The organism is Desulforhabdus sp. TSK (assembly GCF_022836495.1).
Classification (GTDB): Bacteria; Desulfobacterota; Syntrophobacteria; order Syntrophobacterales; family Syntrophobacteraceae; genus Desulforhabdus.
On the sequence record NZ_BQXM01000039.1, the window covers coordinates 1 to 43,981 of the forward strand.

A 43,981-nucleotide genomic window follows, 5' to 3' on the forward strand; every position below is an offset into this window, starting at 1 on the left:
CTTCTCAGCCTATCTCTCCTTTAGTTTACTACAGGAGGCCATTGATCACATATTGAAGAACTTTGGAACGAAATACACAATCAACTTCTCCACCTAGAATGTTGTGAAACTTTTGCTTGGGTACTTATGATATATCTGTGCCCATGCTTTAATGATGTGCACGATGCCACCTTCGTGGTTCGGGTGGGCTGCGGGTAGTCGTGGTGAGCAAGCTTTTGTCACGTCAATGGTTATGAATCGAAATTCTCCTGTGTGCAGGGTTATCGACATGTCCGCTGTGGTGGCGGGAATTCAGAAGAGATGTCCGTCGTCCCTTCTCCCGAAAAACCTTTCGGAGGGACGGCAGGGATGCCAGGACGGGTATCCATACACCGGCGGAGGCGTTGTCCTGGTTTAAACTTTTTGCAGGAGGGACAGTCATGTTTGGGCAACCCATCGATCGGACTCCGTCAGCGTACGATTCTCCTCTCATCATCAAGAGGTTGCTGGATACTCCTTTGACTTATTTTCCTCATCAGGAAATTGTCTATCGGGATCTGAATCGCTACGACTACCTCATCTTGAGGAACCGCATCGGACAGTTGGCCAATGCCTTGACTTCCCTGGGGGTGAAGCCCGGGGATACCGTCGGGGTGATCGAATGGGACAGCCACCGGTACCTGGAGTGCTTTTTCGCCATCCCCATGATGGGGGCCGTTCTTCACATGGTGAACATTCGGCTGTCGCCGGAGCAGATCGTTTATACCATCAATCACGCAGAAGATGACATTCTGCTGGTGAGCTCCGATTTTCTTGCCGCCATCGAGGGCAGCCGGGAAGAGCTCAGAACGGTCAAGAAGATCGTTGTCATGACGGATGCGTCGGCGGTGCCCGAGACGGGCTTCGAAATCGCCGGCGAATATGAAGACCTTTTGAAGAAGAGCTCAGCGGAATACGATTTTCCCGATTTCGAAGAAAACACCAAGGCCACGACCTTTTACACGACGGGAACCACGGGCATGCCCAAGGGGGTTTACTTCAGCCACCGGCAGATTGTGCTCCACACCCTGGGAGTACTGACGGCGCTCGGGAGCATCAAGACACACACCTCCTTCGATTCCGGCGATGTCTACATGCCCCTCACTCCCATGTTCCATGTTCATGCCTGGGGGCTGCCTTACGCGGCGACCTTCATTGGCGCCAAGCAGGTGTATCCCGGTCGCTACGACCCCGACACGATCCTGAAGCTGGTGGAGAAGGAAAAGGTGACCTTTTCCCATTGTGTGCCCACGATCCTCCACATGCTCCTCAACAGTCCCCTGTCAGAAAAGGTGGATCTGTCGCGTTGGAAGGTCATCATCGGAGGATCCGCCCTGTCCAAAGCCATGTGCCGTAAGGCCTTGTCCCTGGGAATCGATGTGTATTCGGGCTATGGCATGTCTGAAACCTGCCCCATCCTGACACTGGCACAGCTGAAGCCTCACATGCTCGAGTGGGACGAAGACAAGCAGGTGTCCATGCGCTGCCGGACGGGAATTCCCGTGCCCCTCGTGGAGCTGCGTGTGGCGGACATGGAAGGGAATCCTCTCCCCCATGACGGTGTCAGCACCGGGGAAGTGCTTGTGCGATCTCCCTGGCTCACCCAAGGCTATTCCAAGGAGGATCAGAGCTCCGAAGATCTCTGGCATGGGGGCTGGTTGCACACCGCAGACATTGGATTTGTCGATACCGAAGGATATCTCCAGGTTACAGATCGCTTGAGAGACGTCATCAAAACAGGTGGGGAATGGCTTTCATCCCTGGTATTGGAAGACATCCTTCTGCAGCACGAAGCGGTGAGCGAGGGGAGCGTGATCGGAGTCCCCGACGAACGGTGGGGGGAAAGGCCGGTCGCCATGGTCGTCATCAAGGACGAGTATAAAGAAACCACAACTCCGGAGACCATCAAAGCGTACTTCATGGAATTCGTCGAGAAGGGCGTTATTTCCAAGTGGGGAGTCCCCGACAAAGTTTTCTTCCTCAATAATCTGCCCAAAACAAGCGTTGGAAAGCTCAACAAGCGCCAGATGCGCCAGCGCTATATGCCCCGCTGAGTCCTTACCATGAAAATCCCCCTCAATCCCCTTTGATTTTGATAAAGGGGGGCCAGGGGGGATTTTTATTGGTGGGGGTGAACATCACCATATTCATGACCATTAAGGTCGAAAAGGGTGGGGCGGACCTGTGAGCATCGACGTGTCCGGGATTTTTAGCCGCCCGGTTTTGAACATCGCTCACCGGGGAGCGAGATCGCTGGCGCCTGAGAACACCCTGGCTGCCGCGCGCAAGGCACTGGAGTGCGGAGCTCACATGTGGGAGCTCGATGTGGGCGTCACGAGGGACGGTGAGCTCGTGGTGGTCCATGACGCAACCCTGGATCGCACGACGAACGTCCAGGAAATCTATCCCTTCCGCAGCCCGTGGCGCACCGAAGATTTTACCCTGGAAGAATTGCGCCGCCTGGATTTCGGCTCCTGGTTCACGCGGGAGGACCCTTTCGGAGAGCTCTCGGCGGGGAGAGTTTCCCCCGCTGAGGGGGAGGGCTATCTCGGAGAGCCGGTGCTGACCCTCCAGGACGCCTTTGGCTTTACTGCTGAGCATGCTTGGCTGGTCAACGTGGAGATCAAGGACCTGAAGGGTTCCCCCCGGGAAAAGGGCTTGGTGGAAAAGGTGGTTTCCCTGATAGAAGCGTTGCACCTGACGGGCCAGGCCATAGTCTCCTCGTTCAACCTGGACTACCTCGAGCGGGTGCGTACCGTCAGCCCCGGAATGCCGGTGGGAGTCTTGACGGATGATCACCATCCCCGACCGGTCGAGCTCCTCCGAAGCCTGAGCGCTCAAGCCTACCATCCCAGGTTGAGCACCATCGCCCTCGACGAGATCTCAGCACTGCGGGAAGAAGGGTTCCACGTCATGGTTTGGGTGGTAAATGATGAAATAGACATGCGCGCTCTCATTGCTGCGGGAGCGAGCGGCATCTTTACGGATTACCCCCAGCGCATGGCGAGGGTCCTCGAGGAGGCCAATCTTTCGGCGGGAATGAAGCCTGCTCCAATCGGACGGTAGCGCTGCTTTATCAGTCTATGGGAAGCTGAACCCCGGGAAATTGCATCATGCGCATCGCCATGACGGTAGCTTTGCCCCAGGAATATGGTCCCTTTCTCAAATGCTGCGGGCCCTGGCGGCGTCTTTCCACGCGCCCTTTCAAGCAATACCTCCATGCAGCATGCGACCGGGAAATCCTGCTTGTGGAAACGGGTATGGGGCAGAAGCCCGTGCAAGCTGCCCTGGACACGGTGGTTCGGGAATTTGCGCCGGACCTGTTGATATCCTTCGGTTTTGCCGGCAGCCTGCATGAAAGTCTGGAGGTGGGGACTCTCTGCCTTGTGGAAGCCTTTTTCCATCTGGATGCCGCCTCCCCGCCGGGTCTGGGGGAACCGCCGCTTCATGCGGCAGCGTCCGCCGCTCCGGGAGATTTTTCCGTCACACGCCTTGTCCACAAGGCCGCAATCCTCACCGTCGCATCCCCCAAGCCCAAAGCCTCCCTGGTGAAGCTTTGCCGGGACATTCCTTCCCTGCTCGACATGGAAAGCTACCATGTCGCACGGTTCGCCATGGAGGCGAAGCTCCCGTTTCTTTGCCTTCGTTCGGTCAGTGACGGGTCTCGCCATGAAATCGATTTCGATTTGGAAGCCATTACCGATGGGTCGGGGCGGGTTCGCATGATGAGGGTCCTGGCTGCGGTGGTGCGGCACCCCCAATGGATTCGGTCCTTCCTGCAGTCGTGGAAGCGCTCCAGGACAGCCGGGAAAACCCTGGCAGACGGGCTCTGCTCCCTATTGACTCTCCCTCCGGAAGAACTCCGGAGAATGGGCGCAACCGTGGTCCCGGGCTTCGTATGCAACGAAGCAAGGCGTCTTTTCGGCAAGTCGGTGTGGGAGAGGCAAGGGGCATCCTGAGTGGGATCCGTTCCCGCATGGAACGGCTCAAGAGCATGATGTCTCATTCAGCCGGAGTGCATGGAGTCCGGGGGGAATGGGAAATGGGGGAAGTCTTTCCGGTGTCGTTCCAGGTCCTGGGGCTGCGTGTGGTCCTGTTTGTAGAGAGTAAAGAAGAAGGCCAGCAGAGCCGGGAAAAAGGAGAGGATGCATCCCACAAGAGCCAGGAGGTGTTCCCCGATCCAGATCGTGACGGAGAGATTGAAAACGAGCACGGAAATGTAGAGGAGGGGACCCAGGAGGCTGATGAATGGGACCTGGTGAAGGGGAGAAGGTTGCTTCGGTTCCAGTGCCTGGATGGAATCGAGGCACTGCAGTGCTGCCGTCATGGCGAATCCCACCGCCAGCCACCCGGCGAAATTGCTCAGGGGAATTCCGAAGTAGACCCCCGCCTGGCGGTATCCGTAGATCTGCCCCAGGAACCACCGGTACCCCTGCAGCGCCACGGGGTCGATGATGATGTCCAGAAACACGAACAAAAATGCCCCCAGGACGAGGGTCCGCCGGGAGCGCCTCAAGGCGTGACTTTCTAAAATGTACGCGTTCGCAGCGGTGAACCGCACCGGACTCAGAAGAAAGATCGCGGTGGAAAAACTGCAATAGGCCAGAAAGACATAGGAAAGGGAATCCATGAAGGGAACTCCCAGCACCCAGAGCTCCCGGTCGAGGGTATCTTCGATGTAAAAATAGTCCCCGTAGGGAAAACCCCAGTGGATGGAGGAGAATTCTGAAATCCAGGCGATGGAGTAGCCGAGGGGAATGAAAAGCAGGGTGCGCCGCCACCCCGATTGAGCGGAGGAGGCGAGAAGGTAGACGGCGAGAAATGCAAAAACATATGGGCGCAGGAGTACCGTTCCCCCAAGGAGGTGCAGAAGGTCAGACATGGAGGTTCCATTTGATCATGCGCAGGAGATCTTTTCCCGTCATCTGCCGGACGACGGTCGGTTCGTAGCCGCAGTGCACCATGCATTGGGAACAGCGGGGGTCCTTGCCCGATGCATAATAGTCCCAGTCGGTCCGTTTCATGAGCTCGGAAAACGTCGAGTAGTGCGTATCGGTGATGAGATAGCAGGGGGATTTCCACCCTTCCGTATTGCGTGTGGGGTTTCCCCAGGGGGTGCACTGAAGGCTTCGCGTCCCCGTAAGAAAATCCAGGTAAATGGGATTGCTGATGAGGGGAAAACGGCGGTCCCATGAACGGATCGTTCGGAATTTCTCCATGATTTCCTGCCGCGTGAGGAAAACATCCTGCGTCACCTCTCCATAACTGAAACCGGGCGCCACCAGGATTCCGTCCACTCCTGCCTGGGTCAACTGTTCAAAAAGCCTTTCCACATCCGCGACGTCCGTTTCACGGTACACCGTCGTGTTGGTGCTGACGCGGAATCCCGCGGCCTTGGCTGCGCGGACTCCGGCCAGCGCCCGCCGGAAGCCTCCCTGCTTACAGATGATCTGGTCATGAACGGTTTCGGTCCCGTCGAAGTGCACGTTCCAGGTGAAGCGAGAGCTCGGGCGAAACCGGTGGAGGTTTTCTTCCATCAAAAGTCCATTGGTGCAGAAGTAGATATGCTTGCCTCGGGCCAGGAGTCCTTCCACCAGTTCCTGGATGTGGGAATAGAGCAGGGGCTCGCCGCCTGTGACCGTTACGACAGGTGTTGCGGCCTCGTCCACGGCATGGAGGCATTCCTGGAGAGACATTTCCCTGTGGAGGGTGTCGTGGTATTCGCGGATGCGGCCACACCCCGAGCAGGTGAGATTGCAGCGGTGCGTCGGTTCAAGCATCAACACGAGGGGGTAGGATGCTTCTCCCCGGATGTTTTTTTTGAGGAGATATCCTGTCATGGAAGCATAAAGACTCATGGGAAAACGCATGGTAAGCTCGACTTTCTTGTGGTCATCTTCGGTTTGGGTGAAAGGAATCTGAAGTAGCGTGCGTTTTACGCACCATTGTTGACACAGCCATTATTTCAGTTCGCAGGGTGCCTATCCGTGCTCTCTGTACCAGGAGACCGCCTCCCTCAAAGCGTCCTCCACAGGGGTTTGGGGGAGCCCCAGCTCCCGGACAGCTTTTCCAGAATCGAAGAACATCGATTTACGGGCCATCTTGACGCCATCGAGGGGAATCAACGGCTCCCGGTGTGTGAACCTGGAAAGCGCCTTGAAAAAATGTGCCAGCGCCAGGATGGGGGTGTAGGGAAGACAGATTCGCGGGGCCGGGATTTGTGATATGTCTTCCAGGAGCCCGAAAATTTCAGCGAGTGTCAGGTTCCGGTTCCCCAGAATGTATTTTTCGCCCACGCGTCCTTTTTCCAGGGCGAGGAGATGTCCCGCGGCAACGTCCTTCACATGGATGAGATTGAGCCCCGTGTCGAGATAAGCCGGCATCCGGCCATTGAGATAATCCACGATGATTTTGCCGGTGGGCGTCGGCTTCCAATCTCCCGGCCCGACAGGAGTGCTGGGGTTGACAATGACCACCGGCAGGCCGCGCGCTGCGAATTTTTCCGCTTCCCGTTCTGCAAGGAACTTGGATCGCTTGTAATCTCCCACCCTATCCTGGAGCCGCACGGGAGTCTCCTCGTGGGCGGGGGAGCCATCGGCATTCAAACCCAGGGCACCGACGCTGCTCGTGTAGACGACGCGGGGCACGCGGGCTGCCAGGCACGCCTCCAGCACATGGATGGTCCCAGCCACGTTGCTCGCGTAGATTTCCTCGGGATGTCTCGCCCACAAACGGTAATCGGCAGCCACATGGAACACGGCGTCGCAGCCGCCCGTCGCCCGGCAGACCTCCTGGAAATTTCGAAGATCTCCCTCATGCCACTCAATGTCGGAAGGGGGTGAGGGCGTTCTGCGAGAACCCCTCCGTCGCAGCCCCCGGACGTTCCATCCCTTTTGGAGAAGAAGGGCTGCGACGTGCCCCCCGATGAAACCGGTCGCTCCTGTCACCAAAGCTGTTGCCATGAAAGTCTTTTCCCTCTCGGTTTCGGATTGCTTCTGAAATGGTCGGCCTGTTGCGCTTCCCCTATATCAGAATAAGTCGCTCTTCGCAATGCACTGGGGTTATCCCTTGCCTAACCTTTTTCATTGACAGGAAAAAAGCTGTAGAGTAGACAATAATGGACCGTTCGATCGCAACATATTCATTTAGTGCATTATTCGGAAATTGAAGGGCTCGGATAGCGAGTGAAATGGACACTTCATTCAGGGAGGAAATAATGGGAAAAAAAAGCGTATGGGCTCTTATGGCAGTCATGTCCCTTCTTTTCACGTCTTTGGCCATTCCTGCTCTGGCAGCGGATACCATTAAAATCGGCATGTACCTGCCGTTGACGGGTGCTGTGGCGGCGTACGGTTCCATGGCCTACGAAGGCATAAAGATTGCCAATGAAATGGAGCCCGAGGTGCTGGGAAAGAAGATAGAGCTGGTACTGGTGGATACGAAGAGTGACAAGATTGAAGCCGCCAATGCCATGACGCGTCTCCTGGAGAAGGAAAAGGTCGTGGCGGTTATTGGGGAAGCCATCAGCGGAAACAGCATGGCTGGAAACCCCATCTCCGAAGCTGCCAAGATTCCCACGGTGAGCCCCAGCGCCACCAATCCTCTGGTGAACCAGGGCAAGAACTACGCTTTTCGGGCGTGCTTCATCGATCCCGTCCAGGGCGAAGTGGCTGCACGTTTTGCCCGAAACGAATTGAAGGCTCAGACGGCTGCCGTGATCATCGATATCGGTCAGGACTACTGTGTGGGGCTGGGGAATTTTTTCATCAAGGAATTTGTGAAGCTGGGGGGGAAAATCGTTTCTACCACTTACATCCAGACGGGTGACCAGGATTTTTCCGCTCAACTCTCCGCCGTACAAGCCGCCAAACCCGATATCATTTACGCCCCGAACTATTACACGGAAGACGCTTTGATGGCCAAGCAGGCCCGTGACCTGGGAATCAAGCAGCCCATTCTGACGGGTGACGGGGCCCAGGCCGACCCCTTGCTGGAAATCGGCGGAGCGGCGGTGGAAGACATGTATTTCACGGGTCATTTCCACAAGCAGGCGGCTAATACGGACCGGGCCAAAGAATACATCAAACGGTTCGAAGAAAAGAACAAGAAGGATGCAGACGCCTTTGGCGCCCTGGGAGCCGATTCCTACTTCCTGCTGGTGGACGCCATCAAACGTGCCGGCACCACCGATGGAACGAAGGTGCGGGATGCCCTGGCCGCCACGAAGGACTTCAAGGGTGTTTCAGGAACCATCAGCATGGGAGAAAACGGGAATCCCATCAAGAGCATGGTCATCAACAAGGTGGAAAAAGGAAAGTTCATTTATGTAACGACCATCAATCCTTGATGGTGGATGGCGAAGGTCGGAGAGTTTTTGTCGCCAGGGAAGATTTCCAGGTAGCTTGAGGGGCAGGGGGCAGTGATGCTTCCTGCCCTTTTTGGTGTCAATGCATACCTCCCCTTATTTTTTCAGAAATAGATGCTAAAATTGCATGCTTTGCATTCCTTCACAGTGCAGATCCGTGGAGGGAGTGAAAGAGAGTCGATCCATCCATTTTCCGCGGAAACGAGAAAAGGGAGCTCCGGCGTGACTTCAACCATTTTGCTCCAGCAACTGATCAACGGGATTTCCCTGGGAAGCCTCTATGGCCTGGTGGCCATCGGCTATACGATGGTCTACGGCATTTTGCGGCTCATCAATTTTGCCCACGGCGATCTCCTCATGTTTGCGGCGTATATTGCCATTTATGCCGCCGCGCTCCTGGCTCTGCCCTGGTATCTGAGCTTTCCCCTCGCGGTCATCGCCACCGGACTGCTGGGCATCCTCCTGGACCGTGCGGCCTACAAACCTCTTCGAAATGCACCCCGCATTTCTCTTCTCATTTCTGCCATCGGGGCGTCTTTCCTCCTGGAAAATCTCGCGCTGGTGTTTATTGGGGGGGTTCCCAAGGCTTTCCCCAGACCGGAGATTTTCGACAGGGTCATTCCGATCCTGGGCCTGCGCATCCAGGTCCTGACATTGTACACTCCCGTCGTCACCCTCGTTCTGCTCTTCGGACTCCTTTATATCGTTTTCCACACCAAAGTGGGGAAAGCCATGCGGGCGGCTTCCAAGGACTTTGAAACGACGCGCCTCATGGGGATCAATCTGGACCGGATCATTTCCATTACCTTCCTCCTGGGGTCCATGCTCGCGGCAGCCGGAGGAATCATGTGGGCCATGAAGTATCCCCAGGTCAACCCCTTCATGGGCGTCTTCCCCGGGCTGAAGGCCTTCATTGCGGCGGTTCTGGGAGGCATCGGGAATATCGTGGGAGCGGTGCTGGGGGGATTCCTCCTGGGACTGGGGGAGATCCTCATTGTGGCGCTGGTGCCCGAGATGGCTCAATACCGCGACGCCTTCGCCTTTGTCATATTGATCCTCGTGCTGCTCTTTCGGCCAACGGGGATCATGGGAGAGCCCATCATCGATAAGAGTTGAGGAATGGAGAGCATGGACAGGCAAAAACGAAATCTTTTACTCAATGGAGTCGGCCTCATCCTCCTGGGCGGCGTTCTTTTCCTTTTCAGTCGATACGGCTCGGACTACCACATACGCATTCTCAACAACATGGCCATCTTCATCACGCTGGCCGTGAGCTACAATCTCATCAACGGCATTTGTGGCATCCTGCACCTGGGTCCCAATGCCTTCGTGGCCATCGGGGCGTATACCGCGGCACTCCTCACCATGAGCCCCATGGAAAAGCAGCTGAACTTCATCATCCAGCCCCTCATCTGGCCCTTCAGTGCCGTGCAGGCGCCTTTCCTCCTGTCCCTCCTGGCAGGGGGCGTCATGGCAACGGTATTCGCCTTTCTCATCAGCTTCCCGGTATTTCGGGTGCGGGGGGATTACCTGGCGATCGTGACCCTGGGATTTGGAGAAGTCATCCGCGTCCTCTGCAACGCTTTGCAGGGCGTGACGAACGGGCCCCTGGGGCTGAAGGGGCTGTCTCCATTCACCAATCTCTGGTGGTCCTGGGGGGTGGCTGTCGTGACGGTGCTGCTGATCACCCGGCTCATCAACAGCAGTTACGGGCTGGCCATGAAGGCCATCCGGGATGATGAAACGGCGGCCCGTGCCATGGGAGTGGACCCCTTCAGGCACCTGCTGCTGGCCTTCCTCATCAGCGCATTCTTTTCGGGAGTCGCGGGAGGTCTACTCGCCCATCTCATCACGACGATTTCTCCGAGCCTCTTCACGTTCTTTCTCACTTTCAATCTGCTCATCATGATTGTGGTGGGGGGGCTGGGCAGCACGACGGGAGCCGTCCTTGGAGCCATGCTCTTTGCCTGGGGAGGAGAAGCGCTGCGCATCGTGGAAAGCCCCATGAACCTGGGGTTGTTCACCATCCCCGGGATTCCCGGCATGCGCATGGTGATTTTCAGCGTCATCCTCATGGTCGTGATCATTTTCGTACGCCGCGGAATCATGGGACAGAAGGAGCTGAGCTGGGGCTGGATTTTTGACAGGAATCCACGGTGAGATGAAGGGGAGTCTTTGGTGATGGGCACATTTTTTCAGGCAGACCGCCTGGTAATGCAGTTCGGGGGGCTAACGGCCGTGAATGAGTTTTCCATGACGCTTCAGCCGGGGGAGCTGGTGGGACTCATTGGACCGAACGGAGCGGGAAAAACCACGGTTTTCAATATGATCACGGGAGCCTATACCCCTACGTCGGGAGACGTCCTGTGGCAGGAAGAAAAGATCACCCGGCTCCCCGTACAGTTGATCACCGCGCGGGGCATCGCGCGGACTTTCCAGAACATCCGGCTTTTCAACGACCTGACGGTTCTGGAGAATGTCATGGTGTCCATGCATCACAAGATCCGGTCGCGATTTTGGGAGGCCATGTTGGGCTTTTCGCGCTATCGGGAGGAAAGACGCAGGATGTACGAGGAATCCATGGACTACCTCCAGGAAATGGGACTGGCCCACCTGGCGGAGGAAAAAGCTTCCTCCCTGGCCTACGGCCAGCAGCGCCGTCTGGAAATAGCCAGGGCTCTGGCCACACGCCCCAGACTGCTGCTTCTGGATGAGCCCGCGGCAGGAATGAACCCTCTGGAAACCATGGAATTGGCGGAAATGGTGCGGGGCTTGCGCCAGAAGTACGGGCTTACGATTTTTCTCATCGAGCACGACATGAAATTTGTCATGGGTCTGTGCGAACGGATCAAGGTGCTCGACTACGGCATCACCATCGCCGAGGGGACTCCCGCCGAGATCCAGAAGAATCCCGATGTCATCAAAGCTTACCTTGGAGAGCAGAAGAATGCTTAAAGTGAACGATCTCCATGTCTACTACGGGGGAATTCATGCTTTGAAAGGCGTGCACCTGTCTGTGGAGCAGGGGCAGATCGTGACCCTCATCGGAGCCAACGGAGCGGGAAAGAGCACTACGCTCCGAACCATCGTCGGCCTGGAACGGCCCCGCACCGGGACGGTGCTGTTCAACAGCGAAGACCTGACGAAGCTCGATACCCATCGCATCATCCAGCGGGGCATCGGCATCAGTCCCGAAGGACGCAAGGTCTTTCCCAACCTGACAGTGATGGAAAATCTCGAGCTGGGAGCCTATCATCAAAGCCAGAAGGATGCCGCGGTCCAGATGGAGTGGGTTTATACGCTCTTCCCGCGCCTGCGGGAGCGGAGCAGGCAATTGACCGGGACCCTGAGCGGCGGCGAGCAGCAGATGGTGGCCCTCGGCAGGGCGCTCATGAGTCGTCCGAAGCTGGTGCTTCTGGACGAGCCTTCCCTGGGCTTGGCCCCTCTCGTGGTGGAAGAGGTCTTCAGGACGATTCAAACCACCAATGAACAGGGTGCGACCATTTTGCTGGTGGAGCAGAATGCCATGGCGGCCCTTCACGTGGCTCATTATGCTTATGTCCTGGAAACGGGCAGGGTAATCCTGGAAGGCCCGGGTAAAACGCTTCTCGCCGACGAGCGGGTGCGGCAGGCCTATCTCGGGGAATAGTCGAATTGACAATGGTTCAGCAGCTCAATCTTTTTGAAAGCCGTTCCCAGGAGAAACTGCGGGATTTTGCCCCGTTGGCCGAAAGACTGCGCCCCACCTGCATCGACGACTTTGTGGGGCAGCGCCACCTCCTGGCGGAGGGCAGGATCCTGCACCGCCTCCTTCAAACCCGAAAGCTCCAGTCTTTGATATTCTGGGGGCCTCCAGGGTGTGGCAAAACGACTCTGGCAGCGATCATCGCTCAACACACCGGAACGCACCTCGTATCCCTTTCCGCCGTCATGGCAGGCACGCGGGAAATTCGGGGCGCCGTGGACGAAGCGTTGAGTGTTTGGGGCCGGGAAAAGAAGCGCACCTGGCTCTTCATGGATGAAATCCATCGGCTGAACAAAGCGCAGCAGGACACGCTCCTCCCGCACGTGGAAAACGGGACCCTGCTGCTCCTGGGAGCCACGACGGAAAATCCCTCCTTCGAGATCATCCGTCCTCTCCTTTCGCGGGCTCAGGTCCTTGTCCTGGAGCCCCTTGGGGAGGAAGACCTCCGGGCGCTCATTGCACGCGCCTTGGCGGACCGCGACAAAGGGTTGGGAAGCTATCCCGCAAAACTCTCGCAGGAAGCCGAAGACTACCTCCTGGCCGCATCGGGCGGCGACGCACGCATTGTCCTCAACGCGCTGGAAACGGCGGTTCTCACGGCACCCCCCACCGGGGAAGGGTCCGTCAGGGTGATCGACCTGCAGATGATGCAGGAATCGCTGCAGCGTAAGTCCGTCCATTATGACAAAGGAGGGGAGGAGCATTTCAATCTCATTTCCGCGCTCCACAAGAGTGTACGGGGGAGCGACCCCGATGCCTCTCTCTACTGGCTGGCGCGGATGTTGAGCGCCGGTGAGGACCCCCTGTACATTGCTCGGCGCCTGGTGCGCATGGCTTCAGAAGACATCGGCCTGGCGGAGCCGGATGCCCTGATGGAGGCCATGGCAGGCATGCAGGCGTATCAGTTGCTGGGAAGCCCGGAGGGGGAGCTGGCGCTGGCCCAGGTGACCGTCTATCTGGCGCTGGCTCCCAAGAGCAACTCCCTTTACACCGCCTTCAGGAAATCCAAGGAATACGCTGAAAAAACAGGAACCTACCCGGTGCCCCTCCATCTTCGCAACGCCCCCACCACCCTGTTGAAGGAGCTGGGGTATGGCCGGAAATATCGCTACCCCCACGATGACCCCACCGGATGGGTGGAGGAGGTTTATCTTCCGGAACCCCTGAAAGAGACGGTCTTTTACCAGCCGACAGCGAGGGGCTGGGAAGGGAAATGGCGCCAGCTGCTGGCTCGGCGACGGCAAATGGTTCAAAAGGGAGTATGAAGACACCTTTTTCTCACAGCAGGCAAACGTTGGATGGGGGAGCGCCCTTTCAACTGGTCAAGTATGTCTCCTTGTCGAGCCTCATGGTGATTCTCGTCTGTACCTTTTTTCTGTCGGGTTTTATTTCAGAAAGAGTCAAAGATATCCTCTATGAAAAGAGTGTGCAGTATGCTTCGCTGGTGGGAGAAAATCTCAATCACCAGGTTTTCTTCCAGTTCACGCTTCCCACTCTCATCAGTGACGGGGAAATACGGCTCAGCCGGGACAGCCAGTACGAGCGTCTCGACAAGGTCGTGCGGAATACCATCCATGGCTTTTCCCTCGAACGCGTGAATATCTACGACACGCAGCAGGTGCTCACTTACAGCACGGAATTCGAGAAGGTCGGCACCAAGGGCAATCTTGCCGATGTCTTCGATCGCGCTCTGCGGGAGGAGTCGGTTTCCATCCTGGTGAGCGAAAAAAAGTCCTTCCTGGGGATCATCAAATGGAAGGGGGGCGTACGCAAGCTCAAAACCTATTTTCCCATGTGGGAAGAAAAGCCCATGAGCTGGAAGAGGGGCAAGATCCTGGGGGTATTTGAAATCATCCAGGACATCACGTATGATTACACCATCATCCACCGTTTTCAGCTCATCGTCCTCCTGAGCTTCCTCGCTTTTGTGGGGGTCGTCTTTGTGACGATTCTTCTTTTCGCCGGGAGAGCGGAAAAAATCATTGCCGCCCGATCCAATGAGCAGAGAAAGCTGGAAGATCGGCTCCACCAGGCGGAGCGGCTCGCAGCCCTGGGGGAAATGGTGGCCGGTGTGTCCCACGAAATTCGAAATCCCTTGGGGATCATCAGGAGCTCGGCGGAGCTGCTGCATAAACGCATCGAAAATGAGCGGGAGAAGCGGTTCACATCCATCATCGTGGAAGAGGCCACGCGGCTCAACGGCATCGTGACGGAATTTTTGGATTTTGCACGCCCGAAGACGATTCGTCCGGTTCCCTGCCACATCGAGGATATTCTGGACCGCAATCTTCAGACCCTGGAGCCTGAATGCATCAAGCTGGGAGTCTCGGTGGAAAAAGACTACCAGAGCGGGTTTTACACCCTCGAGGCTGATACGGACCTGCTCTACCGGGCCTTTTTTAACCTCATGGCCAACGCTCTGCAGGCCATGCCAGAAGGGGGCACCTTGCGGGTAAAGTCTTCCCTCATCGCCAATGCCAAGCGTCCGACGGAGATGGAAGTCCGGGTAGAGGACACAGGGGTGGGGCTCCCCAGGGAACTTCTGAAGAAGATTTTCAACCCGTTTTTCACCACCCGGGAAAAGGGGACGGGGCTGGGGCTGTCCATCGTGCAATCCATCATCGACAGCCACAACGGATACATCGAGATCGAGAGCACCGAGGGAAAGGGGACGGTCATCGTCATTCGACTGCCCTTGTCTCAGCCGGTGAGAAAAGAAGAGAAAGTAACAGCGGTGCAGTTGTCATGAAGAATATTTTGATTGTAGACGACGAGAAAAACTATCTGCTGGTCCTGGAAGATCTCCTGGAGGAGGAAGGATATCGCGTACTGACGGCCGATTCAGCCCTGAAGGCGTTGGAGATTCTTCAGGAGAGCGATCTGGATGTGGTGATCACCGATATGAAGATGCCCGGGATGGATGGGATGGCTCTGCTGGATGCCGTCCACTCCCTGAATCCGGATCTTCCCGTCATCATGATGACCGCCTTCGGTTCGGTGGAGCGGGCTGTGGAAGCCATGCGGAAGGGGGCTTTCGACTACATTTTGAAGCCCTTCCAAAACGATGAGCTGAAGCTCACCATTCGCAAGGGTATCGAGCACTACCAGCTTGTCTGCCGGAATCGATATTTGACGAAGGAACTGCAGGAAAGATACAGCTTCAGCAGCATCATCGGCAAAAGTGCTCCCATGCAGCGCATCTACCAGCTGATCGAGAAGGTGGCGCCCACCAAGGCCACGGTGCTCATCACGGGGGAATCGGGAACGGGGAAGGAATTGATCGCCCGGGCCATCCATTTCAACAGCACCCGACGAGATCAGCCGTTCATCTCCGTCAATTGCGGAGCCCTGCCCGAAACCCTCCTGGAGAGCGAGCTCTTCGGCCACGAAAAAGGGGCGTTCAGCGGTGCCATCCAGCAACGGAAAGGCCGTTTTGAAATGGCCCACCAGGGGACTCTGTTCCTGGATGAGATCAGTGAAATGTCCACATCACTGCAGGTAAAGCTGCTGCGAGTCCTGCAGGAGATGGAATTCGAGCGGGTAGGGGGGAGTCAGACCGTTCGGGTGGATGTCCGGGTCGTGGCCGCTTCCAACCGAAAACTGAAAGAAGAGGTGGCCATGGCTCGATTCCGCGCCGATCTCTTCTATCGACTCAACGTGGTTCATGTGGCTCTTCCTCCCCTGAGGGACCGGATCGATGATATCCCCCTGCTCGTCACTCACTTTCTGGAAAAATACGGGAAGGAAAGCAATCGCAGCGGCATCGGGATGGATCCTGACGCCATGAGGGTTCTACTGGAATATCCCTGGCCCGGAAACGTGAGAGAATTGGAAAATATCGTGGAGCGGGCCGTGATCCTTTCCAACGGGAAGCAGATCACTGTCAAGGATCTGCCCGCAGACGTGCGGGAGCCATTGCAGGGGAATTCCTCCGTCCCTCGGCAGGAAGAAGGGGAAGCGCCGGAGGAGATCCACTCCATGGACCTCGGGGAAGATCTGCCGCCTCTGGAGCCTGGAGAAAGGCTTCAGTCATCCGGCTTGAAGCCCAGGCAAATGAAAGCCATTGAATTCTTGAAGGCACATGGTTTTATTACCAATAAATACTATTCTCAGATGAACAAAATTTCCGAACGTCAAGCGCTGCGGGAACTGAATGAAATGGTGGATGGAAATGTATTGAATAGAACGGGAAAGGGACGGGCATGCCGTTATCTTTTAGTCAATGATTCAATCGATGATTCAGGCTTTGAGGAATGAAATTCATTCCCTATCATTGTGGATCCTGCAAAAAATACCCTGCCAAAAAAGCGATTCCTGCCACGAAGATATGCTTTAAATCGCACGGTTGTTTTAAATGTTGACTTGTATATAAAATATATTCATAATTTTTCTTATGAAATGTTGAAATTCCGTGTTGGAGTTTGCACTATTGATACGGACTTTTTATTTCAATGATGGGTTCAGGATGTATACATAAGGAGGATATTCATGACAAAAAAACTGTTGGAAATTGCTGCTGATATTGTCCAGGTACAGGCTTCTTCCGGGCAGATGAGTGCGGAACAGGTGGAGACGGCTCTCATCAAGACCTTTACGACCCTCCAGCGCATGCAAAGGGCTGAAGAGGAAGGGACGGCTCTGGACTTGCTCAAAGGACATGAAGACAGGGGCGTTGAAGAGCGAGCGCCCGAAAAGACCGATCCAAAAGAATCCATTCAGGAAGACAAGGTGATTTGCCTGGAATGCGGCGCAGCCATGAAGCAACTGACGGCCAAGCATCTCCTTGCCCACGGTCTGACTATCCGTGAATACAAGCAAAAATGGGGATTTCCCTTGAAGCAGTCACTTTCGGCGCGCGCTCTGTCCAAGGCCCGCAGCAAGGCGGCGAAAAGGCGGGGATTACCTGAAAACCTCGTGAAATACCGGGAAAGTCGCAAGCTGATGAAGAGCGGGGAAAGCTTGATGGATGCTTCGCCGCAAGGAGTTCCCGCTGAAGAGCCCGCGCCCGTCGGAGCAAACAAAAAGAACGGCCCCAATTCGTAACGGTGAGGGAAGGGGGGAGCTGCAAAACCCAGGCAGTTCCCGCCTTTTTCATCTGCACAGGAAGAGAAATTTTAAGGGGAGAGTGCCTTTATCAGGAATTGCTCGATGCTGGAGGGACTCACCTCGGGAAGCTCTTTTTTCAATTTGTTCAGGGGGAGCTCCGCTCTGGCCATGGATTGATGCCCGCCTGCACATCCGATGTCTCCGAGAGCCTGTCGAACGATTTTGCCGGCGTCTTTCCCGGCGCCCCCGTTTCGGATGACGACGATGAGGGCACCTTCGTATATGCCGGAAATGACGCTCCAGGAAATATCATGAATTTTCAGAAAAAATTCTGCGATCAAAACGAGGATGTCGGAGCTGGGGACTTCACCGAGATGAGCGAAGATGCGGTCCTTGATGATCTGTTTGTGCTCGACAGCCTCCTGGAAGAACTTGAGATCCCCCAGCGTTAAATCGGAAATTTCAATTTTCCTCAGCACGTTGCGATTGGCCAGTGGAAAAAGATAACGGAAGGCCGCAATATCATCCACGATGGTGTGGCGCTCGAAATTGCGCGTGTCTGTTTTGATGCCGTACAGGAGCGTTGTCGACAGGGATTTGGACGGCTTTATTTTTGCTTCCCTCAGATATTCCGTCAGCATCGTGGCCGTGGATCCATATTCCGGGCGTATGTCGACAAAAGGCGCGTCGATTTTGCCATCCTCAAGGGGATGATGGTCGATGACCACGTCGTAGTTGAAATGACGGAAGAATTCATTATGGGTCGGTTGCCCGTCCACGACGGCAACCTTGTCGAACGGCTGCAGCTGGTTCTTGTCGAGGATCACCAGGGGAAGGTTCAAAAGACGCACCATGGTGATGTTGTTGAGGCGCCTCATGGGGCGGATCATGCCGACGGTGACGGACTGCACCTTGTGCCAGAGGAGCCGCTTGAGGGCCAGTGCTGAACCGATGGCGTCCGGGTCCGGGTCGATGGTGATGAGGACCGAATCTTTCGTGTTGAAAACGGAAAAGAGCTCTTCAAGGTTTTCCTTGCGCGTTCTCTTCTTGGCCGGAGTCTTTGATTCGGTGGATGGCACTGGTGCTTTTTTCATAGCATGGCCATGGGAGTGTGAGGGAGTGAGGTGGAAAAAAAAGGGCGGTCGAACCGCCCTGCATTGCATTTTTTGATGGAGCGGGAAACGGGATTTGAACCCGCGACTTCAACCTTGGCAAGGTTGCACTCTACCGCTGAGTTATTCCCGCTCAGCACAGGAAGAGTTAATACTTGAGACGGTCTTGAATGTCAAGGCGAAAAACGGAAAGTCAGTGTTTTTGTTTTAGTGACCGATAAGATATATTATGTAAACTCAAATGCCATGAGCATTGGGAGGTCTCCCCTGCATGACTGCGCAGTACATGCCCAAAACCCTGGCCAAGACTCTCACCTATCTCCTCACGGTGGCTCCCGGGGAGCACGGACTCTTCTGGAGCCCCGATGGAACCATGCCGTGGAAAGAGCTCTACTGGACGCTCCAGGAAGATGAATCCCTCCGGTATGTGCGAGAGATGCACCTGAAGGAGATCGCATACCTCGGAATCGAGCTTCCCGTCATGGTGGACGGCAGTCTCCTGCGCCTCAAAGAAGGCATTCTCGTTCCGGTTTATCCTCCCGTTCAGGAGCCGCCCGAAAGACTCTACCATGCCTGCCGGCGAAAACAGTACCTCACGGCCTCCAGGAATGGCTTCGTGCCCGCCGGTCGGCCTTTCATACCCCTCAGCTCAGACAAGGGGCTGGCCCTGCGGCTGGGTTCCCGGAGGGATCCCGAACCGCTCCTGGTGGAGATTTTCGCCGCCCGGGCGGCTTCGGAGGGCATCGCCTTTCTACAGGCGGGACCGACGCTCTTCCTCGCCGAAGCCCTTCCGGTGCAGTACCTGCTCTTCCCCCCCGTGCGGGAGGATTTTCTAGCGAAAGCCGCCGCCAGGAGTAAGGTCAGAAGCGAAGCCAGGAGCGAGAGGGTTCAATCTTCACCCACACCGGGGTCTTTCTTCATGGATGTGGGCCATTTTCAGGAAAGTGCTCCGGGGGGAGGACTCCAGGGGAAGGACGGGAAAAAAGGCAGGAGAGGTGCCGAATGGAAGCGGGCGGCACGCAAGGAGCGCAACAAGCGCAATGTGTAGAAAGGGGGAGATTGCCCCCCCCAGGGGGGTTACCGCGTGGATTCTCCCCCGAGATAGGCCGCCTGCACTTTGGGGTTGGCCATCAGGGCCTGGGAAGAGTCTTCCAGAACGATATTTCCAAGCTCCAGGACGTAGCCGCGGTGAGCCAGCCGAAGGGCTGCCCGGGCATTCTGCTCCACCAGCACAATCGTGACTCCTGATGCGTTGATTTCCCGGAGCGTCTGAAAAATGGCTTTGACGAGTAGAGGCGCCAGCCCCAGACTGGGCTCATCCAGGAGAAGGATCTTCGGCTGGCTCATGAGGGCCCGCCCGATGGCGAGCATCTGCTGCTCTCCCCCGCTCAGAGTGCCCGCCAGTTGTTGGCGCCGCTCGGCCAGTACGGGAAAGAGCTCGTAAATCCATTCCTGTGTCTTCTGTATGGCGGCGGCATCCCTGCAAACGAAGGCACCGAGGTTGATGTTCTCCTGGACCGTGAGGGTTCCAAACACGCGCCGGCCTTCAGGCACCTGAGCAATGCCCCGTTTGACAATGTCGTGTGCCGGCAGCTTGTGGATGGAAGTCCTGTCAAAATAGATGGCTCCGGCTCCGGCCTTCACCAGACCGCTCAAGGTCAAGAGGGTCGTCGACTTCCCTGCCCCGTTGGCTCCGAGGATGGTGACGATCTCCCCCTCCCCTACCCTCAGGTTGATGCGGTGAAGCACTTCGATGTTTCCGTACTTGACGACCAGGTCCACAACTTCCAGCAGTGTCTTGTTATCCATCTTCCGTACCCAGATAGGCTGCGATCACGCGCTCATTGCGCTGGATTTCCTCGGGCGATCCCTCGGCGATCTTGGAACCGTATTCAAGGACGACGATTTGCTCGCACACCCGCATGACAAGACTCATATCATGCTCGATGAGCAGAACCGTGATGCCCATCCCCCGGATGCGCTCGATGAGGGAAACCAGTTGGGCCGTCTCGTTTTCATTCATACCTCCCGCCGGTTCATCGAGCACCAGCAGTCGCGGCTCGGTGCCGAGAGCCCGCGCAATTTCCAGGAGACGCTGGTTCCCGTAAGAAAGGTTTTTGGAGAGATTTTCGGCCTGGTCCCGCAGCCCCACAAAGTCCAGCGCCTTGAGAGCCCTGTCTATGGCGGCCCTTTCCTCCCTCTGCTGGCGGGGAAAATGAAACATGGAGGATAAAATCCCGGATTTCATGCGGCAGTGGCATCCCGCCAGGACATTCTCGAGAACGGACATGTTCTGAAAGAGTCGGATCGTCTGAAAGGTTCTGGCAATGCCCAGGGAAACGATGCGGTGGGTGGGAAGGCGAAGGAGGGAGGCCTGTTCGAAGGAAATCGCCCCCTGATCCGGTTGATAGATTCCCGTGATGAGATTGAAGACCGTCGTCTTTCCCGCTCCGTTGGGACCGATGAGCCCAACCACGCTCCCCTGCTCCACGTCAAAGGAAACATTGTTCACCGCCGTGAGGCCGCCAAAATTCTTGGTGAGCCGCTGGATGGAAAGAAGGCTCATGCTTTGCGCTCTCCTTCCACCGTTTCGAAGAGGTCGTAGGAGCGGGGGCGCGGAGGAAGAATCCCCTGGGTGCGAAAAATCATCATGGCCACCATGGCCGCCCCGAATACCAGCATGCGTGCGCTGGCGAACTCCCGAAACAGCTCCGGAAGTCCCACAATGAGGGCAGCGCCCAGCAAAACTCCGAAGATGCTGCCGGAGCCGCCCAGGATGACGATGGCGAACATGAGAACGGATTCCCAGAAAGTGAAGGATTCAGGTGAGATGATGGTCATTTTGGCCGCATAAATGTTGCCCACCATCCCCGCCCAGGCCGCGCCCAGCACAAAAGCAGCCAGCTTATAATGGGCGGTGTTGATGCCGCTCCCTTCGGCAGCGACTGCATCTTCCCTCAGAAAATTGAGGGCACGGCCGAAGCGTGAGTATTCCAGGAGATGAAACAAAAAGATCGTCAACAGCGTAAAAACGAGAATGAGATAAAAAAAATGTGTCGGGGTCCGGAGGGTCAATCCCAGGATCGAGGGGCGGGAGATCCCGAAGATGCCGTTGGCTCCACCCGTGATGCCGAAAATATTGTTGATGAGTGCGATGCGAACGATTTCACCGATTCCGATGGTGACAATGCACAGGTAATCCCCTCTCAGGTGGATGATGGGACGGGCGATGACCAGTGCAAACAGACCTGCCGTGAGGGCACAGAGGGGAAGCAGCCACAGGACGGGAATATGAAAATGGGTATTGAGGATGGCTGCCGTGTAGGCACCGACGGCGTAAAACGCAGCGTGCCCCAGGTTGAAGAGGCCCGAGTGCCCCACGATGAGGTTCAAGCTGAGTCCGAGAATGGCATAGATGCCGATGCTGTTGAGTACGTCCACCCAGTAGGAATTCAGGAAAAGCGGCAGCAGCCCCAGAATTGCCAGGAAGACGGCACCGAGCACGTTTTTTCTATGGATGCTCATACCTTTTCCGCCACTCGCTCCCCCAGGAGTCCGGTGGGCCGGACAATGAGGATTAAAATCAGGACCAGGAAGGCGATGGCGTCCTTCCAGGCAAAGGAAAGATAGGCGGCTCCCATGGCTTCGATGACTCCCAGAAGGATTCCTCCCACCATGGCGCCGGGTATGTTGCCGATGCCTCCCAGAATTGCGGCGGTGAAGGCTTTCAATCCATACCCCCATCCCATGGTGAAGTTCACCTGGCCATAGTAAAGGCCGACCATCAAGCCCGCGGCCCCCCCCAGGCTCGGCCCGAGCATGAAGACCAGCAGGATGACGCGGTTGACATCGATTCCCATGAGGCGTGCGGCTCCCTGGTCGATGGCCGCAGCGCGTATGGCGGTTCCGATCCGTGTTTTCTGGATGAACAGGTAGAGTCCCGTCATCATGATGAGGGAGACGCAGAGCACCAGGATGCGCACGAGGGGAATATCGAGACCAAACAGGTGAAGGACGGTTTTGGGCAGGATATTGGAGGGGTAAACCAGGAGGCGGGCTCCGTAAATGAGCATCACGGTATTCTGCAGAAAAATGGATGCACCCAGAGCGGACACCACGGCGGAGAGTCGCGGTGACTCCCTCAGGGGGCGGTAGGCCACTCGGTCCAGGAGCGCTCCCGCCAGAGCGACGAACCCCATGACCATGACCGCGAGGATGAGGACTCCCCAGACAGGCCCCAGACGGTCGGTGAGGCTCATGGAGGTGAGAAGCGTCAAACCCAGGTAGGCCCCAAGAGTGAATAGATCGCTGTGAGCGAAATTGATCAACTTGAGCACGCCGTAGACCATCGTGTAGCCCAGGGCAATGAGAGCGTAAATGCTCCCCACCGCCAGGCCGTTTGTCAGTTGTTGAAAGAATTGCTCCATAAATGGTTTGTGCCCAGGTGCGATTCGATTCAAAGGGTGAAGGAGAAAAAGCAACAGGGTGGGTTGCGCGGCGCCAACCCACCCCGAGGACCATCAGCCGCACGCAAGAAAGGGAATGAGACGGCATTCCTTTCTAGGGCTGCAGAATGAACTGTCCCTCTTTGTTGACTTTGTAGACACGGTAGACTTCACCCACGCGGTCGCCCTTTTCGTTGAAGGAAATCTTCCCCGTCAAGCCGGGAAAGTCCTTCAAATCCTTGTGCAGATAATCGGCGATTTTGTCGGGGTCCGTGGATTTTGTCTGTTCCATGGCATGAACAACCACGCGGAAACCGTCGCCCGCCAGAACGGGATAGATGGAGTTGGGCGGGTGTCCGTATTTCTTGGTGAAACCCGCAAGAAAAGCCTTGGCTTCCTCGGAGGGCAGATCTTTGGGCAGAGGGGCGCTCAGGAAGTAGAACCCTTCTGCGGCATCGCTCCCGGCAATCTTCACCAGGTCGGGATTGTTGGTGGCATCTCCACCCATGAACCCGACATTCCAGTTCATTTCCTTCTTTTGCTTCAGCATGAGCCCCGCTTCCCCATAGTAGCCCGTGAAGAAAACCAGGTCGGGCTGAGTTTCCTTCAGCTTGGTGAGAATGGCGGTGTAGTCTTGCTCTTTGGGCGTCAAAGCATCGAAGAAAACGATTTTCAGGTCTTTAACTCCATCCAGCAGGGTCTTGGTCTCGTCGGCGAGTCCCTTGGCATACGTGCTGTTGTCGTGCAGGATGGCGAGCTTTTTTACTCCAAGCTTTTGGATGGTTTGGGCCGCCACTTTCGCTTGTTCATCGTCGCGGGGGCAGGTGCGGAAAAAGTACTTGAGGCCCTTTTCCGACAGGCGGATGGCGGTGGAACCGTTGGCCACCTGGATGATTTTGGCTTCGTTATAGATGTTCTGAGTTGCTTCCGTCACTGCCGAACCGTAAGTGCCGATGACAGCGGCGATGCCCTGGGTCGACAATCGTTGAGCCGCCAAGGCCGCCGTGCGGGGGTCTCCGCCGTCGTCTTCGCTCACGACCTCGATCTTACCGCCCAGCACTCCCCCCTTGGCGTTGTATTCTTCCGCCAGGAGATCGAGCACCTGCTTCATTTCAGCTCCTTCGCTGGCCCATGAGCCGGTCATGGGACCCATGAGTCCGATTTTGGCCGACTGTGCCGTGTGAGCTGTTCCCAACATGAGGGATAACGCCAGGGCAAAATAAAGCAACTTTTTCATGAGACCCTCCTCTTTGAAATGGTGCCGTCGTCTTACGTTAAATGGTGAAAAAAAGAAAGGTTTCCCCCATTTGGGGGCTTCTCCCTAGAAGTATGCGGAAAATAACAGAGAATCGATTTTCTGTCAACGCATAGCTCCTCCATGCGGTGTACCGTGACCATATTTTTAGTTTTTTTTTGCAGTCAGTGACTGTCTAAAAATTCGTTTGCTCATCGTTCCGGCTTGAAGCATCCCGCACAACGGCGGGTTGTAAGTGTTGGAAAATATCTCTTCGCGTGCGGAGCAGACTACAGGAAGGATTGCATTTCCAGAAAGAGTTCATAGAAAAAGTGTGTCGAAGATAAACCCTGAGGCTTGAAGCAAGGAGGATACATGAGCTCCGAACTGGAAACCAGAATTGTGGAAACGGGTCTGAGACTCTACGACCTGATGGAAGGTGAATCCCCGTCCGTGTTCAGAAAAGACTATTGGACGGGAAAAATGATGGAATGGTGCATGAGGGATGAGGCCTTCAAGATCGAGATGTTTCGGTTTGTGGATGTTTTTCCCTATCTCACCCGCACCGAGTCCATCGCCGGCCATCTTCAGGAGTATTTCTCACGCCCCGACCTGAACCTTCCATCGACCCTCCAGTGGGGAATGAAATTCGTTTCGCCGTCCTCCCTCACCGCCAAAATGATTGCCAGGAGTGTCGCCGGAAACATTTCATCCATGGCCGGACAGTTCATCGTGGGCTCCAGCGCTCAGGACGCTCTCAAGAAACTCGAGCGGCTGCGCACCCAGGGGATGGCTTTCACGGTGGATCTCCTGGGCGAGGCCGTCGTATCCGAAGCGGAAGCCGACACCTATCTGGAGCGCTACCTGGAGCTCTTGGACATCCTGGACGGCGCTCAAAGGGGATGGGCTCCGTTGGGCGGCGAGGCCTCGGGCGGGGATTGGGGGGGTGCCCCCATGGTCAACCTTTCCGTCAAGGCTTCGGCCATGTATTCACAAATGGACCCCGTCGCTTTCGAGCACTCCATCGATCGGGCCAAGGATCGGCTCCGGCCGCTGTTTCGCAAGGCCATGCAAACAGGGGCCTTTGTCTACCTTGACATGGAGCACCGGGCCATCAAGAATTTGACCCTGTCCCTTTACAGGAGCCTCATGGAGGAGGCGGAATTCCGTGACTATCCCCACACGGGGATTGTCATCCAGGCGTACCTGCGCGACAGCGGCGCCGACCTGGACGACCTCATCGAGTGGGCCAGGAAGCGGAATGTTTCCTTCACGGTACGCCTCGTGAAGGGGGCCTACTGGGATTCAGAAGTCATTCACGCGCGCCAGAACCACTGGCCCATCCCCGTTTTCACGCGTAAACAGGAGACCGACGCCAATTTTGAAAAGCTCGCCCGCACCATTCTCGAGAATCACCCATGGGTGCGCCTGGCCTGTGCTTCCCACAACATCCGGTCCATCGCCTGCGTCGTGGAGACGGCCAAGGCGCTGGAAACGCCCCCGGACCGGGTGGAATACCAGGTGCTCTACGGCATGGGAGAACCCGTGCGCAACGCCCTCAACAAGGCGGGCCTTCCTGTGCGGCTCTACACTCCCGTGGGGGACATGATCCAGGGAATGTCGTACCTGGTTCGCCGACTTCTGGAAAACACCGCCAACGAATCTTTCCTCCGCCAGAGTTTCGCACAGCACCTGTCGCGTGAGGATCTTCTGCGCAATCCATTGGATATCCTGAAAGACCTTCCCACGGCTTCGCCCGAGGCATCGGAGTCTCGCGAGGGCCGGCAGCGAGGCCCCTTCCAAAGCGAGCCCCTGCTGGACTGGAGCCAGGCCGAAACCAGGACGCGCTTCGAAGAAGCTCTGAAAACCCTCCGCGGGCAGTTTCCGTTCAAGGTTCCTCTCGTCGTGGAAGGCAAGCCGGTCTTTACCGAAAAGCAAATCCGCTCCACCAACCCCAATGCAGCTCATGAAATCGTTGGACTTGTTGCATCCGGCAGTGAAGCAGAAGCTGAAAACGCCGTGCTGGCGGCGAAGCGTGCCTTCCCCGGTTGGCGGGACACCGCCCCGGAATCCCGCGCCGAATATCTTTTCAAGGCGGCTCAGGTTGCCCGCAGGATGCGCTACGAGCTTGCTGCCCTCCAGGTTTATGAAGTGGGCAAAGCGCGCGATGAGGCTGACGCCGATGTCTGTGAGGCCATCGACTTTCTGGAATACTACGGGCGGGAGATGCTGCGCCTGGGCATCCCCCGGCGCATGGGGGATGTACCGGGGGAGATCAGCCAGCTCTTCTATGAGCCTCGTGGGACGGCTGTCGTCATCGCGCCGTGGAATTTCCCCCTGGCCATTTCCATGGGAATGGTTTCGGCGGCCATCGTGACGGGAAACACGGTCGTATACAAACCGGCCTCTCAGTCGCCGGTGATCGGCTCCATGGTTTCCAGGATTTTCGAGGAGGCGGGTCTGCCGGCGGGGGTGCTGAACTTCCTGCCCGGTCCGGGCGAGCTCGTGGGCGACAGACTGGTGGCGCATCCCGAGGTGGCTCTCATCGCCTTCACAGGGAGCAAGGAAGTGGGGCTGCGCATTGTGGAGCATGCTGCACGAAGGGACCCTCGAGCCGGTGCCGTCAAGCAGGTCATTACCGAGATGGGTGGGAAAAACGCCATCATCCTGGATTCGGATGCGGACCTGGACGAGGCCGTTGTGCACGTTCTCCATTCGGCCTTTGGCTACCAGGGGCAGAAGTGCTCGGCATGTTCCCGGCTCATCGTCCTCGAAGAAAATTACGAACGGTTTGTGGATCGGCTCAAAGCGGCGGCGGAAAGCCTCAACCTCGGGTCGCCCGAAGATCCCCAAAACGTCGTCGGGGCAGTCATTGACGCATCGGCACAGAGGAAAATCATGGAGTATATCGAGATCGGAAAGCGGGAAGGAACCCTCCTGCTGGAGCGCCCAATCCCCGGGAACGGAGGCCATTTTACGTCTCTGGCCATTTTCACGGGCATTCTCCCTGAACATCGACTGGCCCGGGAGGAAATTTTCGGTCCCGTTCTTGCCGTCATGAAAGCCCGGGACTTCGAAGAAGCCCTGACCCTGGCCAACGATAGCTCATATGCCCTGACCGGCGCCGTTTTTTCCAGGAGCCCCGCGAACATCGCCCGCGCAACACGGGAATTTCGTACAGGCAATCTCTATATCAACAGGGGGTGCACCGGAGCGGTTGTCGGACGCCATCCCTTCGGCGGCTTCAAACTGTCGGGAATGGGGTCCAAGACGGGAGGACCGGATTATCTGCTTCAATTCATGGTTCCCCGAAACGTTGCGGAAAATACTCTGCGCCGCGGCTTTGCGCCTCTGGATGTCTGATCTTCGGGGAAATGGGGGAGCGTGAGAGGCAGGGGTTGGGTAAAACGCCCTTTCGTCATTCCGGCGAGCTCCAGGCGGGAATGACGAGCGGCGGTTGGGGACGCATTGGTGTGTACCCGGGCGGTGGATGCTTGTATCATGCAAGGCGTTTCAGATGACGATAGTCCCCTTCCTGGTAGAGGGAATATTTCACTCCCTGAAATTCGAACTGGTCATGATACCCAAAGGGCAGGCCCAGGTCCTGGGCCGTGGAGATGCTCTCCAGCAAAAAGGAAAGGACCATGGCGTATTCCTCCAGCCCTCCAAGAACGTCGGGGGAATCGATGGTGATCTCCTTCACGCTGAAGAGGTCTTTGAGACCGTCCGTTATGAATTGCCCTCTTTCCTTATCATAGACCAGGGACACGGTCTGATGAGGCTTCTTGCTGTTCTGGATCTGAAGCAGCACGCTTTTTTCTGCTTGGGTCTGCAGTTCCATCATGATCGCACACCTTCCCTTTTCGACATCGTTGTGTAGTGAATCGTCACCTTCTGCATTCATTTGCTGTAGTCAAAAAAATAATATCAGAGAGACCTTCCTGCATCAACCGGGTTAAGACTCGGGCAAGCAATAAAAAAAGCGACGGTCGTTTCCCATGAAATGACGAAAACGGGATCAAACAGGTGCGCCTCGGGGAGAATGAGGCGTCAATCCGCGACGACACGTTGGAATACCGTGCCATACAGACCTTGTAAGCCCTGCCTCCATGGAATATTGTTCCGCCGCCGGAAGATTTTTTTCAACAGCATGATGAATCAGGAGCAAAGTTCATGGCCTTGGAGCACCTTTCACCACCCCAACAGGCGGCCGTCTGTTATGTTGCCAGCCCCACCATTGTCACCGCGGGAGCAGGCAGTGGAAAAACCCGTACCCTCACCCATAAGATCGCTCACCTGGTGAATGACCTGGGATATCACCCCGAAAGAATCCTGGCCATCACATTCACCAACAAGGCGGCGGCTGAGATGAAAAGCAGGCTGCAGCGAGCCACTCAACGGCCCGCCGGCGATTTTCCCTGGGTCAGGACCTTTCACAGCGCTTGTTTTAGAATCCTCAAAGTCCACTGCGAGCTCCTGGGGTACCAGAAGCCCCTCCTGATCCACGACGATTCCCAGCAGAAAAGTCACCTCAAGAAAGTCCTCGCCGACTTGAACCTGGACAAGAAATTTCTCTACGGAGCGGGGAGCATGATTTCCCATGCCAAGAATTCGGGAGATCCGCAGAAATTTCTCAATATCCACGGAAAGCTGCCGCGCAAGCTGGAAATCTACCGCAAGTACAATGAACTGCTGGAACAGAACAATTCCGTGGACTTCGACGACATCCTCCTCCTCACGCGGGACCTCATGCAGAAATTTCCCGACATTCGAAAACAGTACCAGGAGTCCTTCGACTATATTCTCATCGACGAGTTCCAGGATTCCAACGACATTCAGAACCAGATCATCGATATGCTCCTGAGGGACGGCAATCTCACCGTCGTGGGAGACGACTACCAGAGCATTTACAAGTTCAGGGGCGCCGACCCGTTCCATTTCATCAATTTTCCCCAGAAGTACAATAATGCCCGCGTCTTCAAGCTGGAGGAAAATTACCGTTCCACGGCCGAGATCGTCGCGGCATCCGATGCGCTGATCGCCCACAACGCTCAGCGCATGGAAAAGACCTGCTTCAGCAGGCGCCAGGGAGACCCCGTGCACATCAAGATTCTCCCTACCGAAGAAGCCGAAGCCCTCTGGGTGGCAAGAACGTGCTGGGAATATGCGAGCTACAAGAAAATCCCCCTGGAAGAGATCGCCATTCTCTATCGGACAAAATTCACCTCCCTCCCCTTTGAACGGGCGCTGCGCTCCCAACGGCTCCCTTATACCATGGTGGGGGCCCAGGGGTTTTTCCAGCGCAGGGAGGTACAAGACCTGAATGCCTACCTCATTTGCGCCGTCAATCCACGGGACGACGTCTCCTTCGAGCGCATCATCAATGTTCCCAAACGGGGCATCGGGCCGGGAGCCCTCAAAAAGATCTTCGCGGCCAGGGAGCGGGATATGTCGCTCCAGGATGCGTGCCGCAAGGCGGTGCGTGAGAACCTTTTGCCCAAGAAGGCTGTGGCGGAGCTGGGCAGGCTGCTGTCATTTGTCGAAGCCATCGCCCGGGAGCGGCCCGACACGGCCTTGAGAAAAGTCGTCATGGAAATGGATTACGGCGAATATATTCAGTCCATTGCGGAAAACGAGGAGGATGTGGTGAGCCGCATGGAGAACATCAAGCAGATGATCTACGATGCGTCTCAAAAGGGCAGCATTGCGGACTACCTGGAAGATGCCGCCCTCATCCGGGACGATCAGGATGCAGCGGACAAGAAGCACGGCATCCGCCTTTCCACCATCCATGCGGCCAAGGGGCTGGAATTCAAGGTGGTATTTGTCGTGGCCCTCGAAGAGAACATCCTGCCTCACGGGCGATCCTTCGATCTAAAGGACGAGGCAAAGCACGACGAAGGCATCGAGGAAGAGCGGCGCCTCATGTATGTGGCCATGACCCGTGCTTCGGACCTTCTCTATCTGACGGCCGCCCTGACGCGCAGGGGGGAGCCAGCCGTTGAAAGCCGTTTTCTTGACGAAATCCCCGAGGAGTATCTCGCGCGGTGAGCCTGTTTTCTCCTGCTCATGACGGCAAGACGTGTATTTTTATTTTTGACATTTCATAGAATACTCCGTAGGATGTCAGCACTCAGAATTAGTACCACTAATAGGCTCCATCCTCAAAACGCCCTTCGGCAAAAACGTTCCTGATGAGGTTCCAACTCATGGCTGCATGGAAAAACAACAGATGGAAGATCCTGGCGGGGATATTCGTGCTGGCTGTCGCGGGAGGGCTGTTCGTGAGCTTTGGTCCTCCTCAGTTACTGGCCAAAACGGAGACTCCGCTCTTCTGCTCCTCGTGCCATGTCATGCAGTCCCAGTATGAGGCATGGATTCATGTGGGGGCACACCGCACCATCAAATGCGTCGACTGCCATCTCCCTCATAAAAACATGGGCGTGTATTATGTTTGGAAATCCATCGACGGCATGAAGGACATGATCGTTTTTTATTCGGGGCAGGCGCCGGAAATCATCGAGATCTCCAACCGTCAACAACGGGTCGTGCAGTCCAACTGCATCCGCTGCCACGAAGCCCGTGTCGAGATGATTGACCAGGAGCGCAATTGCTGGGAATGCCATCGCTGGCTGCAGCACAACCTGGCCGGCGTCCGCATCACGAATTAGGTCACAGTGTTCTAATCCATTACATACGTAGACAAAGAGGAGTTGGAGATGTTGTGGGGAAAAAGCATGCTGGCTGTTTGCCTGGGGGTAGCCCTGGTGATGGGACTTGGAGGCTGTGAGAAACCCAAGCCGGTGGCGGTGCAGCCTGTCACGATCCCGGATGGTGAGATCAACCCGGTGATCTGGGGAAAAGCCTATCCCGAAGAGTACGAGTCGTGGAAGAAGACGGAAGAGCCCGTGAGTGCTGACAGGAGCAGATACAAGAGGGGCATGGTCGGCAGCGGTCGGGTTACGGTGGACAAGCTGTCCCAGTTCCCTTATATGGCGCTTTTGTTCAACGGCTGGGGCTTCGGCGTGGAGTATAACGAACCCAGGGGCCATGCATACATGATTCGGGACCAACTGGAAATCGACGCCTCCCGCCTCAAATCCGGCGGCGTCTGCCTGAGCTGCAAAACGCCCTACGCGCCTTCCCTTCATAAGGAGTTGGGTACAGACTATTTCCGAAAGCCTTTCAAGGAAGTCCTCGACAAGATTCCTGAGCCCAATCGAACCCTTGGGGTGGCCTGCATCGACTGCCACGACAACAAGGATTTGAGCCTCAGGATTTCGCGCGGATTCACCCTGCTGGAAGCCTTCAAAGTCATCGGCACCGACCCGGCTACCCTGACACGACAGCAGATGCGTTCCGCCGTCTGCGGACAATGCCACGTCACCTATGCCATTCCAAAGGATGCCGAAGGCAAGTCCGTCGGCCTTTACTTCCCCTGGCAGAAGAGCAAATGGGGAGCCATCACCATCGAAAACATCATTCAGCAGCTTCGGACCGACCAGACGGTCAAGGAATGGAAGCAGAACGTCACCGGGTTCAAGCTGGCCTTTATCCGCCACCCGGAATTCGAGTTCTGGACCAACAACAGTGTGCATTACAAGGCCGGCGCTTCCTGTGCGGATTGCCACATGCCTTACAGTGTTGTCGGGGTCAAGAAGATTTCCGATCACCGTGTCATGAGTCCTGTTCAGGCAGACATGAAGGCCTGTAAGCAATGTCATGCCGAAAGCTCCGACTGGTTGAAGGAGCGTGTCTTCTCCATCCAGGATCGGACAGTTTCCCTCATGAACCGCGCGGGCTATGCCACGGCCACCACCGCCAAGCTGTTTGAAATCGTCCATAAGGCCAAAGAATCCGGGAAGCAGATCGACGAAGAGCTCTACGCCAAGGCGAAAGACTTTTATGAAGAAGCCTTCTACCGTCAGCTGTTCATGGGGGCGGAAAATTCCGTCGGCTTCCACAATCCGCCGGAAGGTCTGCGTATTCTCGGCGATTCCATCGCTTTCGCCACCAAGGCCGAAGGCTACCTGCGGCAGCTCCTGGCCAAAGTGGATGTTGATGTCCCCATCAAAGTGGACTTGGAGCTCAAGAAGTACCTGGACGATCGGGGTGAGAAAAAGCTGAAGTTCGATCCGTCGCTGGAGTTCAAGGATCCCATGGGAATTCAAGAGAAATTCTAGGAGAAACCTTGTCATCCCGCCCCGGGCGGAGCAGCAGGGCATAAGGAACAAAAAAGCCCTCCGGTCTGGAACCGGAGGGCTTTTTTTATGGGAGGCTCTTGCCGTCAACGTTGTTGGCTTAACGTCACCCAGGTGAAAACCGGGGTCCAGTAAGTTTTTATTTTCCTGGATTACGGCTTTCGCCGGAATGACGAAAAATGGTTGAGTCAACAACCCTGGTACTCGCCTTATCCTATTTCACCAGCATCACCGGGCAGCGAGATAAAATCCCCACCTTGTAACTGATGGTCCCCCAGCCCTGCAGGGTGTTGTCCACGTCCACCTTGTGCGAGCTCAGAATGATCAGATCAATGGCCTGGTCGCTGGCGAAATTGATGATCTCCCGCACTCTCCTTCCGTAAGTGATCTGCATGGCGATGGTGGATGCGCTCTGAGGGTAGCGGCCGACCATCTGCTCCATTTTTCTCCCTGCGCGGCGTCCCAGTTTTTCGTAAAATTCCTTGAAGTCGTCGGATTCCGTATCTTGAATGACTTCTATGACGTGAAGAAGCGTCACCTGGGCCGATTCACCGCAAGCAAGCTTGATGGCAATCTCCAGGGCATGCAGGCTCCTCTCCGTCAGATCTGTCGGGACGAGAATATGTTTGAACATTTCAAAACCTCCGCTCCAACTTTTCGCACAATCCATGGGATCAGGCTGATTTTAAATTTTTCTCAGAGAATGCACAACCGGTATCCATTTTCCTCAAGGGCCTCTGAAATCTCCCGAATATGCTCGGGGCCCCTCGTTTCGAGCTCGAGCTCCACGTGGCTGAGGTGAATGGGAATGTCCCGCCCCGTGCGCTCGTGGTAGATGTGCAGGACGTTAGCTCCCTTGCGGGCCACAAGGGAGAGAATCTGCATGAGAGACCCCGGCACGTCTTCAAGACACACCGAAAAACGCAGGATGCGCCCACTGCGGACAAGACCCTGCCGGATGACACGATCCAGAAGAGGACTGTCCACATTCCCACCGCTGATCACCAGGACCACCCTGCTGCCCGGTAGAATCTCGGAATCCTTGTTGAAAAGCGCGGCCAGAGGGACGACTCCCGCTCCTTCAGCCAGTACCTTTCGTCGTTCCAGCAGCAGGACGATGGCTGCCGCGATCTGCTCTTCCTCCACCAGGACGATTCGATCCACGTGCTCGCGAAGGATCTTGAAGGGGATGTCCCCGACCTGCGTCACAGCGATGCCGTCGGCGATGCTTTTTGCGGCTTCCACCCGTGCAACCCGCCCGTCCCTGAGAGCGTGATGGGCCGAGGGACATGCAGCTGCCTGCACTCCAAGGATGCGGACCCTCGGGCGCATGGCCTTCATGGCCGAAGCGATCCCTGCCATGAGCCCGCCTCCGCCGACGGGCACGAGAACGGCATCGACATCGGGCAGGTCTTCCAGGATTTCCAGTCCGATGGTCCCTTGTCCACAGATGATGTCCGGGTCGTCGAAGGGATGGATGAAGACCCTGCCTTCCCGAGCGAGCGTTCGAGCCTTCTCGATGGAAGCATCGATGCTTTGCCCTTCCAGGATCACTTCTCCGCCGTAGGCTCGTGTCGCTTCCTGCTTGGAAATGGAAGCCCATTCCGGCATGACGATGGTGGAGGGAAGTCCGGCTCTCCCGGCTGCCAGGGCCACTCCCTGGGCGTGGTTGCCCGCCGATGCCGCCACAACCCCCGTGCAGGAATGATCCTTCAGGAGGGACTCGATCCTGCATGTGGCCCCGCGCAGCTTGAAGGAGCCCGTCTGCTGCAGATTCTCCAATTTGAGGTACACTTCCGCGCCGCTCATCCGGCTGAAGCTCGCCGAGTAAATCAACGGGGTTCGAATCACCTTCCCGTGGATGATCCGGGATGCCTTTTGGATGTCTCTCAGTGCGATCATGCCTTCGGGTCCCCTCCCTCCAAAGCCGTCAGACTTTTTCCTTGGCAATGGTGAATACGAAATCCGACCCGTCCGGTCTGGCCTCGTACCAGATGGTGCCGCCGTGCTTGTTGATGATTTCCTTGATGAGATACAAACCCAGGCCGATGCCGTCGCGCACGGGGCTCCCATCCACCTGGACCCGGCCGAATTTCGTGAAGAGCCTGTCGCGATGCTCCTCGGGAATGGGACTGCCGCTGTTGTAGACATTCAGCCGGTAGTGAGAGCCATGGTCCTGAAATCCAAAGGCGATGCGGCACCCCTTCCCCCCATACTTGATGGCATTTTTGAAAAGGTTCCTGAAAACCGCTTTCAACCAGATTTTGTTGGTGTGCACGGGGATGGTTCCCCCGGGAATAGCTCCGAAAAAATTGTCGATCAAGATGCCCTGCTGTTCAATATCATTGGACAATTCATCCAGGACGGGATCGATGATGTCCTGTCTCAGGTCCAGCGTTTCCAAATCCATTCGGCTGAAGGAGCCATCGACGGATTGGGCCTTACCCAGAAAGTCTTCCGCAACCCCGATCACCTGCGAGACCCTGGACAACAGGTCCTTGACGGTATTGGTCACGCTTTCATCCATCTTGCCGTACGCTCCCCGCAGGAGGAGCTTCAGTGTCGCCCCGATGGACACCAGGGGTCCTCGAATGTCGTGCGACATGAGCATCAACATCTGCAGGATGTGTTCATTGAGGGTGCGAATCCGATCTTCAGATTCCGACAATTCCCGGTTTTGTCTTTCAGCTTCAATGAATGCCGTCTGCCAGTGACGCAGCTCGGAAACATCCGTCAGCAGCCCTTCGTAGGAGACGCCGCCGTTGGTGTCAAACCAGTAGTTGGCGGTGATGCTGGCGATGAAACGACTGCCATCCTTCCGCTTCAACTCCACTTCGTAGTCCTTGATGTAACCGTCTTCCTCGAGCTTGTTCCGCAGGGCCTCCAGATCTTCCGGGTCTTGAAAAAGGCGTTCGATGGATTCCAGCTGCAGCATCTCTTCTGGACTGTCATAACCCAAAAGATCGGCACCAGCCTGGTTGATTTCGATGAAGCTCCCCTTCCGGTTGACAATGAACCGCATGTCCTGCGACGCATTGAGGAACCTTTTGAATTTGAGCTCCATTGCCTTCAAATGCTCCAGGCAGCTCGACACTCTGGATCCGTTGACGTCCGGGACCTGCGGCGCAGCCGATTCAGAGGGACGTGCCTGATGCTCTGGTTTCATGACCATAACGAGCTCACCTGTTCTGAGACATACCGGCAGCTGGAGCCGGCATACCCCTTCAAATTCTGCATATCCGACTGTAATCGATGCAAATATCGGAATCTACCCCATTTTCGTATCGGAGAGAAAGAATGATGCGATTGGCTCTTTCTTCAACCTCAGGGACCAACTCCACCAATGCCTTCAAGGACTTGATGACTTTTTTGATCTGCTGCTTGTGGCAAACAGGAAGCTCGGGATGGTCCAGGATCTGGAGAATATCCTCCAAGAAATTCAGCTTGTCGGGTGTGAAGTAGATATAGGCCACCCTGGCCCATTTTTCGATGAGATCTCTGGGCAGGTGGTCCAGTTTATCAATGAGCTGACGGTTCTTCCCCATATGGAGGGCTTCCTGCAACTGGTCCAGGAGCGTAAGGATTTCGTCCCGGTCCTGATGCCAGGCATGAGAGCACTTCAACAGGCGTTCCCAGTTGGGCTTGATTTTGTGGTAGATCCACTGTTCGCTCTGTTCCGGAAGCAACGAAAGGGACGCCAGCTCCGATTGTTCGCGCAGGAGGAGCCGGCAGACAGGCAGGCATTCATCCCCGTTGCGCAGGTTGGGCATCTGCGAGCGGATCAGTTCACTGAGGCGGCCCAGAAGGGAGGCCTTGGACTTCAGGTGGGGAAAGGACTTGCTCAAAAGCTCTTCCCACTCTTCACGCAAAACGCCGATCTCGGCATTCACCGCCGCAAAGACGAATCCAAACTTGGTGAGGGTATTGCGAAGCTCATGGGCCAGAAGCTCACCGCTTTTGAGCTGGCGGCGGGTGAACTCCTGTTGGGAACGGAAGAGTTTTTCGCGGAGCTGGAGTGAGAGGAGCTCTGTACCCAGACTTCTGGAGAGCTCTTTGATGATGCGCGTGGATCGGTCATCCCGACGGATGGAATAGGGCATGAAATGGATTTTGATGACGGCGGAAACGACATATTCCGAGTCTTGCCAGATGGGATTTCCTGCCCAGTCTCGAGGATATTCCACAATGCCCTGCCCTCCTCCATACAAATCGCTTTTGCGTACCAGGACGGGCTCCATGTGGTAGAAGTCTTCGATTTCACCCCTCAGCTGCTTCCCGACACTGCGAACATCCTCGAAGGGGTTTTCCGCCGTCCAGCTTTTCTGCTTTTCCACACACCACCCCATGGCTTCCAGTACGTGGTCCGGACGGTCGCGGTACTGCTCCCAGCTCTTGCCGGGGGGGTTGTAATCGGAGACGGCGGGCAGGCCCCATTCTATTTCGTCGGTCCCTTTCCTTCGAATGCCGGAAGTGACGCGGACGGCCTGGAGCTTGGGAATTGGCCCCACCCTGTATATGGTTCCCTTGGTGGCATTTTCAAGGCAAAAGAGAATTGTTTTGATCATGTTCTTACAGGTATTCTCGAGCAGGTCCTCCATCATCGTCATTCCCATCTCCCCGAGGCGAAGAAGGTTGTCCGTGAAATCAGGCACAGGAAGGAAATCTCCACTCAGCAACGGTCCATAGGACTGGAAACCCGGCTTCCCCTCCACAGGCTTTACGCCTCAAGCGGATGGGGAATTGTACGCGAATCACAAGGTTTTATCAAGCTCGTGAAAAATGAGGATTACCCGGAGGGAGACGCTGTTGGCGAGAGTGGAAGGCAGAGCCCACCATGGAAACAAAAACGGTCGGGAGGATTGCCTCCCGACCGTTGGACTCTCTCATTGAACCGAATGGAGTCGGTCACTACAGCTTTTTAACATTAACAGCCTGAGGCCCTTTGGGACCACGCTCGACTTCAAAACTGACCTTGTCCCCCTCCGACAGGGAACGAAAACCTTCTGCCTGGATAGCGCTATGATGTACAAACACATCGCCCTGATCCTGTGTTTCGATGAAACCATAGCCCTTCTTGTCATTGAACCATTTCACTCGGCCTTCAGGCATTTCGAATTCCTTTCTTCAGTGCTGTTTTCTGCTGTTGTGCGGCTCACTACCGTGAAGCACTTTCCGAGCCTCCCCCACACGACTCGACCGGCACGCTCACGACTTCAAAATAGCAGGCCTAATTCTATAGATAACGCCAAAAAACATTAGCTTATAACTTTTTAGGTGTCAAGCAAATGAAAGCTCTAATTGAAGTTTTATTTGTGGCATTGCGCAGAATAAACACATAACACAGGGGCCACCTGCTGCGGAATCATATGGAAGGCGTCTCCGTACCTCAAAAGTCCACCATGAACCTGGATTCATAGACGTCGAGGGTCCCATCCCCGTCCAAATCTTCACGGTGGTCAACGTTGGCACGCACATAATTGAACATCACGCGCGTGTTGGGATTGAGGTACCAGTTCAGGCCGGCGGTGAAATTGTCTTCCTCGCCTCCGCGAACGCCGGCATCGTTGTCCGTCAGATCGATTCTCGAATACCGTGCCGCGACCTCCCATGCCCCCCATCCACATTTTTTGATGCTGAAGTTGTTGAAAGGTTTGACGCGGTCGAAAGCCCCCGTGCTGGGCTTGTAGGCCCTGTGCTCACCCGTGATGAAGTAGCTGGCATAGATGTAGAAACCGTTGAAGGTGGGATCATCGAGAAGGTCCGAGTCTCCGGATGCGTTCACGAAGGTCTGAAAATATTCCCCCTGGAGTGAGAAAGGGCCATAGACCAGGGCAAATTCAGGGTTGATGACATCGACCCCGTCTGCCGGCATATTCCCGGTGTCGACAGTATTCAGGTCCGTCAGATGCGTTTCGCGGCGCGTTCTGAACCTGACGGGGTTGTTGTCTCCAGCACGAAACCTGTGATTGTAGCTCAGCCCCAGGTGGACGAGCTCCCTGCCCTCTTTCTCATACCATGGCAGTCCCGTGATGCGCCCACTGACGTTGTAATCCGAATAGTTGGCAAAAGCATCGCCGAAGTTGTCCGTATCCTCGAAGGTGCCGACCCCCCAGGTCATTCGGCCGTCGAGGGCTGTGTGGATCTTCTCTTCTGCACATGCGTCTTGCAGAGGAGCAGCGGGTATCCACTGAATCATCGGGACGACGGTGGGTCGGCCCCAAGGTAAGGGTTGACTGAACTGACAGCCTTGAAGGAAGAAAACAGCCGAGATTAGCAAAAAAACGGAGGGATTCAGCCGTAGACGGTCACATAACTCGATCAACCGATCTGCAGCCTCAATAGTCTGAATCGTGACATTTTTTCGAACAGGTGCATGACACGGGAACGTGAGCTGTCACCATCTGCAGGGTTTCTTCAAATCATCGAAAGTCCGAACACGAAATAAGTGGACGTCAGCCCCATCTGCCTCACGTAGCCGGCGTCAGTCTTTGGCAAGCATGACACTGGTTGCCTTGATCAAAACCTGGATGTCTTCGCTGACCTTCACATCCAACTCCTGGACGGCATCCGTGCTGACGAGGGCAGTGACGACATTTCCATTCCCTATGTCGACCTTCACCTTCGCCATAACCATACCCTCCTTCACTTCGGTCACCTTGCCTTTCAGGATGTTTCTCGTGCTCAGCCTCATGCAATACATCCTCGTTGTGTGGGGGAGAAGAAACCGGCGGGCCGATGAACCCTAAAAGGTCCGTCCCTCGGCATCCAGCCTGGAAGGGATCTTTGCGTTTCTCCAGGGGAATGTCAAGAGGTATATGTGCCTGAATTCCCATATTGTCGTAACAGGCGGGAAGCCGACTCACGTGGAAAACTGCCGTGAGATTCCCTGGCGATTTCGCTTGACTCTTCTCCCTGCGTTCCTGTACTGATAGGACATTTATGTCACGTTCGACATAATGTAGCGGGCAATGATTGCAAGGGCGGTCCTGCTTGTTCCGCCGCCGGTTTTGGATGTGTGCTTGGTCCGCGTTTGATGGCGTCGGGAGATCCGTCGGCGCTGTCCATCATTGACTGCTGGGCCGAAGGAACGGGTTGTTGCAGTCCTTTTATCTGTCTGTTGATATGTCTGCATGTGCACAAAGGAGGTACCATAATGGGAGTGGTGAAGCTGACCATAGATGGCAGGGATGTTTCAGCTCCGGCTGAGAGCACCATCCTGCAGGCGGCTCAAAGCATGGGGATCAGGATCCCAACGCTTTGTTTTCATGAAAGATTAAAACCGGCAGGATCCTGCGGCATCTGTGTTGTCGAAGTCGATGGAAATCCAACCCCGGTGACTTCCTGCAACACGCCTGTTTCGGAGGGGATGACGGTCACTACGCATTCGGAGCATCTCTTTTCCATTCGCCAGGAAATATTGAAAGGGATCCTCGCGCATCATCCCCTGGATTGCCCCATCTGCGACAAGGCGGGTGAGTGCCTGTTGCAGGACCTTGTTGTTGAGCACGGCATTACGGGAGTAGAATCGCCGACGCCGACGACAAAATTCACTTCGGCCTACAGCAAGACCATGCTCAAATCCTGGCCGGAACGCTGCGTGTTGTGCCTCCGCTGCGTGAGAGCCTGCTCGGAGATACAGGGGCATTATGCGCTTTCGGTCACGGAAGGACCGGATGGCCCCCAGATTTCCTACGACGCCGATAAATGCGTTTCATGCGGCGAATGCATCCAGCTGTGTCCCACAGGCGCCCTCGTTGAGAAAAAGACGGACCTGCGCTGGCGAAATTGGGAAATAGAAAATAAGGTTCGAACCACTTGCCCGTATTGCGGTGTTGGATGCCAGCAACTGCTCCATATCAAGGACGGCAGGATTGTCAAAGTCACCGGTGTGGAGGATGCCGAGCCCAACCAGGGCCGGTTGTGTGTCAAGGGAAGATACGGGTTCGATTTCATTTATTCCGATGAGCGATTGAAAACACCGCTGATCCGAGAGAACGGCGGGTTCAGGGAGGCCTCGTTCGATGAGGCGACCCGGCTCGTCGCCAGGAAATTCAAGGAGATCATCGCCGAGAGCGGCCCCGACGCCATCGCCGGAGTCAGTTGCTCCCGCAGCATCAACGAAGATTCCTACCAGATGCAGAAGCTCTTCCGCGCGGTCATCGGTACGAACAATATCGATAACTGCGCACGTACCTGACACGCTCCAACGGTCGCCGGGTTGGCGACCTCGTTCGGTTCAGGTGCAATGACCAATTCGTTCAATGAATTTGCCAGGGCCAAAATGATCATGGTGATCGGGTCCAATATGACCGAGGCCCATCCCGTGGCGGCGACGTTTATCAAAAATGCCGTGGCAAACGGTGCGGAATTGATCGTCGTCGATCCGCGCAGGCATAAGCTCTGCGACTACGCAACGCTCCATCTGCCTCTCAAGGTCGGCAGCGATATCGCTCTGCTCAATGCCATGATGCATGTCTTGATCAAAGAAGACCTCTACGACCGTCGCTTTGTGGAATCCTGCACCATGGGCTTCGATGAAGTCAAAGAAAAAGTCATGGAATACCCGCCGGAGCGCGCGGCAGAGATCTGCGGCATCGACGCCGAGCTCATCCGGAGCACGGCACGGCGCTTTGTGTCCATTAAGCCGGCAATGCTCTGTTACACCCTGGGAATTACCGAGCATACCTGCGGCGTCAACAATGTTTTGACCGTGGCCAACTTCCAGATGCTCACAGGCAATATGGGGATGGAATGCGGTGGCGTCAATCCGCTCCGCGGCCAAAACAATGTTCAGGGTGCCTGCGACATGGGGGCCCTGCCCAATGTCTTTCCGGGATATCAGGCTGTCACCAATCCCGACGCCCGTGCGAAATTTGAAAAGGCATGGGGCGTGAAAAATCTCCCAGGGAATGTGGGATTGATGATTCCCCAAATGATGGAAGGCCTCGTGGACAAGAAAATCCGGGCTTTCTACATCTTTGGAGAAAATCTGGCCAATACGGAGCCCGATATCCACAAGGTCGAGCACGAGCTCTCATCTGCGGAATTTCTTATCTGCCAGGATATTTTCCCCAATGAAACCACGCGCTTTGCCCATGTGATTTTTCCAGCTGCAGCGTGGAGCGAAAACGAAGGCACGTTTGCCAACAGCGAACGGCGCATCAGCCGCGTCCGCACTGCCAGTCCACCTCCCGGGCTGGCCAAGCCGAACTGGTGGATCTTCAAGGAGATCGCCAAAAAGATGGGTCATGACTGGGAATCCGACAGCGCCCAGGAGCTCTGGGACAACGAAATATCCGTCCTGGCTCCCAACCTCATGGGAATCAAGTACCGGCGCCTGGAGGGGAATGGGCTCCAATGGCCGTGTCCTCACGAGGAGCACCCGGGAACCTGCTTCCTCCACCAGGATGGAGAGTTCACCTGCGGCCTCGGCAGATTCACTCCGGTTGACTGGACACCGCCTGCCGAGGTGCCGGATGCAGAATATCCCTTCACCCTCTCCACGGGAAGGCGGCTGTACCACTACCATACGAGAACGCAGACCGGCCGGTGCGAGGGGCTGAACGACCTCCTCGGAGAAGAGAGCGCGGATATTTCTCCCCAGGATGCAAGCACCATGGGCATAGAATCCCATGAGAAAATCAAGGTGAAATCCCGCCGCGGCGAGGTCATCGTCAAGGCCAGGGTGACGCCGGAAGTGCCGCCCGGCATGGTGTGGATGGCATTCCATTTCCGGGAAAATTGCGCCAATTGGCTCACCAACGCGGCATTTGATCCCGTATCCTTCACTGCCGAATACAAAGCGTGCGCCGTACAGATCGAAAAGCTGTAAAGGCTGTCGAGTCCTAAAAATGAAAGAAGGGGGAACCGTTCACGGCAGGAATTCTGCTGATGAAGGGAACGGTTCCCCCCCAGTTCGTGATCATCCAGATGGGCTGAAGCTTCCATAGACCTGCCTCTGAGCCTGCCGAACTCTTGATTCCACTCGACCCTCCTTGACTTTGCGGTACCCTCCCCCTAAGATGACGTCGCTCATGGTGATGGCACATCCCTGCCAAACAGGAATGATCATGGAAATTTCAATCACCCCGGCTCGTCCGGCGGGCAAATCGGAAGCGAGGTGAGTCATGTCGAAGCTTGTAAAAGAAGAGAGTGAGGCGGGAAGGCTCCACATCGAATCCCCGCTCATGGGTGAATCCCTGGTGAGCAAGGAGTTCCTCAAGAGGACCGAAAGCAAAGAATACTTTCGCATGCAGCCCGAGATCAATGTCATCAAAATTGGGGGGCAGAGTATCATCGACCGGGGAGCGAAAGCGGTACTGCCCATCGTCGATGTTCTTGTGGAGGCGAAAGAAAATTACAAGATCATTTTGATGACCGGCGGCGGTACGCGTGCCCGTCACGTCTACAGCATCGGAATCGATCTCGGCATGCCCACCGGTGTGCTGTCAAAGCTGGGCGACAAGGTGTCCTGGCAAAATGCGGAAATCATGAGCGTGCTCCTCAACAAGCACGGAGGGGTCAAGATCGGCCACGGTGACAACCTGGAGCAGCTCACCATGTTCTGCCGGCGCGGATACCTGCCCATCACCTACGGAATTCCACCCTACGGTTTTTTTGAGCACCCCGCCGAATACGGCTCCATCCCGCCGCACCGTACGGATTGCGGAGCCTTTCTGCTGGCTGAGAACATAGGGGCTCGCTCCCTCATTTACTTGAAGGATGAGCGAGGGCTCTTCAGCAACGATCCCAAGAAGGTTGCAGAAGCCGAGCGTAAAAATCTCAAGTTTTACGACAGGATTTCCGCCAGGGAGCTCCTTGAGCTGGACTTGGACGACCTCATCATCGAGCGGCCGATCCTCACCCTGCTGCAGCGAGCAAAATGCCTCAAGGAGCTCCAGATCATCGATGCCTTGAGCCATCCCGAGCATATCCTCGATGCCCTGGAAGGAAAGCACGTGGGCACCATCATCTACAAGGAAGAATGATCCGGGATTCGGGCGGGTATTCCAGAAATGCCCCGTATGAAGCAGGCCGCTCAATCGCCTTTTTCGCCGCCCTGCTCCGCCTGCTTCCCCTTTTCCTCTTTGCCGCCCATGAGGACGACCACGTCGGCACCGGTGACCGCCGCCAGCTGGTCCAGCTCTCTTTTGCGGATGTGCTCCACATAGATCCTGAGGTTGAGGTCATGGACGCCGACGACGCGATAGCGTGGCTTCTTTTCGCCGGCTTCGATCTTACGCCTCTCACGCACGAAAATGGTGGGCATGGCTTTCTCCTTTGCGGATGTTGTGGACCGGTTGTCCTACGGATCTGAACGTCTTGGACTGAGTTCAACTAGAATATATATCCTTATAGGATATAGGTCAAGAAAAGATATGCCCAATCCACAGAACAAAAGCAAACCAGGGCGCCCCAAGCAGGGAAAGCGCGAACGCTACATTCAGCCATCCATCCTGCTGGGCCTCTACCCCAGGCCGTCGTACGGATATGAGCTCATCCAGAGCATTCAAAAGTTCGGGTTTGTGGAAGGGCAGGCTCCGCCGGGAATGATCTACCGGCACCTGCACCAACTGGAGGAGGATGGGTGGGTCTCTTCAGAGTGGAATACGGAGGCGGGTGGGCCGGCCAAGCGTATGTATTACCTCACGGAAGAGGGCAAGGAGATGCTGGCCCTCTGGGTCGATTACATGGACCGGCAGGCCAAGACCTTGAGTGCCTTCGTCGAGCAGTACCATGCGGTTCGCAGCGAGGAGAACGGGAGGCCGCAGTAGCAAATTTGGCCAGGATGCCCGCAGCCCCCTTCTGTTGCAGG

General features: G+C 56.0%; 38 protein-coding genes and 1 tRNA gene. 20 read left to right on the forward strand and 19 right to left on the reverse strand.

Going from position 1 to position 43,981, the window contains the following annotated elements:
* Positions 1-419: 419 nt before the first annotated feature.
* The 3 genes from MWC30_RS18255 to MWC30_RS18265 all read left to right on the forward strand — a co-directional run bounded on the left by MWC30_RS18255 (position 420) and on the right by MWC30_RS18265 (position 3,977).
* Positions 420-2,072, forward strand: a complete 1,653-nt coding sequence (locus MWC30_RS18255) for a fatty acid--CoA ligase (RefSeq protein WP_244085641.1) — start codon at positions 420-422, stop codon at positions 2,070-2,072.
* Positions 2,073-2,202: 130 nt separating this feature from the next.
* Positions 2,203-3,084 (forward strand): glycerophosphodiester phosphodiesterase family protein, encoded by an 882-nt coding sequence (locus MWC30_RS18260; protein WP_244085642.1) that lies wholly within the window; start codon positions 2,203-2,205, stop codon positions 3,082-3,084.
* Between the two features lie 47 nt (positions 3,085-3,131).
* Positions 3,132-3,977 carry a hypothetical protein gene (locus MWC30_RS18265; RefSeq protein WP_244085643.1) on the forward strand — a complete coding sequence of 282 codons (846 nt, stop codon included), beginning with the start codon at positions 3,132-3,134 and terminating at the stop codon, positions 3,975-3,977.
* A 47-nt stretch (positions 3,978-4,024) separates the two neighbouring features.
* Here the strand turns inward: MWC30_RS18265 and MWC30_RS18270 are convergent, their stop codons facing one another.
* From MWC30_RS18270 to hpnA, 3 genes are all read right to left on the reverse strand, one after another.
* On the reverse strand, positions 4,025-4,900 hold the full coding sequence (locus tag MWC30_RS18270; protein ID WP_244085644.1) for a carotenoid biosynthesis protein: 876 nt from the start codon (positions 4,898-4,900) through the stop codon (positions 4,025-4,027).
* Complete coding sequence (hpnH, locus tag MWC30_RS18275; RefSeq protein ID WP_244085645.1) at positions 4,893-5,888, reverse strand: adenosyl-hopene transferase HpnH; 996 nt, start codon at positions 5,886-5,888, stop codon at positions 4,893-4,895. The genes MWC30_RS18270 and hpnH overlap by 8 nt, the downstream gene beginning before the upstream one ends.
* Before the next feature lie 111 nt (positions 5,889-5,999).
* A complete protein-coding gene (gene hpnA, locus MWC30_RS18280; protein WP_244085646.1) occupies positions 6,000-6,980 on the reverse strand; it encodes a hopanoid-associated sugar epimerase in 981 nt (326 codons plus the stop codon).
* 254 nt (positions 6,981-7,234) lie between these two features.
* On the opposite strand from hpnA, the gene MWC30_RS18285 reads away from it, so the two are divergent.
* From MWC30_RS18285 to MWC30_RS18325, 9 genes are all read left to right on the forward strand, one after another.
* Positions 7,235-8,365: an ABC transporter substrate-binding protein gene (locus MWC30_RS18285; RefSeq protein WP_244085647.1), complete on the forward strand. Its 1,131-nt coding sequence runs from the start codon at positions 7,235-7,237 to the stop codon at positions 8,363-8,365.
* Between the two features lie 240 nt (positions 8,366-8,605).
* Positions 8,606-9,499 (forward strand): branched-chain amino acid ABC transporter permease, encoded by an 894-nt coding sequence (locus MWC30_RS18290; RefSeq protein WP_244085648.1) that lies wholly within the window; start codon positions 8,606-8,608, stop codon positions 9,497-9,499.
* Positions 9,500-9,511: 12 nt separating this feature from the next.
* Positions 9,512-10,543 carry a branched-chain amino acid ABC transporter permease gene (locus MWC30_RS18295; protein WP_244085649.1) on the forward strand — a complete coding sequence of 344 codons (1,032 nt, stop codon included), beginning with the start codon at positions 9,512-9,514 and terminating at the stop codon, positions 10,541-10,543.
* Positions 10,544-10,564: 21 nt separating this feature from the next.
* Entirely contained in the window at positions 10,565-11,338 is a 774-nt protein-coding gene (locus MWC30_RS18300) for an ABC transporter ATP-binding protein (protein ID WP_244085650.1), read from the forward strand.
* Positions 11,331-12,032 (forward strand): ABC transporter ATP-binding protein, encoded by a 702-nt coding sequence (locus MWC30_RS18305; protein ID WP_244085651.1) that lies wholly within the window; start codon positions 11,331-11,333, stop codon positions 12,030-12,032. Before MWC30_RS18300 ends, MWC30_RS18305 begins: the two co-directional genes overlap by 8 nt.
* A gap of 11 nt (positions 12,033-12,043) precedes the next feature.
* Positions 12,044-13,393, forward strand: coding sequence for a replication-associated recombination protein A (locus MWC30_RS18310; RefSeq protein WP_244085677.1), 1,350 nt, complete (start codon positions 12,044-12,046; stop codon positions 13,391-13,393).
* A complete protein-coding gene (locus tag MWC30_RS18315; protein ID WP_244085652.1) occupies positions 13,390-14,877 on the forward strand; it encodes a nitrogen regulation protein NR(II) in 1,488 nt (495 codons plus the stop codon). Before MWC30_RS18310 ends, MWC30_RS18315 begins: the two co-directional genes overlap by 4 nt.
* Positions 14,874-16,385, forward strand: a complete 1,512-nt coding sequence (locus MWC30_RS18320; RefSeq protein ID WP_244085653.1) for a sigma-54 dependent transcriptional regulator — start codon at positions 14,874-14,876, stop codon at positions 16,383-16,385. Before MWC30_RS18315 ends, MWC30_RS18320 begins: the two co-directional genes overlap by 4 nt.
* A gap of 231 nt (positions 16,386-16,616) precedes the next feature.
* Positions 16,617-17,171, forward strand: coding sequence for a MucR family transcriptional regulator (locus tag MWC30_RS18325; RefSeq protein WP_244085654.1), 555 nt, complete (start codon positions 16,617-16,619; stop codon positions 17,169-17,171).
* A gap of 71 nt (positions 17,172-17,242) precedes the next feature.
* Here MWC30_RS18325 and MWC30_RS18330 read toward each other — a convergent pair whose 3' ends face one another.
* Both MWC30_RS18330 and MWC30_RS18335 read right to left on the reverse strand, forming a co-directional pair.
* Positions 17,243-18,268, reverse strand: coding sequence for a bifunctional oligoribonuclease/PAP phosphatase NrnA (locus tag MWC30_RS18330; RefSeq protein ID WP_244085655.1), 1,026 nt, complete (start codon positions 18,266-18,268; stop codon positions 17,243-17,245).
* 76 nt (positions 18,269-18,344) lie between these two features.
* A tRNA-Gly gene (locus MWC30_RS18335) sits at positions 18,345-18,419 on the reverse strand.
* Positions 18,420-18,557: 138 nt separating this feature from the next.
* On the opposite strand from MWC30_RS18335, the gene MWC30_RS18340 reads away from it, so the two are divergent.
* Positions 18,558-19,334, forward strand: a complete 777-nt coding sequence (locus tag MWC30_RS18340; protein ID WP_244085656.1) for a hypothetical protein — start codon at positions 18,558-18,560, stop codon at positions 19,332-19,334.
* Between the two features lie 29 nt (positions 19,335-19,363).
* Here the strand turns inward: MWC30_RS18340 and MWC30_RS18345 are convergent, their stop codons facing one another.
* The 5 genes from MWC30_RS18345 to MWC30_RS18365 all read right to left on the reverse strand — a co-directional run bounded on the left by MWC30_RS18345 (position 19,364) and on the right by MWC30_RS18365 (position 23,968).
* Positions 19,364-20,095 carry an ABC transporter ATP-binding protein gene (locus tag MWC30_RS18345; protein WP_244085657.1) on the reverse strand — a complete coding sequence of 244 codons (732 nt, stop codon included), beginning with the start codon at positions 20,093-20,095 and terminating at the stop codon, positions 19,364-19,366.
* Complete coding sequence (locus tag MWC30_RS18350) at positions 20,088-20,852, reverse strand: ABC transporter ATP-binding protein (protein ID WP_244085658.1); 765 nt, start codon at positions 20,850-20,852, stop codon at positions 20,088-20,090. The genes MWC30_RS18345 and MWC30_RS18350 overlap by 8 nt, the downstream gene beginning before the upstream one ends.
* Positions 20,849-21,811 (reverse strand): branched-chain amino acid ABC transporter permease, encoded by a 963-nt coding sequence (locus MWC30_RS18355; protein WP_244085659.1) that lies wholly within the window; start codon positions 21,809-21,811, stop codon positions 20,849-20,851. Before MWC30_RS18355 ends, MWC30_RS18350 begins: the two co-directional genes overlap by 4 nt.
* Complete coding sequence (locus tag MWC30_RS18360) at positions 21,808-22,713, reverse strand: branched-chain amino acid ABC transporter permease (RefSeq protein WP_244085660.1); 906 nt, start codon at positions 22,711-22,713, stop codon at positions 21,808-21,810. Before MWC30_RS18360 ends, MWC30_RS18355 begins: the two co-directional genes overlap by 4 nt.
* Before the next feature lie 133 nt (positions 22,714-22,846).
* Positions 22,847-23,968, reverse strand: coding sequence for a branched-chain amino acid ABC transporter substrate-binding protein (locus tag MWC30_RS18365; protein ID WP_244085661.1), 1,122 nt, complete (start codon positions 23,966-23,968; stop codon positions 22,847-22,849).
* Positions 23,969-24,340: 372 nt separating this feature from the next.
* On the opposite strand from MWC30_RS18365, the gene MWC30_RS18370 reads away from it, so the two are divergent.
* Complete coding sequence (locus MWC30_RS18370; protein ID WP_244085662.1) at positions 24,341-27,328, forward strand: proline dehydrogenase family protein; 2,988 nt, start codon at positions 24,341-24,343, stop codon at positions 27,326-27,328.
* Positions 27,329-27,464: 136 nt separating this feature from the next.
* Here the strand turns inward: MWC30_RS18370 and MWC30_RS18375 are convergent, their stop codons facing one another.
* Positions 27,465-27,809 carry a hypothetical protein gene (locus tag MWC30_RS18375; RefSeq protein WP_244085663.1) on the reverse strand — a complete coding sequence of 115 codons (345 nt, stop codon included), beginning with the start codon at positions 27,807-27,809 and terminating at the stop codon, positions 27,465-27,467.
* Positions 27,810-28,138: 329 nt separating this feature from the next.
* On the opposite strand from MWC30_RS18375, the gene MWC30_RS18380 reads away from it, so the two are divergent.
* The 3 genes from MWC30_RS18380 (at position 28,139) to MWC30_RS18390 (ending at position 32,148) form a co-directional block, all read left to right on the forward strand.
* Complete coding sequence (locus MWC30_RS18380; RefSeq protein ID WP_244085664.1) at positions 28,139-30,016, forward strand: ATP-dependent helicase; 1,878 nt, start codon at positions 28,139-28,141, stop codon at positions 30,014-30,016.
* Positions 30,017-30,174: 158 nt separating this feature from the next.
* Positions 30,175-30,636, forward strand: coding sequence for a cytochrome c nitrite reductase small subunit (nrfH, locus tag MWC30_RS18385; protein WP_244085665.1), 462 nt, complete (start codon positions 30,175-30,177; stop codon positions 30,634-30,636).
* A gap of 99 nt (positions 30,637-30,735) precedes the next feature.
* Positions 30,736-32,148 carry an ammonia-forming cytochrome c nitrite reductase subunit c552 gene (locus MWC30_RS18390; RefSeq protein ID WP_368860887.1) on the forward strand — a complete coding sequence of 471 codons (1,413 nt, stop codon included), beginning with the start codon at positions 30,736-30,738 and terminating at the stop codon, positions 32,146-32,148.
* Positions 32,149-32,380: 232 nt separating this feature from the next.
* Here MWC30_RS18390 and MWC30_RS18395 read toward each other — a convergent pair whose 3' ends face one another.
* The 7 genes from MWC30_RS18395 to MWC30_RS18425 all read right to left on the reverse strand — a co-directional run bounded on the left by MWC30_RS18395 (position 32,381) and on the right by MWC30_RS18425 (position 38,857).
* The gene (locus MWC30_RS18395) at positions 32,381-32,800 is read right to left on the reverse strand and encodes a universal stress protein (RefSeq protein WP_244085667.1); all 420 of its coding nucleotides are present in this window, start codon (positions 32,798-32,800) and stop codon (positions 32,381-32,383) included.
* A 62-nt stretch (positions 32,801-32,862) separates the two neighbouring features.
* Positions 32,863-34,068 carry a threonine ammonia-lyase gene (gene ilvA / locus MWC30_RS18400; protein WP_244085668.1) on the reverse strand — a complete coding sequence of 402 codons (1,206 nt, stop codon included), beginning with the start codon at positions 34,066-34,068 and terminating at the stop codon, positions 32,863-32,865.
* Between the two features lie 28 nt (positions 34,069-34,096).
* A complete protein-coding gene (locus MWC30_RS18405) occupies positions 34,097-35,338 on the reverse strand; it encodes a PAS domain-containing sensor histidine kinase (protein ID WP_244085669.1) in 1,242 nt (413 codons plus the stop codon).
* A 52-nt stretch (positions 35,339-35,390) separates the two neighbouring features.
* Entirely contained in the window at positions 35,391-36,773 is a 1,383-nt protein-coding gene (locus MWC30_RS18410) for a hypothetical protein (RefSeq protein ID WP_244085670.1), read from the reverse strand.
* A gap of 301 nt (positions 36,774-37,074) precedes the next feature.
* Positions 37,075-37,275: a cold-shock protein gene (locus tag MWC30_RS18415; RefSeq protein ID WP_244085671.1), complete on the reverse strand. Its 201-nt coding sequence runs from the start codon at positions 37,273-37,275 to the stop codon at positions 37,075-37,077.
* 277 nt (positions 37,276-37,552) lie between these two features.
* Positions 37,553-38,362, reverse strand: coding sequence for an OprO/OprP family phosphate-selective porin (locus MWC30_RS18420; protein WP_244085672.1), 810 nt, complete (start codon positions 38,360-38,362; stop codon positions 37,553-37,555).
* 285 nt (positions 38,363-38,647) lie between these two features.
* The gene (locus MWC30_RS18425; protein WP_244085673.1) at positions 38,648-38,857 is read right to left on the reverse strand and encodes a molybdopterin-binding protein; all 210 of its coding nucleotides are present in this window, start codon (positions 38,855-38,857) and stop codon (positions 38,648-38,650) included.
* A 462-nt stretch (positions 38,858-39,319) separates the two neighbouring features.
* On the opposite strand from MWC30_RS18425, the gene fdhF reads away from it, so the two are divergent.
* Entirely contained in the window at positions 39,320-41,998 is a 2,679-nt protein-coding gene (gene fdhF / locus MWC30_RS18430; RefSeq protein WP_254006173.1) for a formate dehydrogenase subunit alpha, read from the forward strand.
* Positions 41,999-42,293: 295 nt separating this feature from the next.
* Positions 42,294-43,154 (forward strand): uridine kinase, encoded by an 861-nt coding sequence (locus MWC30_RS18440; RefSeq protein WP_244085674.1) that lies wholly within the window; start codon positions 42,294-42,296, stop codon positions 43,152-43,154.
* A 50-nt stretch (positions 43,155-43,204) separates the two neighbouring features.
* Here the strand turns inward: MWC30_RS18440 and MWC30_RS18445 are convergent, their stop codons facing one another.
* Positions 43,205-43,435: a hypothetical protein gene (locus MWC30_RS18445; protein WP_244085675.1), complete on the reverse strand. Its 231-nt coding sequence runs from the start codon at positions 43,433-43,435 to the stop codon at positions 43,205-43,207.
* A 109-nt stretch (positions 43,436-43,544) separates the two neighbouring features.
* Here MWC30_RS18445 and MWC30_RS18450 point away from each other — a divergent pair, with 109 nt between their 5' ends.
* Positions 43,545-43,940 (forward strand): PadR family transcriptional regulator, encoded by a 396-nt coding sequence (locus MWC30_RS18450; RefSeq protein WP_244085676.1) that lies wholly within the window; start codon positions 43,545-43,547, stop codon positions 43,938-43,940.
* The last annotated feature ends 41 nt before the right edge of the window (positions 43,941-43,981 follow it).

Bases quoted from the DNA above. Each gene is read 5' to 3' on its own strand.
- MWC30_RS18255 (WP_244085641.1), top strand. From the start codon at position 420: ATGTTTGGGCAACCCATCGATCGGACTCCGTCAGCGTACGATTCTCCT.
- MWC30_RS18265 (WP_244085643.1), top strand. From the start codon at position 3,132: ATGCGCATCGCCATGACGGTAGCTTTGCCCCAGGAATATGGTCCCTTT.
- MWC30_RS18270 (WP_244085644.1), bottom strand. From the start codon at position 4,900: ATGTCTGACCTTCTGCACCTCCTTGGGGGAACGGTACTCCTGCGCCCA.
- hpnH (WP_244085645.1), bottom strand. From the start codon at position 5,888: ATGCGTTTTCCCATGAGTCTTTATGCTTCCATGACAGGATATCTCCTC.
- hpnA (WP_244085646.1), bottom strand. From the start codon at position 6,980: ATGGCAACAGCTTTGGTGACAGGAGCGACCGGTTTCATCGGGGGGCAC.
- MWC30_RS18285 (WP_244085647.1), top strand. From the start codon at position 7,235: ATGGGAAAAAAAAGCGTATGGGCTCTTATGGCAGTCATGTCCCTTCTT.
- MWC30_RS18295 (WP_244085649.1), top strand. From the start codon at position 9,512: ATGGACAGGCAAAAACGAAATCTTTTACTCAATGGAGTCGGCCTCATC.
- MWC30_RS18300 (WP_244085650.1), top strand. From the start codon at position 10,565: ATGGGCACATTTTTTCAGGCAGACCGCCTGGTAATGCAGTTCGGGGGG.
- MWC30_RS18305 (WP_244085651.1), top strand. From the start codon at position 11,331: ATGCTTAAAGTGAACGATCTCCATGTCTACTACGGGGGAATTCATGCT.
- MWC30_RS18310 (WP_244085677.1), top strand. From the start codon at position 12,044: ATGGTTCAGCAGCTCAATCTTTTTGAAAGCCGTTCCCAGGAGAAACTG.
- MWC30_RS18315 (WP_244085652.1), top strand. From the start codon at position 13,390: ATGAAGACACCTTTTTCTCACAGCAGGCAAACGTTGGATGGGGGAGCG.
- MWC30_RS18320 (WP_244085653.1), top strand. From the start codon at position 14,874: ATGAAGAATATTTTGATTGTAGACGACGAGAAAAACTATCTGCTGGTC.
- MWC30_RS18325 (WP_244085654.1), top strand. From the start codon at position 16,617: ATGACAAAAAAACTGTTGGAAATTGCTGCTGATATTGTCCAGGTACAG.
- MWC30_RS18330 (WP_244085655.1), bottom strand. From the start codon at position 18,268: ATGAAAAAAGCACCAGTGCCATCCACCGAATCAAAGACTCCGGCCAAG.
- MWC30_RS18340 (WP_244085656.1), top strand. From the start codon at position 18,558: ATGACTGCGCAGTACATGCCCAAAACCCTGGCCAAGACTCTCACCTAT.
- MWC30_RS18345 (WP_244085657.1), bottom strand. From the start codon at position 20,095: ATGGATAACAAGACACTGCTGGAAGTTGTGGACCTGGTCGTCAAGTAC.
- MWC30_RS18350 (WP_244085658.1), bottom strand. From the start codon at position 20,852: ATGAGCCTTCTTTCCATCCAGCGGCTCACCAAGAATTTTGGCGGCCTC.
- MWC30_RS18355 (WP_244085659.1), bottom strand. From the start codon at position 21,811: ATGAGCATCCATAGAAAAAACGTGCTCGGTGCCGTCTTCCTGGCAATT.
- MWC30_RS18360 (WP_244085660.1), bottom strand. From the start codon at position 22,713: ATGGAGCAATTCTTTCAACAACTGACAAACGGCCTGGCGGTGGGGAGC.
- MWC30_RS18365 (WP_244085661.1), bottom strand. From the start codon at position 23,968: ATGAAAAAGTTGCTTTATTTTGCCCTGGCGTTATCCCTCATGTTGGGA.
- MWC30_RS18370 (WP_244085662.1), top strand. From the start codon at position 24,341: ATGAGCTCCGAACTGGAAACCAGAATTGTGGAAACGGGTCTGAGACTC.
- MWC30_RS18375 (WP_244085663.1), bottom strand. From the start codon at position 27,809: ATGATGGAACTGCAGACCCAAGCAGAAAAAAGCGTGCTGCTTCAGATC.
- MWC30_RS18380 (WP_244085664.1), top strand. From the start codon at position 28,139: ATGGCCTTGGAGCACCTTTCACCACCCCAACAGGCGGCCGTCTGTTAT.
- nrfH (WP_244085665.1), top strand. From the start codon at position 30,175: ATGGCTGCATGGAAAAACAACAGATGGAAGATCCTGGCGGGGATATTC.
- MWC30_RS18390 (WP_368860887.1), top strand. From the start codon at position 30,736: ATGGGACTTGGAGGCTGTGAGAAACCCAAGCCGGTGGCGGTGCAGCCT.
- MWC30_RS18395 (WP_244085667.1), bottom strand. From the start codon at position 32,800: ATGTTCAAACATATTCTCGTCCCGACAGATCTGACGGAGAGGAGCCTG.
- ilvA (WP_244085668.1), bottom strand. From the start codon at position 34,068: ATGATCGCACTGAGAGACATCCAAAAGGCATCCCGGATCATCCACGGG.
- MWC30_RS18405 (WP_244085669.1), bottom strand. From the start codon at position 35,338: ATGGTCATGAAACCAGAGCATCAGGCACGTCCCTCTGAATCGGCTGCG.
- MWC30_RS18410 (WP_244085670.1), bottom strand. From the start codon at position 36,773: ATGACGATGATGGAGGACCTGCTCGAGAATACCTGTAAGAACATGATC.
- MWC30_RS18415 (WP_244085671.1), bottom strand. From the start codon at position 37,275: ATGCCTGAAGGCCGAGTGAAATGGTTCAATGACAAGAAGGGCTATGGT.
- MWC30_RS18420 (WP_244085672.1), bottom strand. From the start codon at position 38,362: ATGATTCAGTGGATACCCGCTGCTCCTCTGCAAGACGCATGTGCAGAA.
- MWC30_RS18425 (WP_244085673.1), bottom strand. From the start codon at position 38,857: ATGAGGCTGAGCACGAGAAACATCCTGAAAGGCAAGGTGACCGAAGTG.
- MWC30_RS18440 (WP_244085674.1), top strand. From the start codon at position 42,294: ATGTCGAAGCTTGTAAAAGAAGAGAGTGAGGCGGGAAGGCTCCACATC.
- MWC30_RS18445 (WP_244085675.1), bottom strand. From the start codon at position 43,435: ATGCCCACCATTTTCGTGCGTGAGAGGCGTAAGATCGAAGCCGGCGAA.
- MWC30_RS18450 (WP_244085676.1), top strand. From the start codon at position 43,545: ATGCCCAATCCACAGAACAAAAGCAAACCAGGGCGCCCCAAGCAGGGA.